Origin of the sequence: Paraburkholderia sp. BCC1885 (assembly GCF_900996235.1) — a bacterium.
Taxonomy (GTDB): domain Bacteria; phylum Pseudomonadota; class Gammaproteobacteria; order Burkholderiales; family Burkholderiaceae; genus Paraburkholderia.
In genome coordinates this window covers 55,681-113,351 of the sequence record NZ_CAAJGM010000252.1, presented here as the reverse complement: position 1 = coordinate 113,351, position 57,671 = coordinate 55,681, and the positions used below count along the sequence as shown (strand labels likewise).

General features: G+C 63.6%; 47 protein-coding genes (2 of these 47 only partly in view). 27 read left to right on the top strand and 20 right to left on the bottom strand.

The features are described from left to right. Positions 1-393: the 3' portion of a sugar ABC transporter permease gene (locus FQ755_RS32660; protein ID WP_144161119.1), read on the top strand. It extends 807 nt beyond the left edge of the window; 393 of the gene's 1,200 nt are visible here — the last part of the coding sequence; the start codon falls outside the window, past its left edge; its stop codon occupies positions 391-393. A gap of 153 nt (positions 394-546) precedes the next feature. Next, positions 547-1,011, top strand: a complete 465-nt coding sequence (locus tag FQ755_RS32655) for a GNAT family N-acetyltransferase (protein ID WP_144161116.1) — start codon at positions 547-549, stop codon at positions 1,009-1,011. On the opposite strand, the gene FQ755_RS32650 is transcribed toward FQ755_RS32655, so the two are convergent. Further along, positions 1,008-1,889, bottom strand: a complete 882-nt coding sequence (locus tag FQ755_RS32650) for an AraC family transcriptional regulator (RefSeq protein WP_144161113.1) — start codon at positions 1,887-1,889, stop codon at positions 1,008-1,010. The genes FQ755_RS32655 and FQ755_RS32650 overlap by 4 nt on opposite strands. Before the next feature lie 178 nt (positions 1,890-2,067). Here FQ755_RS32650 and FQ755_RS32645 point away from each other — a divergent pair, with 178 nt between their 5' ends. Further along, a complete protein-coding gene (locus tag FQ755_RS32645) occupies positions 2,068-2,475 on the top strand; it encodes a gamma-glutamylcyclotransferase (protein WP_144161110.1) in 408 nt (135 codons plus the stop codon). Positions 2,476-2,627: 152 nt separating this feature from the next. Here FQ755_RS32645 and aceB read toward each other — a convergent pair whose 3' ends face one another. Beyond that, the gene (aceB, locus tag FQ755_RS32640; protein ID WP_144161107.1) at positions 2,628-4,229 is read right to left on the bottom strand and encodes a malate synthase A; all 1,602 of its coding nucleotides are present in this window, start codon (positions 4,227-4,229) and stop codon (positions 2,628-2,630) included. A 142-nt stretch (positions 4,230-4,371) separates the two neighbouring features. Beyond that, positions 4,372-5,190: a (S)-2-haloacid dehalogenase gene (locus tag FQ755_RS32635; RefSeq protein ID WP_144161104.1), complete on the bottom strand. Its 819-nt coding sequence runs from the start codon at positions 5,188-5,190 to the stop codon at positions 4,372-4,374. A gap of 155 nt (positions 5,191-5,345) precedes the next feature. Here FQ755_RS32635 and FQ755_RS32630 point away from each other — a divergent pair, with 155 nt between their 5' ends. The 9 genes from FQ755_RS32630 (at position 5,346) to FQ755_RS32590 (ending at position 17,902) form a co-directional block, all read left to right on the top strand. Then, complete coding sequence (locus tag FQ755_RS32630; protein ID WP_144161101.1) at positions 5,346-6,248, top strand: LysR family transcriptional regulator; 903 nt, start codon at positions 5,346-5,348, stop codon at positions 6,246-6,248. Between the two features lie 187 nt (positions 6,249-6,435). Next, the gene (locus FQ755_RS32625) at positions 6,436-6,870 is read left to right on the top strand and encodes a universal stress protein (RefSeq protein WP_144161098.1); all 435 of its coding nucleotides are present in this window, start codon (positions 6,436-6,438) and stop codon (positions 6,868-6,870) included. 554 nt (positions 6,871-7,424) lie between these two features. Further along, the gene (locus tag FQ755_RS32620) at positions 7,425-9,557 is read left to right on the top strand and encodes a type I secretion system permease/ATPase (protein WP_144161095.1); all 2,133 of its coding nucleotides are present in this window, start codon (positions 7,425-7,427) and stop codon (positions 9,555-9,557) included. Positions 9,558-9,559: 2 nt separating this feature from the next. After that, positions 9,560-10,981, top strand: a complete 1,422-nt coding sequence (locus FQ755_RS32615) for an HlyD family type I secretion periplasmic adaptor subunit (protein WP_144161092.1) — start codon at positions 9,560-9,562, stop codon at positions 10,979-10,981. Beyond that, positions 10,971-12,410: a TolC family protein gene (locus FQ755_RS32610; RefSeq protein WP_260858984.1), complete on the top strand. Its 1,440-nt coding sequence runs from the start codon at positions 10,971-10,973 to the stop codon at positions 12,408-12,410. The genes FQ755_RS32615 and FQ755_RS32610 overlap by 11 nt, the downstream gene beginning before the upstream one ends. 256 nt (positions 12,411-12,666) lie before the next feature. Beyond that, on the top strand, positions 12,667-13,482 hold the full coding sequence (locus FQ755_RS32605) for a hypothetical protein (RefSeq protein WP_144161089.1): 816 nt from the start codon (positions 12,667-12,669) through the stop codon (positions 13,480-13,482). Between the two features lie 139 nt (positions 13,483-13,621). Next, complete coding sequence (locus FQ755_RS32600) at positions 13,622-13,909, top strand: hypothetical protein (RefSeq protein WP_144161086.1); 288 nt, start codon at positions 13,622-13,624, stop codon at positions 13,907-13,909. Positions 13,910-13,966: 57 nt separating this feature from the next. Continuing rightward, on the top strand, positions 13,967-14,503 hold the full coding sequence (locus tag FQ755_RS32595; RefSeq protein WP_144161083.1) for a hypothetical protein: 537 nt from the start codon (positions 13,967-13,969) through the stop codon (positions 14,501-14,503). A 330-nt stretch (positions 14,504-14,833) separates the two neighbouring features. Beyond that, positions 14,834-17,902 carry a hypothetical protein gene (locus FQ755_RS32590; RefSeq protein WP_144161080.1) on the top strand — a complete coding sequence of 1,023 codons (3,069 nt, stop codon included), beginning with the start codon at positions 14,834-14,836 and terminating at the stop codon, positions 17,900-17,902. Positions 17,903-18,137: 235 nt separating this feature from the next. Here FQ755_RS32590 and aceA read toward each other — a convergent pair whose 3' ends face one another. Further along, positions 18,138-19,445, bottom strand: a complete 1,308-nt coding sequence (gene aceA, locus FQ755_RS32585; protein WP_144161077.1) for an isocitrate lyase — start codon at positions 19,443-19,445, stop codon at positions 18,138-18,140. 393 nt (positions 19,446-19,838) lie between these two features. Then, a complete protein-coding gene (locus FQ755_RS32575; RefSeq protein ID WP_144161072.1) occupies positions 19,839-21,464 on the bottom strand; it encodes a DEAD/DEAH box helicase in 1,626 nt (541 codons plus the stop codon). Between FQ755_RS32575 and FQ755_RS32570 the strand changes: the two genes are divergently transcribed. Further along, positions 21,463-21,759 carry a hypothetical protein gene (locus tag FQ755_RS32570; protein WP_144161069.1) on the top strand — a complete coding sequence of 99 codons (297 nt, stop codon included), beginning with the start codon at positions 21,463-21,465 and terminating at the stop codon, positions 21,757-21,759. The two genes, FQ755_RS32575 and FQ755_RS32570, sit on opposite strands and share 2 nt — an antisense overlap. Before the next feature lie 121 nt (positions 21,760-21,880). Here FQ755_RS32570 and FQ755_RS32565 read toward each other — a convergent pair whose 3' ends face one another. Then, positions 21,881-22,150 (bottom strand): acyl-CoA-binding protein, encoded by a 270-nt coding sequence (locus FQ755_RS32565; protein WP_144161066.1) that lies wholly within the window; start codon positions 22,148-22,150, stop codon positions 21,881-21,883. 216 nt (positions 22,151-22,366) lie between these two features. Here FQ755_RS32565 and tsaB point away from each other — a divergent pair, with 216 nt between their 5' ends. From tsaB to FQ755_RS32545, 4 genes are read left to right on the top strand one after another with little or no spacing between them, the layout of a single operon-like run. Further along, complete coding sequence (gene tsaB / locus FQ755_RS32560; protein ID WP_144161063.1) at positions 22,367-23,251, top strand: tRNA (adenosine(37)-N6)-threonylcarbamoyltransferase complex dimerization subunit type 1 TsaB; 885 nt, start codon at positions 22,367-22,369, stop codon at positions 23,249-23,251. Then, entirely contained in the window at positions 23,248-23,742 is a 495-nt protein-coding gene (gene rimI / locus FQ755_RS32555; protein WP_144161060.1) for a ribosomal protein S18-alanine N-acetyltransferase, read from the top strand. Before tsaB ends, rimI begins: the two co-directional genes overlap by 4 nt. Then, positions 23,729-24,775, top strand: coding sequence for a uracil-DNA glycosylase family protein (locus FQ755_RS32550; RefSeq protein WP_144161057.1), 1,047 nt, complete (start codon positions 23,729-23,731; stop codon positions 24,773-24,775). Before rimI ends, FQ755_RS32550 begins: the two co-directional genes overlap by 14 nt. Continuing rightward, positions 24,772-25,773: a DUF1853 family protein gene (locus FQ755_RS32545; protein ID WP_144161055.1), complete on the top strand. Its 1,002-nt coding sequence runs from the start codon at positions 24,772-24,774 to the stop codon at positions 25,771-25,773. The genes FQ755_RS32550 and FQ755_RS32545 overlap by 4 nt, the downstream gene beginning before the upstream one ends. Before the next feature lie 53 nt (positions 25,774-25,826). Here FQ755_RS32545 and thiD read toward each other — a convergent pair whose 3' ends face one another. Beyond that, entirely contained in the window at positions 25,827-26,633 is an 807-nt protein-coding gene (thiD, locus tag FQ755_RS32540) for a bifunctional hydroxymethylpyrimidine kinase/phosphomethylpyrimidine kinase (protein WP_144161053.1), read from the bottom strand. Positions 26,634-26,681: 48 nt separating this feature from the next. Continuing rightward, on the bottom strand, positions 26,682-27,989 hold the full coding sequence (gene lplT / locus FQ755_RS32535; RefSeq protein WP_144161050.1) for a lysophospholipid transporter LplT: 1,308 nt from the start codon (positions 27,987-27,989) through the stop codon (positions 26,682-26,684). Between the two features lie 218 nt (positions 27,990-28,207). On the opposite strand from lplT, the gene alr reads away from it, so the two are divergent. From alr to FQ755_RS32520, 3 genes are all read left to right on the top strand, one after another. Next, positions 28,208-29,278, top strand: coding sequence for an alanine racemase (gene alr, locus FQ755_RS32530; protein WP_144161047.1), 1,071 nt, complete (start codon positions 28,208-28,210; stop codon positions 29,276-29,278). Between the two features lie 78 nt (positions 29,279-29,356). Next, the gene (gene radA / locus FQ755_RS32525) at positions 29,357-30,733 is read left to right on the top strand and encodes a DNA repair protein RadA (RefSeq protein ID WP_144161044.1); all 1,377 of its coding nucleotides are present in this window, start codon (positions 29,357-29,359) and stop codon (positions 30,731-30,733) included. A gap of 141 nt (positions 30,734-30,874) precedes the next feature. Continuing rightward, positions 30,875-31,138, top strand: a complete 264-nt coding sequence (locus FQ755_RS32520; RefSeq protein WP_144161042.1) for a DUF2866 domain-containing protein — start codon at positions 30,875-30,877, stop codon at positions 31,136-31,138. Between the two features lie 69 nt (positions 31,139-31,207). On the opposite strand, the gene FQ755_RS32515 is transcribed toward FQ755_RS32520, so the two are convergent. Together FQ755_RS32515 and FQ755_RS32510 are read right to left on the bottom strand one after the other, a co-directional pair. Continuing rightward, positions 31,208-32,293 carry a CaiB/BaiF CoA transferase family protein gene (locus FQ755_RS32515; protein WP_260858983.1) on the bottom strand — a complete coding sequence of 362 codons (1,086 nt, stop codon included), beginning with the start codon at positions 32,291-32,293 and terminating at the stop codon, positions 31,208-31,210. A 52-nt stretch (positions 32,294-32,345) separates the two neighbouring features. Then, positions 32,346-34,307 (bottom strand): ATP-binding cassette domain-containing protein, encoded by a 1,962-nt coding sequence (locus tag FQ755_RS32510; RefSeq protein ID WP_144161039.1) that lies wholly within the window; start codon positions 34,305-34,307, stop codon positions 32,346-32,348. Positions 34,308-34,510: 203 nt separating this feature from the next. Here FQ755_RS32510 and FQ755_RS32505 point away from each other — a divergent pair, with 203 nt between their 5' ends. Next, entirely contained in the window at positions 34,511-34,990 is a 480-nt protein-coding gene (locus FQ755_RS32505) for a glutathione peroxidase (RefSeq protein ID WP_144161036.1), read from the top strand. 61 nt (positions 34,991-35,051) lie between these two features. Here the strand turns inward: FQ755_RS32505 and cls are convergent, their stop codons facing one another. The 6 genes from cls to dapC form a co-directional block, all read right to left on the bottom strand. Further along, positions 35,052-36,491 (bottom strand): cardiolipin synthase, encoded by a 1,440-nt coding sequence (gene cls, locus FQ755_RS32500; protein ID WP_144161033.1) that lies wholly within the window; start codon positions 36,489-36,491, stop codon positions 35,052-35,054. 214 nt (positions 36,492-36,705) lie between these two features. Beyond that, the gene (gene prmB / locus FQ755_RS32495) at positions 36,706-37,590 is read right to left on the bottom strand and encodes a 50S ribosomal protein L3 N(5)-glutamine methyltransferase (protein WP_144161030.1); all 885 of its coding nucleotides are present in this window, start codon (positions 37,588-37,590) and stop codon (positions 36,706-36,708) included. A gap of 51 nt (positions 37,591-37,641) precedes the next feature. Next, a complete protein-coding gene (dapE, locus tag FQ755_RS32490) occupies positions 37,642-38,781 on the bottom strand; it encodes a succinyl-diaminopimelate desuccinylase (protein WP_144161027.1) in 1,140 nt (379 codons plus the stop codon). Between the two features lie 102 nt (positions 38,782-38,883). Then, positions 38,884-39,249 (bottom strand): ArsC family reductase, encoded by a 366-nt coding sequence (locus tag FQ755_RS32485; protein WP_144161024.1) that lies wholly within the window; start codon positions 39,247-39,249, stop codon positions 38,884-38,886. Further along, complete coding sequence (dapD, locus tag FQ755_RS32480; RefSeq protein WP_144161021.1) at positions 39,249-40,076, bottom strand: 2,3,4,5-tetrahydropyridine-2,6-dicarboxylate N-succinyltransferase; 828 nt, start codon at positions 40,074-40,076, stop codon at positions 39,249-39,251. The genes FQ755_RS32485 and dapD overlap by 1 nt, the downstream gene beginning before the upstream one ends. Before the next feature lie 66 nt (positions 40,077-40,142). After that, positions 40,143-41,360 carry a succinyldiaminopimelate transaminase gene (gene dapC / locus FQ755_RS32475; RefSeq protein ID WP_144161018.1) on the bottom strand — a complete coding sequence of 406 codons (1,218 nt, stop codon included), beginning with the start codon at positions 41,358-41,360 and terminating at the stop codon, positions 40,143-40,145. A 319-nt stretch (positions 41,361-41,679) separates the two neighbouring features. Here dapC and FQ755_RS32470 point away from each other — a divergent pair, with 319 nt between their 5' ends. From FQ755_RS32470 to FQ755_RS32460, 3 genes are all read left to right on the top strand, one after another. Next, entirely contained in the window at positions 41,680-42,627 is a 948-nt protein-coding gene (locus FQ755_RS32470) for a DMT family transporter (protein ID WP_144161015.1), read from the top strand. Positions 42,628-42,806: 179 nt separating this feature from the next. Further along, entirely contained in the window at positions 42,807-46,325 is a 3,519-nt protein-coding gene (gene smc / locus FQ755_RS32465; protein ID WP_144161012.1) for a chromosome segregation protein SMC, read from the top strand. Positions 46,326-46,427: 102 nt separating this feature from the next. After that, on the top strand, positions 46,428-47,660 hold the full coding sequence (locus FQ755_RS32460; protein ID WP_144161009.1) for a cell division protein ZipA C-terminal FtsZ-binding domain-containing protein: 1,233 nt from the start codon (positions 46,428-46,430) through the stop codon (positions 47,658-47,660). A gap of 312 nt (positions 47,661-47,972) precedes the next feature. Here FQ755_RS32460 and FQ755_RS32455 read toward each other — a convergent pair whose 3' ends face one another. Then, positions 47,973-48,695: a hypothetical protein gene (locus FQ755_RS32455; RefSeq protein WP_186308723.1), complete on the bottom strand. Its 723-nt coding sequence runs from the start codon at positions 48,693-48,695 to the stop codon at positions 47,973-47,975. 472 nt (positions 48,696-49,167) lie between these two features. Between FQ755_RS32455 and ligA the strand changes: the two genes are divergently transcribed. Both ligA and def read left to right on the top strand, forming a co-directional pair. Beyond that, complete coding sequence (gene ligA / locus FQ755_RS32450; protein WP_144161006.1) at positions 49,168-51,219, top strand: NAD-dependent DNA ligase LigA; 2,052 nt, start codon at positions 49,168-49,170, stop codon at positions 51,217-51,219. After that, on the top strand, positions 51,216-51,749 hold the full coding sequence (gene def / locus FQ755_RS32445; protein ID WP_144161002.1) for a peptide deformylase: 534 nt from the start codon (positions 51,216-51,218) through the stop codon (positions 51,747-51,749). The genes ligA and def overlap by 4 nt, the downstream gene beginning before the upstream one ends. A 169-nt stretch (positions 51,750-51,918) precedes the next feature. Here the strand turns inward: def and FQ755_RS32440 are convergent, their stop codons facing one another. The 3 genes from FQ755_RS32440 to map are packed head-to-tail and all read right to left on the bottom strand — an operon-like array spanning position 51,919 to position 57,221. After that, positions 51,919-53,781: a pseudouridine synthase gene (locus tag FQ755_RS32440; protein ID WP_144160999.1), complete on the bottom strand. Its 1,863-nt coding sequence runs from the start codon at positions 53,779-53,781 to the stop codon at positions 51,919-51,921. A gap of 6 nt (positions 53,782-53,787) precedes the next feature. Beyond that, the gene (locus tag FQ755_RS32435; RefSeq protein WP_144160994.1) at positions 53,788-56,367 is read right to left on the bottom strand and encodes a [protein-PII] uridylyltransferase; all 2,580 of its coding nucleotides are present in this window, start codon (positions 56,365-56,367) and stop codon (positions 53,788-53,790) included. 29 nt (positions 56,368-56,396) lie between these two features. After that, the gene (map, locus tag FQ755_RS32430) at positions 56,397-57,221 is read right to left on the bottom strand and encodes a type I methionyl aminopeptidase (protein ID WP_144160991.1); all 825 of its coding nucleotides are present in this window, start codon (positions 57,219-57,221) and stop codon (positions 56,397-56,399) included. A gap of 377 nt (positions 57,222-57,598) precedes the next feature. On the opposite strand from map, the gene rpsB reads away from it, so the two are divergent. Then, positions 57,599-57,671 carry the start of a 30S ribosomal protein S2 gene (gene rpsB, locus FQ755_RS32425; protein ID WP_144160988.1) on the top strand. Its footprint extends 680 nt past the window's final position, so only the first 73 of its 753 coding nucleotides appear in the window; its start codon is at positions 57,599-57,601; its stop codon lies off the right edge, out of view.

Genomic DNA, 57,671 nt, shown 5'->3' with positions numbered 1-57,671 from the left:
GGCCGGCGCATTTACGCGGTCGGTTCGAACCTCGAAGCGACGCGCCTCTCGGGCGTCAACACGAACCGCGTCAAGCTGGCGATTTTCGCGCTGATGGGCCTGATGTGCGCGTTCGGCGGCATTGTCAACACGGCGCGGCTGGCGGCCGGTTCGCCATCGTCCGGATCGTTGGGCGAGCTTGATGCGATCGCGGCGTGCTTTATCGGCGGCACGTCGATGCGCGGCGGTTCGGGCACGGTCTACGGCGCATTGATCGGCGCGCTGGTGATGGCCAGTCTCGACAACGGCATGTCGATGCTCGACGTGGACGCGTACTGGCAGATGATCGTCAAAGGCAGCATCCTGGTGCTGGCGGTATGGATCGACGTGGTGTCGGGGTCGAACCGGCGCTGAGATTGTGTGGGTGGCCGGCCTTGCATACGGTCGAATTTGCAAGGCCGCCTGTAAGGCTAACGTTAGCTCGGGGTGCCGTTGGGACAAACAGTCATTGCAAGCCTGCGCGGCCTGATTTAACGTTGAGCCGGCCACCCATTTCCCCGCCGCGTCATGTTCGTTCCCACCGATGCCCCGTCGCCGTTCCAGTTGCGCAAAGCCAGCATGGACGACTTCGCGTTCGCCGAAGCGCTGACGCGCGGCAACATGGAGGGCTACTATCGCCGGCACCATCTGGTCTGGCGCAGCGATCTGTTTCTCGGCAGCTGGCGCGAGTCGGAGAATTACATCCTCGAAATCGACGGCAACGCGGCGGGCGTGCTGCGTCTTACGGAAGAGGGCGATTCGCTGCACATTCGCGACGTGCAGATTGCCGATGGTTATCGGCGGCGCGGCGCCGGCACCTATCTGCTCGACACATCGCATCGATGGGCGCGTGAGCGTGGTTTGCGCGAACTGCAATTGCGCGTGTTTGTCGATAATCCGGCGGCGCGGCTGTATCTGCGCATGGGTTACAAGCTCGCCGGGCCGCGCCTCGCGCAGCTCGGTGCGATCCGGCATCTGGCGCGGCGCGTTTAAGCCGCGAGGTCTTCACCTTCACGACGTTCCGGCCCGCGTTCGATAAAGGCGCGCGGGCTCTTGCCGAAGGCCCGCCGGAACATGGCCGAAAACGCGCTCTGGCTTTGATAGCCCAACTCCAGTGCGACGTGCGCCAGTGGCCGTCCCTGGCTCAGCAACGGAATGGCGCGTGCCAGCAGCGCCTGCTGACGCCATTGCGAAAAACTCACACCCAGTTCCTGGCGAAACAGACGGGCGATGGTCCGCGTGCTGGCGCCGACACTCGCGGCCCACTGTTCGAGCGAATCCGTATTGGCGGGGTCCGCGATCACGGCTTCGCACAGCGCCCGCAGGCGCTTCTCGTTGGGCATCGGCACCGACAGGGGCAGCGGCTCCGAACGGGTCAGTTCATCGAGTGCGAGCGACCCGAGCAGCTGTTCGCGGGCAGCGGAGAGACCAGCCGTGTCGAGGGCGGCGATCACCTCGCGCAACAGGTTCGACACTTCGACCACCCGGGGCGCATCGAGCCCCTGCGGTACGGCGTTTTCGTCGATATACAGCGTGCGCAGAAACGCTTCCTCGACGATCACCACCTCGTGCGTCACGTGCGGCGGCACCCAGATGGCGCGCGAAGGCGGCACCATCCACGTGGTGCCGAGCGTGCCGACGCGCAGCACGCCGCGCGAGGCGTAGGCCACCTGCGCCCATGCGTGCGTGTGCCGGGCAATCCGCACGCCGGGCGGCATGGGGCGGGAGCGCACGCGGATCGGATGCGTGCCGGTGGGCGCGAACTCCGGCGGCAGGTCTGAGAATTCGACCTGCGTGAAAGGCGCGATGGGCGCATCAGGCGCTTCGTGCCCGACGGGCGCGAGGGGTACGGCAGGGGCGGACCGGTTCATGATGTGAACACCTGGCGGAACCTTGAACGGGGCGGGGGTTCCCATTGTAGGACGTTGAGTTGCGCACCACCGGAACCCGTCGTGCGCGGCGGTTTTTTTGCACATCGTTTGCCACGATGACGCCGGGCATAATGCGTCCGTGCCAGCCATATTCATGAGACGGAGAGGACCCTATCCGATGCAGAAGGTTTTCATCTACGGCACCCTGCGGGCCGGCGAGATCAACGATATCAGCGAAGCCGCCGCGCGCCACCAGATCGCGCCGCCGACCCTGCTGGGCCAGGCCACCATGCGCGGCCGTCTGTTCGATTTCGGCCGCTATCCGGGCCTCGTGCCCGACGAGGCGGGGCCGCTGGTCCACGGTGACGTCTATGAAATCGATCCGGCACTCGTTGCCGTGCTCGATGAGATCGAGGAGGTCTATCCTGGCGTCGAGGGGCTGTTCGTGGCCCGCGAGGTGACGGTCGAGGTGGACGGCCGCGCCATGGTTTGCCGCTTCTATCCGGTGACGAAAAGCGCGGTGAGGGGACTGCCCGAGATCCGTTCGGGCGACTGGGTCGCCTACCGCCGCCTGCATGCGCGATAGCGTGCCGGATAGACCCAGGCGGACACGTAAGCCAGATGCCGCGCGCGGCCATAAAAGACAGCCCGGCAAGCCTGAGCCTGCCGGGCTGTCCGGTCGGTCAGCCTGGTGAAGCCGCTGCCAACGCCGGGTGTGAAGTCACCTGACGCCGCGCCTCAGATCTCCTCATAAAGCGGCAGCGTCAGAAAGTCCGTGAACTGCTCCGAAGTAGACATCTCCTCGAAGATTTCTGCCGCACGATCATACGGCCGGGTATCGCCGCTTACCGCCTCTTTGACCTTCGCCAGTTCCTGCTTCGACAATTCGCGCACCAGTTCCGCGGTGACCTTGCGGCCGTCGTCGAGCGCGCCCTTCGGCGAGCGGATCCATTGCCATACCTGCGAGCGCGAAATTTCCGCGGTGGCGGCGTCTTCCATCAGGTTGTGAATCGGCACGCAGCCGTTACCCGCCAGCCACGAACCCAGGTAGTGAATCCCGACGTTGATATTGTTGCGCAGACCGGCTTCGGTGATCGGCGCTTCCGGGCGAAAATCCATCAGGTCATGCGCGCTCACTTCGACGTCAGCGCGTTGCTTGCCGATCTGGTTCGGCTCGCGGCCCAGTACCTTGACGAACTCTTCCATCGCGATGGGCACGAGACCCGGATGCGCGACCCAGCCGCCGTCGTAACCGTCGCCCGCATCGCGTGCCTTGTCCGAGCGCACGCCGCCCATGGCTTTGTCATTCGCGGCCGGATCGTTCTTGATCGGAATCAGCGCGCTCATGCCGCCGATGGCCGGCGCGTTGCGATGATGGCAGGTCTTCAGCAACAGTAGCGCGTAAGCGCGCATGAAGGGCGAGGTCATGGTGATCTGCGAGCGGTCGGCGAGGCAGAAATCCTTGTCCGTTTTGAACTTCTTGATGGCCGAGAAGATATAGTCCCAGCGGCCGGCATTCAGGCCCGAGCTATGTTCGCGCAGCTCGTAGAGAATTTCGTCCATTTCGAATGCGGCGAGGATCGTTTCGATCAGCACCGTGGCGCGGATCGTGCCGCGCGGTATGCCGAGCGCTTCCTGCGCGGCGACAAAAATGTCGTTCCACAGACGCGCTTCCAGATGGCTCTCCATCTTCGGCAGATAGAAGTAGGGGCCCGAGCCGCGCGCGAGCAGTTCCTGCGCGTTGTGGAACAGGTAGAGCGCGAAATCGAAGATGCCGCCGGAGACACGCTGGCAGTCCACCGTCACATGCTTTTCGTCGAGGTGCCAGCCGCGCGGGCGCACGATCAGTGTGGCGACCTTGTCGTTCAGCCGGTACGACTTGCCGTTCTGTTCGAGCGAGATGGTGCGGCGCACGGCATCCTTCAGATTGATGTGGCCGGTGATCTGGTTGTTCCAGCTCGGCGCGTTCGAATCTTCGAAGTCCGTCATATACGAATCCGCGCCGGAATTCAGCGCGTTGATGATCATTTTGCGCTCGACCGGGCCGGTGATTTCGACGCGGCGGCACTGCAGGTCCTGCGGCAGCGGCGCGATTTTCCAGTCGCCGGCACGGATGCTTCTGGTCTCGACGAGGAAGTCGGGACGCTCGCCGGCGTCGAGACGCTTCGTGCGCTCGACACGCGCTTTCAGCAGCGCCTGGCGGCGCGGCTCGAACGCGCGATGCAACGCGGCGACGAATTCGAGCGCCTCGCGGGTCAGGATGGTTTCGTAGCCGGGCTCGATCCTGGCCGTGATGTCCACGCCCTGCGGTAACTGCGACGATGAAAGCGGGTTCGCCATGTTTTCTCCTTGGTCGGTCAGGTTGCAAAAATGCAAATAGTTAGGTGTACTTGATATATGGTCGATTACGACGTATTGATTCGGACTGCATTGCATTTTTATAAAGGGTGTCCGGTTGCCGTCGTGCACCAGGGCTGTGGCGCTAGCGGTTCGAACTCCTTGCGGGTGCTGCGAGGGTTTGCAAAAAAACGAGCAGGTCGTTCATGCTCCTGCCGGTGCCATGCGGCGTCACGCCCAGTTCCTCAGCCGGGACGCCTTGCCGGTTGAGCCAGAAAGTGGTGTAGCCGAACCAGTTGGCGCCGGTGGCGTCCCAGCCGTTAGACGACACGAAGACGATCTCGCGCGGCTGCGCGCCGAATGCATTGGGGCCGAGCGCGTAGGCGGCGGGGGACGGCTTGTAGGCGCGCACGGCATCGACCGACAGCACGTGATCGAACAGGCCCGTCATGCCGGCACTTTTCACGGCAATCTCGAGCATCTGCGGATTGCCGTTGGAGAGGATGGCGAGGCCAAGGGGCGGGATTTGCCCGTCTGCGCCAGTGTCCGCAATTGCCGTAGCTGCGCTGACGGCGGCCGGTTGCGCCGCTTGCGCGTGCGGGCCGCGCGGTTCGTGCAGACGCCGTAATGCCGGCACGGCATCCGGAAACGCGGACAGGCACGCGTATTCATCCATCAGACGTTTTTCCGCGGCGCGAGTGAGCGCGAGCCCGAGCTTGCGGGCCGCGAAACGCAGCGCGTCGCGCGTGATGTCCCAGAACGGTTGATAGTGCGCGCCGGCCGGATCGGCGAGCGTGCGCAACTGCGTGTATTCGATCTGCTTCTGCCGCCACAGCAGGGAGAGCGCGTCGCCTTGGGCGGGGAACATTTGCTCCGCCGCGGCGACGACCGAATGCACGTCGAACAACGTGCCGTAGGCGTCGAAAATTACCGCTTTAGGGGAGAGTGCCGTTGTGGCCGACATTGCCGTGCGCTCCTGTTCGAGGTCAAACCGATTGTATTAGTGAAGTTCGGTAGGCAAAAAGAGGCTAAACATCACTTGATCTTTTACTTTCATCCACCTAATCTGACGCGCATTGCCTACTTTGGTGCATGCGGCATCGATGCGCCGCCGTTTCCATGGACCGTTTCAAGCAGATCGAAACCTTCGTCGCCGTCGCCGCCAAGGGTAGCCTATCGGCGGCCGCCCAGGCCGAGGGCGTGGCGCCCGCCATCATCGGCCGCCGCATCGACGCGCTGGAAGAGCGGCTGGGCGTCAAGCTGCTGGTGCGCACCACCCGCAAGCTCACCTTGACCTTCGAAGGCTCGGCGTTCCTCGAAGATTGCCAGCGCGTCCTCCATGATATGCAGAACGCCGAGTCGAGTGTCTCGGCAGGCGGCGTCAAGGCGAGCGGCCACCTGCGCCTGTCGGCGCCGGCGGGCTTCGGCAGGCGTCACGTCGCGCCTTTGGTGCCGGCCTTCAGCGTCGCGCATCCGGACGTCTCGATCACGCTCGATTTGTCCGACCGGCTGGTGGATCTCGTCAACGAAGGCTTCGACTGCGCGGTGCGGCTGGGGGAATTGCCGGATTCGTCGCTGGTGTCGCTGCGGCTGGGCGAAAACCGCCGTGTCTGCGTGGCGTCGCCTGCGTATCTGGCGCGTCGCGGCGCGCCGCAAAGCCTCGCCGATCTGGCCCATCACAACTGCCTCGCGCTCGGCGCCAGCGCCAACCAGCAGCGCGGCTGGATGTTCCAGCAGGGCGACAAGGTCATGTCGATCAAGGTCTCCGGCACGATGGAGTGCTCGGACGGCGCGGTCCTGCACGAGTGGTGTCTGGAAGGCTACGGCCTGGCGTGGCGCTCGTGGTGGGAAGTGGGCACGGATATCGCCGCCGGCCGGCTCGTCAGCGTGCTCGACGAGTTCGCCGCGCCGCCCATCGGGATTCATGCGGTGTTCCCGCAGCGCCGTCATTTGCCGCTGCGAGTGCGGCTGTTTCTGGACTTCCTCAAGCATACATACGGTCATCCGGGTTACTGGGGCTGAGGCGCGTAGGGCAGGCCGGCCGGGCCGGCGCCCCGCGCGGGTTTCCGATATACGGACAGACCCGCACGCGGCCGTCGCCGCCATTCAGGCGCACTACAATCAATTGAGGGACCCACCAGACGCGCGGCGCGACAAGCGTCGTGCGCCCCGCTCGGGTCCGGCCGCAGCCGACGACGACGGAGGCCCCATGTTCAGGCACATCCTGGTTCCGACCGATGGTTCAGATTTGTCCCGCAAAGCGATAGAAGGCGCAATCGATCTCGCTCAGGCCGTGGGTGCGCGTGTCACGGCATACGCGTGCTTGCCGCAATATCCCTATTCGCCGTTTTCCGAAGTGGTGGTCGAGCCGCCCGGTGATTTTCTGGAGCGCAGCGAGCGCGAGGCGCGCGTGCATCTGCAGGAGGTGGAGCGCGCCGGGCGCCATGTCGGCGTGATCGTCACGAGCCGCACCAGCGTGCATCCGTCGCCGTATCTCGGCATCATCGAAACGGCGGAGAAGGGCGCCTGCGATGTGATCTTCATGGCCTCGCACGGGCGCCGCGGGCTCGGCAGCCTGCTGATCGGCAGTGAGACGCAGCGGGTGCTCACGCATACGAAGATTCCGGTGATTGTGTATCGGTGAGGTAGCGGTCGCCTAAAAGAAAACGCGCCTGCGGCGAGGCCGGCGCGTTGCCCGCTGCGTGACACGGCTAGCTGCGCCAGCTGCTTCTCTCCCAGATTCCACGGTCCACCCAGGTTCGTCGAGGGACCTTGTGAGTCGTAGGTTTCATGCTCAGAAAATCCACTGCGCTGCGCGCGCATATATCCATTTCTAATGGCAGCGAAGCAAGTTTTCGTTACCAAGCCACGGCAGTTGCCCCTGTTTGAGGAATTGGTGATTGCAATGGGTGATAGCTTTTCTATGGCGTTGTCAATATTACAAAATTCTTTCGGGGCGCCTGAATGTTGACTTATCGCAACTTTGAGTGAATATCCTTCGTTACCTGATGATATGCCTCCCAATTGGGTCCTTCTCAAAATAGGGATCGATTAGACTTCAGTTGGTCGGTTGCGGCGCTGGGTTTCGATTCCGGCAGTTGAAGTGCGAAGCTCACTCAGTTCCCCGGCCTCCCTGTGCAAAAAGGGGAGTATCTCTGAATTGGGGCCGCAGTCCATGTTCTTGTTAGTGACAAGAAAATGATAAAAAATCAGGATAACGAACTAAGTATTGCGGACGATCCGGGACTGTCCGCCCTCGTCAGGATCGCGCGGTTTCACAACGTCGCCGCCGATGCGGCGCAGCTCAGGCATGCGGCCGCGACCGGTATCGGGCGGTTCAGCAGCAACGACCTCGTTCTCTCGGCCCGCAGCCTCGGTCTCAAGGCGCGTATCGTTTCCCTGCGTGCGGAGAAGCTGGGGAGTACGCCGCTGCCTGCCCTCGTGCTCGACTACGAAGGCAGGCACTTCATTCTTGCAAAGACCGACGGCAAGACTGCGCTCATTCTGGAGTCGGGTTTGGCCACGCCTGTCATCAAACCGCTCGATGAAATCACCGCACGCAGCACCGGCCAAATGCTGCTGTTCGCCTCACGCGCTTCTTTGGCTGGCGAACTTGCGCGCTTCGACTTTTCCTGGTTCATTCCAGCGATCGTCCGTTACCGCAAGCTGCTGCTGGAAGTGCTGGGCGTGTCACTCGTTCTGCAGCTATTCGGGCTCGTCTCGCCGTTGATGTTCCAGGTTGTGATGGACAAGGTGCTCGTGAACCGCACCTACAGCACGCTGAACGTCGTGTGCATCACGCTGCTTGTGGCGTCTCTGTTCGAAGTGCTGCTCACGGGCTTGCGCAACTACGTTTTCGCACATACGACCAATCGCATTGACGTCGAACTCGGCGCGCGGCTGTTCCGCCATCTTGTCGCCTTGCCGCTGGGATACTTCGGCGCGCGCCGCGTAGGCGACACGGTTGCCCGCGTGCGCGAACTTGAGAACATCCGTAACTTCCTCACAGGCCAGGCGCTCACCGCTGTCATCGATATTGCATTTTCCTTCGTTTTTATCGGTGTGATGTGCATCTACAGCGTGTGGCTCACCCTGCTCGTTGTTGCGTCGCTGCCGGTATATGGCGTGGTCTCGGCCCTGCTCGTGCCCGCCTTTCGAGCGAGGTTGAACGAGAAGTTCGCGCGTGGTGCGGACAATCAGTCGTTCCTCGTCGAATCGGTCTCGGGCGTCGAGACGATCAAGGCGATGGCCGTTGAGCCCCAGTTCATCCGCCGCTGGGAAACGCAGCTTGCCGCTTATGTGAGCGCCGGTTTTCGCGTGAACCAACTGGGCAACGTCGGCCAGCAGCTGATTCAGCTCGTCGGCAAGCTGGTGACGCTCGGTACGCTCTTCATCGGTGCACGGCTCGTCATTGATGGGCGGTTGAGTGTCGGGGGGCTAGTTGCCTTCAACATGATGTCGCAACGCGTGAGCGCGCCGGTGCTGCGGCTCGCGCAGTTGTGGCAGGACTTCCAGCAGATCGGCATCTCGATGCAGCGTCTGGGCGACATCCTGAATGCGCGTTCCGAGATTCCTCATGCGCGGCAGGCCCTTCCGCCGATCCGTGGTGACATCCAGTTTGAGAACATCCGCTTCCGCTATCGCCCCGACGGTCCACCCGTGATCGACGGCGTGTCGTTCGATATCCGCGCGGGTCATGTTATCGGCATCGTCGGGCGTTCGGGCTCCGGCAAGAGCACGCTGACGAAGCTGCTGCAGCGGCTTTATGTACCTGAGCAGGGGGCGGTGCGCGTCGACGGCCAAGACTTGGCGCTGGCCGACCCGGCCTGGTTGCGCCGGCAGGTGGGCGTAGTGCTGCAGGAGAACCTGCTTTTCAACCGCTCCGTGCGCGAGAACATTGCACTCACCGATCCCGGTGTGCCGCTCGAAGCGGTGATCCAGGCGGCGAAGCTCGCCGGCGCCCATGAATTCATCTGCGGGTTGCCCGAGGGTTATGACACGCTGGTGGGCGAGCACGGCGGCAACCTCTCCGGTGGCCAGCGCCAGCGTCTGGCGATCGCCCGGGCACTGCTCACGAATCCCCGCATCCTCATCTTCGACGAGGCGACGAGCGCATTGGACTTCGAGACCGAACGCGTCATCCGCGAAAACATGAGGGCGATCTGCGCGGGCCGCACTGTCATCATCATCGCGCACCGGCTATCCGCCGTGCGCCACGCGGACCGGATCATCGCCATGGACCACGGGAAGATCGTCGAGCAGGGCAATCACGAGGCGCTGCTGGCCCACGGCGGCTATTACGCGCGCCTCGTTTCACTGCAGGACGGCTGAAGATGAGTTCCATGAAACTTCAGGCGTTCACCGACCTCGTGAAACGTTACGCCGCAGTGTGGCGTGAAGTCTGGCGGATTCGTGCCCAGCTTGAGCGCCCTGCGCGTGATGCGGACCAGCTCGCCTTCCTGCCCGCCGAACTGGAACTCGTCGAGACGCCTGTGCATCCGGCGCCGCGCTGGACCATGCGGGTGCTGGTGGCGCTCACCGTCATCGCGCTGCTTATTGGCATCCTCGGGCGGCTCGATATCGTGGTGACGGCAAGCGGCCAGTTCATTCCGGACGCGCGCGTGAAGACGATCCAGCCCGCGATCACGGGCGTGGTGCGCGAGATCGGGGTGAAGGACGGCGAGCGGGTTGCGGCCGGCCAACTGCTCATGAAGCTGGATACGACACAGGCCGCGGCCGATGCCGACAAGGCGCGCTCCTCGAAACTCGATGCAGCCCTCACTGCAGCGCGAGACAACGCGCTGCTCGCAGCCCAGCGGGATAACCGGCCACCGGCGGTGGCAAAGGTGGCCGATGCGCCCGACGTACGCGTGCAGGACGCGCAGCGCCAGGCCGAAGGTGCCTGGTCCGAATACCGCGACCAGTATGAGGGCGAACAGGCCGAACTGCTCAAGCGGCAGGCAGAGCTGGCCAGTACCCGCGTGGAAATCGCCAAGCTTGTAGCCACCGCGCCGCTCGCACGGCAGCAGGCTGATGCCTATCGGGCGCTGGTTACGGATAAGTATGTTGCCCGCAACGACTACCTGGACAAGGAGCAGCAGGCGCTCGACAAGGAGAATGAACTGGCCGCTCAGCGCAGCCACGCGAACGAGCTCGCCGCGGCGATCGCGGAACAGCGTGCGCAGGTCGAAGCGACGGCGTCGAAGTTCCGCCGCGACCAGCTCGATGAACTGGAAAAGGCCACGCAGCAGCTCACGCAGAGCAGCGACGACGAATCGAAGGCACAGACGCGTCAGGCGCTGTTAAGTCTCGCTGCACCGGTTGCAGGTACCGTGCAGCAGATTGCCGTGCATACGCTGGGTGGCGTGGTGACCACGGCCCAGTCGCTCATGGAAATCGTGCCGGACGATGCACTTGAAGTCGAGGCGCGGCTCCAGAACAGGGACATCGGCTTTGTGCAGGTGGGCCAGCGCGCCGCAGTGAAGATCGAGGCATTTCCGTACACGCGTTATGGGCTCCTGAACGGGATCGTCACCGAAGTCTCGAACGACGCCGTGCAGGACAAAAAACTGGGTTTGACGTTTCCGGTGCGCATTCGCCTGGAGACGAACCGCATCCACGTCGATAACCGCTGGATCACGCTCACACCCGGCATGGCGGTGACGGCGGACATCCGCACGGGTAAAAGAAGCGTGATCGGGTACTTCCTGGATCCGCTGCTGCAGACTTCAAGGGAGAGCATGCGTGAACGGTAGGCAGAAAGCGCGCATCCTGATACCGCACCTCGTGCTGGCGGCCCTGACGGCATGGAGCACACGCGTTCATGCCTTCGACGTGCTGCGCGCGGAACAGGGTATCTCCGCCACGGCGGCCGCCTCGATCGTGCCTGTCTGTGCTTTCGACAAGACGCCGGGCCGGCCGTTGGGGCTGCAGGAGGCAGTGGAACGCACGCTGTGCAGCAACCCGAAGACGCGCGAGGCTTGGGCCGCAGTGAAGGCGCAGGCGGCGGGCGTTGGGGTGGCGAGGGCGGCGTATCTGCCGCAAATCTCCGCGAACTGGCAGGGCGAGCGGGAAAGCTCGGTGACGGACATCGAGAACCACCCGCAACTGAGCTCGGATAGCAACGCCACCGTGCGCTCGGCAGGCGTGAGCGCGAACTGGACGCTGTACGACTTCGGTGGGCGCGAGGCGACACTCAGGAACGCCAAGGCGTTGCTCGAGGCAGCGCGCGCGACGCAGGACGCGACCCTGCAGGATTCTTTTGCGACAGTAGCTAAGGATTACTATGCAACGCAGGCAGCAATGAGCGAGCTGCAGGCGGCAAACGACGTGGAGGCCATGACGCACCGGAGCATGACCGCTGCTCAGGCACGCACGGACAGGGGCGTGGCGCCGATCACTGACGCGCTGCAAGCGCAGACGCAGCACGAGCAGGCGGTATTCAGCTTGACGAAAGCACAGAGCGACGCGCAGACAGCACTCGGCATGCTTGCGGCCGACATGAACCTCGATCCCTCGGTGCCACTTGAGGTGCCACCGGTCACGGAAGGCGCGGTGACGGGAAAGACGTTCAGCGAACCGGTGGCGCAAATGATTCGCGATGTTGAGGACACGCACCCTTCTGTACGGGCGGCGCGCGCGCAGTACGAGGCGGCGCTCGCGAAGGTCGCGCAGACGCGCGCGCAGGGCTTGCCCACCATCAGCCTGGTGGGGAAGTATGACCGGAACAACCAGCCACAAAGCCTAGGGCTCGGACTGCCGACGTTTCCGGCCACGGGTCACGAGGCGTATATCGGCGTGCAGGTGAACATTCCGCTCTTCGAAGGGTTTGGGCGGCATTACCAGATCGATCAGGCAAAAGCGCAGGCCGAACGGCAGGCCGACGCGATCGACGAAGCCGCGCAGAAAGTGGCGCTGGACGTGTGGACGAGTTATCAGACGTTGACGGGCGCAACGAAAAATGCGGAAAACAGCGCGAACCTGGTGGCGATTGCGCAGCGCTCATACGATGCGGCGCGCCATCGCTATGACGTGGGCGTTGGGAACATTCTCGAATTGATGAACACGCAGGCGGCGCTGGCGAATGCGAAGCAGCGAAGGATTCAGGCGCTCGCAGACTGGGATAACGCGAGGGTCGATCTCGCTTCAAAGCTCGGGACACTGGGGCGGGAAGATATTCCCTGAGGCAGCGATGTTCCTTCTCGACCGAATTTTTTAAAAATTCGCTGATTGAGGATAAGTAATGAAAAGTATCAGGGCATACAAAAACATTGCGATCTTGATGACCATCATATTGATCCTGTTTCAATATGGTTGCGTATGTGTTCACCCAGACTCGGCGTCTTCCATTGGTGGTCCATTATGACAATAAGAAGGTCGCTCCAGGGAAAAGCGTTATCGATTTATAAATTAATCTGGTCATCGCAAGGAGGTTTTAAATATGTTTGCGGTCCACGGCGAGATTCAGATGCATCATTCTGAGAGATTGCTCATGGGCAACATGTATAAACGCCTGCGTATTGTCAAACTGCTAGTGGTCATCATGCTGGCGGTGTTTCAGTATGGCTGCGTGGGAGAGTCTCCGTCAGGGTCCCTTCTTTCGCGCCACGGGCAGAGTTCGTCCCACTTTATGGAACAGGATACGCAGAACCTGAGAGTGCCCCAAAATATTGACGAATTCTTCGAAAATATTCATTACCTGGTCTATGCCAACCGACTTGACGATCCCAATTTCTACGATTCAGACCAGTTGCTCCAAAAGGCATTTGGAGCAATGGAGGTTCATCGGATTTCTGACTATTTAATCGAAGATCATGAACGGGCATTTACCATTTCGATAAGGCTTGGCGAATCACCGGGGCAACAGTGCGAACTGCATAAAAGTCAAGGGGAGCATGTTCAGCTGTACTGCAATATTTCAGGACTGGTGTCCATTTATTATCGCGACAAGCCGAAAGACGGTCGCTCAGCAATGAGGAGAATGCAGTTCGATTTATTGTCGGACGGAATATACAAAGATTTCTGCGAGACTTTTGGCGGTGGCTGGCAGAACATCGACGATTTTGACCGGCAGCGCGCCGAGAAAGTCATAGTGCTGGACGGGTCTCCGCCACAACCTGGACTATTTCCCAAACCCGTCCCGAATGGATTTGGAAAGGATTTATATATCGGTAAATCATTATATAGGCTGCGTGCCGGAAAAGTTATCAATGGAAATTGGAGTGGGATAATGATAACAGTGAAATTTCCACGCTGAAATCACTTGATCTGTGTCGCCATTTTTTTGCTGGCGGTATCAGTCAATAGTAAATATAGGTTTGATTCGATACCGCTCACGATATTAACCCCTGATGCAGGAGCATCATTCTGCGGAATGTAGAGTATGAACGAACGTTATGAACGCGTTTTCTCAGCAGGCAGTCAACGCACTTGGTGGAACAAGTGGTCAGGCATATCTGGCTTTGGAGGCGGAGATCGCAAAGTCGCCGACCCTTATGAATGAAATCACTACATTTGCGGCCGGCACAGGGCTCATAAGCATTGGCGTTTCGACGTCGGGTGGAGGGGCGAATGCCGACTTGCTTGCACATGGCGGCGGTAACGATGGAAACGATCCTGTTGTCAGCATCACGCCTGCGTTCGATACATTGTTGGTCGCCGAGCTTCAAATCAGCGTTCCCTAATGTAATGAGCAAAATCTCGGTTCGTGCGATAAGTTAATTAAATTTGAAATCTGAGAAATGGTAAAAGAAATTTTGTCTTGTATGATTTTATTTCCGTATGCCATCTATGCAGATGCGCAGGCAGATATTGCATATCTCAATCTGGCAAAGAAGGATGAATTAGCCCGTTTGGAAATTCATGTTTCTCAATTTAGATCCTGGTTAACTCGACGAAACCCTACGGAAGTTGCCTTGTTGCTCCTGCCGCCCCAGAACCGGGGTGATCGAGATGCTTCTGACAAGTTCATGACGCTATATAAAAATCTTACCGGAGAAGACTATATCTACACCGGTGATAAACCGAAGTCTCCCCATCAGGGAATATATGTCCGAGTGACGTGGCGCGATAGCGCCGACCATATTTTAAGGCAAAAGATAATCTACAGCGATTACGGGTCAGGAAGAGTCATGTGCCGTCCCGGTAAGTCGTTTCCGCTAGACGATATGGCCTTGCCGCCGGGTGACTATAGTGTTTCAGTCGAATCAGTCACCAATGATTCAAGATTCGGCGGAGATATCCAAACCGCAATATGCAGTGGATATCTGATTAAATAGGAAATACTGGTTTTGTAATTTTATCTCTGAGAATGTTAATAAAAACAGCTGGACACATATTTTTTATAAAATTCGGTGAAAGCCGTTTAAATGAGATCTAAATTATTTTTAGATCTACTATATAGCACTACTAATTATGGTGAAAAAATGTCTGGAACATTGACTATCAATATCGCAGCACCTGGAACCAATGAAATCAACTCTCAAACTGGAGGTTCATCCCAGTCACTGCCGGGACACGTTTGGTTTACAGTAACTGATAGTAGCGGAAATTCGTACACTTTCGGATTTGATCCCATCAAACAAGGGTCTCCATTTGGCGCTGGACAGGTGGTCAACGACGACTCCACCGTTTATCAAGGTCGATACTTTACACAAAGTGCACCTATTACTGACGCTCAGGTGCAAGCCCTTATTGCATACGGCGAGAACACAGAAAACGAAGCCCTCGCAGACGCCGGATTGCCAGGCGGAAGCGTTAACTCCTCCTTGCCTGAGATTAATACGGACTACAATGTCCTTGGTGGCTTCTTTGGCGTGCAGGGTGTATTTGGGAATAATTGTATTTCGTATGTCAATGGGGCATTAACGTACGCTGGAGTCAATTCCGGTATTCTCATGCAAGCTCTATCGCTTCCGGAGTGGGATGCGGGAACAGCGGCTTCCATACTCAACCAACTTGAAGCACAAAACGGTGGCGCGACTATAACTACAACTGAAGTGTGTGGAGATAGCAATCAGTATACATGCACAATTACCGGGCAATACTCGGCCCTTGGCGCCAATGGTACGCGAACTCTGCTCAGCGATTCGTGGACGTCGTCCGACGGGAGCCACGGAACCGACACCTACACCTCTGCAAGCAGCTTCACCAGCACAATTTACAATCAGGACAAAAGTAGCGCATTTATTCAGGATGTCTCAGGCCAGATCACAGAAAGCTTCAGCGATGAAAATGGAAAACTGGAGAGCCGTTCGTTTTACAACGTCGATGGACAGCAGACCGAGTACCAGATGTGGAACACTTCTGGCCAAATGACTCAGGATCAGCTGATCAACACATCAACTGGTAACGAGTCGGAAGCAATAGACTATTCGAATGGAATAGAAACCGATCAGATCAATTACAGCGCGCTGTACGGCGTGGAGGTTTCGGATTACCAGTTCAATGCGACTGGCAAGGAAACGGATGCCGTCTACTATGCAGGCACGACAACAAACAACTACGAAACCAATCAAACCAACTACAGCACGGCCAATAATGCAGAGACGTCAAACGTCATCTTCAATTCTTCCAGTCAGGTGACCGAGGAACAGTTGTTCGCAGGTACGACAACGGGCAACTACGAGACCAACCAGATCAATTTCAGCACGCTCTACGGCGTAGAAACGTCGGACTACCAGTTCAATTCTGCTGGCAAGGAAACAGACGGTATTTATTTCACCGGGACGGCGACCAACGACTACGAAACCAATCAGGTGAACTACAGTACGGAAAACGGCGCCGAGACTTCCAACTACCAGTTCAACTCAGCGGGCAAGGAAACCGATGAGCAGGACTTCGCCGGCACGACGAGCAACAACTACGAGACCAACCAGTACAACTTCAGTCTCTCCAATGGTTCCGTCGTCTCGAACTACCAGTACAATTCATCGGGCAGGGAAACCGATGAGCAGGACTTTGCTGGTACGACGGCCAATAACTACGAGACCAACCAGTACAACTTCAGTCTCTCCAATGGTGCGGTCGTCTCGAACTACCAGTACAACTCATCGGGCAAGGAAGCCGATGAGCAGGACTTCGCTGGCACGACGACCAATAACTACGAGACTAACCAGTACAACTTCAGTCTCACCAACGGCGCGGTCGTCTCGAACTACCAGTTCAATTCCTCCGGTCAGGAAACAGGTCTGCAGGACTTCGCCGGCACGACGTCAAACAACTATCAGACTGACCAGATCAGCTTCAGCACACTGAATGGTCTTGAGATTTCCGACCTGCAGTACAACCAGGCGGGCAACGAAACAGACGGGATCTATTTCAGTGGGACAGCGGGCAACAACTACGAGACGAACCAGATAAATTTCAGTACTGCCAACGGTGCTGAAATCTCGAACGTCGAGTTCGGTTCGTCCGGGCAGGAAACGGAATTCTTGCAGTATGCCGGCACGACAACCAATAACTACGTCGCGGAAATGGCGTCGTTCACCCCTGGCGCGAACTACGCCAACGCGATTTATCAATATAATTCGGCGGGCGTGGAGACGCAGCAGGACCTGTTTAATTCCACTACCGGACAGGAAAGCAGCGCGATGTACTTCAATACGTCCACGGGGCTGGAGTCACAATACGACCAGTTCAGCACGTCAGGCCCGTACGCCAGCCAGATCACATTATTCAACACAACAACGTGCAAGGAGACGGAGAACGAAGCGTTCAATCCGGTCTCGGGCGCGGTTGATTCGCTTTTTCTGTATGACGGCGTGGACCCCTATGCAACGGAGGAGCTGTTTTCAACGGGCGGAAGCTATTTCTCGCAGATTGACTACTTCAATGCAGCCACAGGTGTTCAAACCTCGGGTGCGATGTTCAATATCTCGACGGGTGCCGAGACAGAGTATTACAGCGGGGGATCGTGGTTCACGGGCGGTTCGGGCAGCCTCGATTCGGGCGACGACGACTACTTCGATGACGCTGATATGGACGATGACGATTCGTGGTTCGACGATGACCCGATCATGCTCAATCTGAACGGCGGTGCGGTTCAGACTACAGCATTGGGCAGCTCGCCTGCGACTTTCGACCTGCTCAGCAATGGCCAGCCGGTGCAGACGGGCTGGGGTACAGCTGGCGAGGGCTACCTGGTATATGATCCGAATGACCCGGAGAACACGGTCGCGGTCACTCAGGGCAGCCAGCTCGTGGCGGGGATGAATGCGCTCAATACGCTGGCGCAGCAGGTTGATGGCATCGGCGAAAGCGAACTGACCTCGTCGGATGCGCTGTGGAACGATTTGAAGGTCTGGGTTGACACGACGGGTACGGGACAGTTCGAGACTGGTCAACTCTACAGCCTGAGTCAGCTGGGCATTACGTCGCTGAGCCTGCAGGACACGCAGGCGAACCAGAACGACAACGGCAACCAGATTGTCGTGCAAGGTACGTTTGGCTATGCAAACGGTACGACCGGCCAGATGGCAGGGGTGAATCTGGCATACAGCGGTGCCGGCATGTCCGGGCTGACTGCGGATCAGTCTGCCGCGGTCACCGACGACGTCAACCTGAGCCCGCTTGTGGCTGCGATGGCCGCGTACGCGGTCCCCGCCTCTGTTTCGGCAAGTCTGGCCGGTGCGCTTCAGCCTGACGTAAGCGCCATGCTTACCGCCTCTGCGCACTGACGCAAAGCGCTTTAGACCGGGATTGAGCGCGAGCTAATAGGCGCCGGCACCCCTGATGGGCTGCCGGCGTCGGCGGTGTCTCTTGTCGACAGAGTTATTGTTGTGACGGCGGCACATTTAATACGATCTACGTGAGTCCCGCTCGCTAGCCCTTTCCGGCGCTGACGCGTCTCCCCCTGATCGCGGCCTTCGAGCGGGACCGTTTCCTGTCTGTTAGCGGGACGCCGCCCGTCCCTTAAGCCACCTTCTTGTCGAAGAACTGCTCGTCCTCGGTTGACCCATGCAGCGCGGTCGTCGACGCTTCGCGCTCGACCGTCTGCGTGACGGCGTCGAAATAACCCGTGCCGACTTCGCGCTGATGCTTCACCGCGGTAAAGCCCTTTTCGGCCGCCGCGAATTCCGCCTGCTGCATTTCAACAAAGGCCGTCATCTGGTTACGGGCATAACCGTGCGCGAGGTTGAACATCGAATAGTTCAGCGCGTGGAAACCGGCCAGCGTGATGAACTGGAACTTGTAGCCCATCGCGCCCAGTTCCCGCTGGAATTTGGCGATCGTCGCGTCGTCGAGATTCTTCTTCCAGTTGAACGACGGCGAGCAGTTGTACGCCAGCAGCTTGCCCGGGAATTCCTTGTGGATCGCGTCGGCGAATTTCTTCGCGAACGCGAGATCCGGCTTGCCGGTTTCGCACCAGATCATGTCGGCGTAGGGCGCGTAGGCGAGGCCGCGCGAAATGGCCTGCTCGATGCCCGGCTTCGTGCGATAGAAACCTTCGACGGTGCGCTCGCCGGTCAGGAACGGCTTGTCGTTGTCGTCGATGTCCGAGGTGACGAGGTCGGCGGCTTCGGCGTCGGTGCGGGCCAGGAGGACGGTCGGCGTGCCGGAGACGTCGGCCGCGAGCCGCGCGGCGGTCAGCTTGGCGACGTTCTCGCGGGTCGGCACCAGCACTTTGCCGCCCATGTGGCCGCACTTCTTGACCGACGCCAGCTGGTCTTCGAAGTGCACGCCCGCGGCGCCCGCTTCGATCATCGACTTCATCAGTTCAAACGCGTTCAGCACGCCGCCGAAACCGGCTTCGGCGTCGGCCACGATCGGCGCGAAGTAGTCGATATAGCCTTCGTCGCCGGGATTCTTGCCTTCCGACCATTGAATCTGGTCGGCGCGCGTCAGCGTATTGTTGATGCGCTTCACGACGAGCGGCACCGAATTAGCCGGATACAGCGACTGGTCCGGATACATTTCGCCGGCCACATTGGCGTCGCCCGCCACCTGCCAGCCCGACAGATAGATCGCCTTCAGGCCGGCCTTGACCTGTTGCATGGCCTGGTTGCCGGTCAGCGCGCCGAGCGAGTTGACGAACGGCTCGGAGTTGACGCTTTCCCACAGTTTTTGCGCGCCGCGCTTCGCCAGCGTGTGCTCGACCGCCAGGGACCCGCGCAGCCGCACGACATCTTCGGCGCTGTAGCTGCGCTTGATGCCTTTCCAGCGCGGATCGGTTTCCCATTGCTGTTGGAGTTGCTGTGCCTGCTGTTGGCGTGACGTCATGATGTGCTCCTTGTTTGCCTGAATAGTGGGATTGGTGAACTCTCTCTTCTCGAAGCGAAGGCCGGCTGGCGTTTCGTTTCGTGAAGTCTTGTATAAGAGTCTAGGCAAATGGAAGCGCACGCAACAGACGCACGTTGCGCTTTATGTGAGATTTTTAAATGTTTTAAATCAATGGTTTAATTGCTTTGTTCCGCATTGAGAAACGCCGTTTTCCCTGCTGCAACAGCCCTCGTTGTGCCACGCAGCACGATTTTTTACGAGGCAAAAAAATTTTCCACATCGTGAAATTTGGTGCGCGGCCAAAATACGGACGAAAAAAAACCGGCGCCTGAGCACCGGTTTCCTTTTGACGTCCGGGTGGCCGAGGCCACCTGGGGTCATCTAGCTGTCTGTTCAGCTACCACGACGCGCCGTGCGCGGACCGTCGCTGCGGCGTGCGCCGTAGCCACCGTCACGCGAGCCGCCGAAGCCTTCGCGCGAACCGCCGCCGGCCGGCTTGCCGGCCCAGCCGCCGCCATTGCCGCCACCGCTGCCGGTGCGAGCGCCGCCGCCGTTACCAGCCGGCTTGCCGGCGCCGCTGCCGCTACCGAAGCGACGGCCACCGCCGTTGCCGCCGCCCGGACGGCCACGGCCGCCAAAGCCAGGACGGCCATTGCCCGACGGAGCCGACTTGCGCGGCTCGAAGCCTTCGACGACATTGACCGGCAGCGGGGTGCGCACGAAGCGCTCGATGCGCTTCAACGCACCTTGCTCGGCGTGATGCACGAGGCTCACGGCGATGCCCGAGCGGCCAGCACGGCCGGTACGGCCGATACGGTGCACGTAGTCTTCCGCGAACTTCGGCAGGTCGTAGTTGAACACGTGCGTGATGCCCGGGATGTCGATACCGCGAGCGGCGACGTCCGTTGCCACCAGCACGCGCACACGACGCTCGCGCAGTGCCTTGATGGTGCGGTTGCGCGCGCCCTGCGGCAGGTCGCCGTGCAGTGCGGCGGATTCGAAACCGGCATCGGCCAGACGGCCGGCCAGCTGGTCGGCGTCCATCTTGGTTGCGGTGAAGACGATTGCCTGGTCGAGGCCGTCGGCGCGCAGCAGATGGTCGAGCAGACGGTCCTTGTGATCGCGGTCGTCAACATAGTGGACGGTTTGCGCGATGTTGGTGCGCTGTTCCATCCGCTGAACGATCTCGATACGTTCCGGGTCCTTCAGCAGACGGCCCGTCAGCGAAGTGATCTTGCCGTCGAGCGTGGCCGAGAACAGCATCGTTTGACGCGTGGCCGGCGTAGCGGCGACGATGGTCTCGATGTCTTCGATGAAGCCCATATCCAGCATGCGGTCGGCTTCGTCGAGCACGAGAATCTGCAGTTGCGACAGGTCGATACGGCCGCGTTCCAGATGGTCGATCAGACGGCCCGGCGTAGCAACCAGGATTTCCGGGTTTTTCGCCAGCAGCATCAGCTGTTGGCCGTAAGCGACGCCGCCGAGAATGCTGACGGTGCGCAGGCGCTTCAGGTGCTTGCCATACGTGGCGGCGGCAGTGGTGACCTGCATCGCGAGTTCGCGGGTCGGCGTCAGAACCAGCATGGTCGGACGGGCAACCGGTTGCGGACGGCGCGTGTTGCGGGCGCCGTCAGCCGGACGCGGCTCACGCGGCTGGCTGGCTTGCGCCTTTTGCAGTTGCGAGAAACGCTCGATGGCGGGCAGCATGAACGCGGCGGTCTTGCCCGAACCGGTCGGGCTCGAGACCATCAGATCGCGGCCGGCGATGCCGGCGGGGATCGCGCGTTGCTGAACCGGCGTGGGGGTTTGATAGCCAGCGGCGGTCAGTGCGGAGACGACGTCCGGGGACAGGCCGAGCGACGCGAACGACGGGCCGGCCGGTGCCTCGGCGACGACTGCGGCGGCTGCCGGCGCGGCAGCCACGGCTGCCTGTGCGGGTGCTGCGGCGGAGTCGACGAGACCGAGTGCCTGGTCGGCGATGGCGTTCAACGGGCTGCTGGGGGTATTGCTCGAAGTCATGAGAATCCTTGAAACGATCCTGGGTGATGCACGGAATAAATACGTCGGCGCCAATCGGCATACCCAAGTCGTCGGATTCAGCGAGCAAAGAAGCAGCGAGCAAATCGAAAAACGGGGGCAGCTCGCGACAATCAAGGCGAGCTTTTTGTTAGAAGCTGTATCGGTTGCGACATGCCAACACGGCGTGCCGCCAGCCTGGTACATGATCGCCCGTAGGGGGCTAGGCAGGAGGGGACAGGTTCTAAACTGGATTGGAGCAAAACGCTACGAGGCGCTGCGCCGCAAAGGCCGCTAAAAGAGAGCCGGGCAAAGCAGTGAAGCGCAGGCAGCATTGTATAGGCTTTTGCTGCACCGCGCCACAATTAAGACAATTCCGTGAACCGAACTTGCAGCGCCCGGGTATTTTCTACGCCCGTTCAGGCCGAGGCGCCGCTTTTCAGCGATTCGACCAATTCCACGTACTGCTGCTTGGCGGCGTCCTGAGCGGTGCCCTTGAGGGCGGCCCAGGCGTCGTACTTGTACTTGCCGACGATGTCGGTGAAGCCCGGCTTGTCGCCGCTTACGTCGCCTTTGGTGGCCTGCTTGTAAAGCGCGTAGAGGCGCAGCAGCGTCAGGTTGCCCGGACGTTCGGGCAGTTGTTGCACCTCTTCGTGGGCTTTTGCGAATTGGGCGTCGACATCGCTCATGTTTTTCTCCGTGGCGAATTCAAGATGGGCTGTCGATCATATCAAGCACGCTCGCCGGATGGGTTGGAGGCGGCTCGAACGATTCTTCCAAACGACGCGCGGCGGCGGGCGGCATCGAGCGGCGGGTCAAGGATGGCGGCCCTTTGCGCGCCCGCGCACAGGTAAGCCGCGCCGCCGGTGTCCGGCGAGGCGGGGCGCCGCATTACAATAGCGGCCATGACCCGAACTGTGCTGCTTGCCCTCGATACGTCGACCGAATTCTGCTCGGTCGCGCTGCTGTCCGCCGCGCCCGTCGCCGCGGGCGCTTCCATCGCCGATGAACCGCGCGCCTGGGTGCGTCACGAAGCCACTGGCGCCGTGTCCAGCACGCGCCTGTTGCCGGCTATCCGCGAACTGTTCGTCGAAGCGGGCCTCGCGCTTGCCGACTGCGACGCGATCGCTTTCGGCGCGGGCCCTGGCTCGTTCACCGGCCTGCGCACGGCGACGGGCGTGGCGCAAGGGCTCGCCTTCGGCCTGAACTGTCCAGTGGTGCCGGTCGGCACGCTGCTCGCCTGCGCCGAGAGCGCGCGCCTGCGTGATCCGTCGGTCGAGCGGGTGGTGGCGGCGCTCGACGCGCGCATGGACGAAGTCTATTGGGCCGATTTCGCGTGGGACGCTGCCGCCGGCGAATGGCGCACGATCCAGCCGGCCTCGCTCGACGCCCCCGACCGCCTGAATCTGCCGGACGTGCCGTTCACGCTCGCAGGCAATGCCGCTGCGGCGTTCGGCGCGCGGCTGAGCGCCAGTGCCGCGGCTCGGGCTATCGACGGCGCCGCGCTGCCGCATGCCTTGCCGCTCGCCTTCGTGGCGCTGCGCGCCTTGCGCGCCGGGCGTACCGTGCCGGCCGAGCTGGCCGCGCCGGAATATGTGCGCAACAAGGTTGCGCAGACCACGGCGGAACGGCTGGCGGACAAGGCTGAAAAAGCCGGGAAAGCGGACCAGGCCAACAAGGCCGACCAGGCCGCGCGAGCGGCAAGCGCGGCAGGCGCGGCAGAGGCGGCAGGAACCGCGGATGCGGCCACACCCGCTCCCACCGGTCCTCAAGGCGAGGGCGGACGATGAGCGGAGTGTTGCTGGCGGACCGCTACATGTCGCCAATGACCGAAGGTGATCTCGACGAGGTCGCCATCATCGAAAAAGCGGCCTATGAGTTTCCGTGGAGCCGCGGCAATTTCGAAGACTCGCTGCGTAATGGCTATTTCGGCGTCTGTCTGCGCCACGTCACCGGCACCCTGATCGGCTATTGCGTGCTGATGCCGGTGGTCGACGAGATGCATCTGCTGAACCTGTGCGTGGCGCCCGCCGCGCAAGGCGCAGGCGCCGGCCTGTCGCTGCTGCGCGAAGCGGTGCGCATTACGCGCAACGAGAAACTCGACGGGCTGCTGCTGGAAGTGCGGCCGTCGAACCACCGGGCTATCCGGCTTTATGAACGCTTCGGCTTCGCTTCGATCGGCCGTCGCAAAAACTACTATCCGGCGCGTCATCGCAGCCGGGAGGACGCCATCGTGATGCGTTTTTCGTTTGCCAGGGGGGGCGCAGATGGCGCTGCATGAATCTGCATTGGAAGAGTTGGGCCTGGCGCCGCTGTGGGTGAGGCGCGGGATGGGGCAGGCAGCCGGCGAGGCGCTGGAAGCGGCCACGCCCGCCGCAAGCACCCAGCAAACCGCGCACGAGGCCGCCCACGAGGCCGCCCACGAGGCCGCCCACGAGGCCGCCGCGGTCGAGCGCGTGGCGGCCGTGCGGACTCACGACGAGCGTCCGGCGCAACCACGCCCCGAGGCAACGCTACGCGCGCAAGGCGGCGCGACGCCGGCAGCACGGCCCGCGCCGCCGGCCCGTCCGGCTGCGGCTCCCGCTCCCGCCGATGCCACTGCGTCAGCCTCCGCGCCTCCCGACGACGACTTCGCCTGGTTCGACGACCTGCCGTCCCAGCCGCCGTCCGAAGCGCGTGTCGTCCCTGTCGAACCCGTGGAGCGCATCGAGCAAGCCGAACCCTCGCTGCAGACTCTCGACTGGGACGCCCTCGCCGGGCGCGTCTCCGCCTGCGAGCGCTGCCGTCTGTGCGAGAAGCGCACCAACACCGTGTTCGGCGTCGGCGACCGCAACGCCGACTGGATGCTGATCGGCGAAGCCCCCGGCGAAAACGAGGACCGCCAGGGCGAGCCGTTCGTCGGCCAGGCCGGCAAGCTGCTCGACAACATGCTGAGGTCGCTGACGCTCGCGCGCGACACCAACGTCTACATTGCCAACGTCATCAAGTGCCGCCCGCCCGGCAACCGCAACCCCGAGCCGGACGAGGTCGCGCGCTGCGAGCCGTATCTGCAGCGCCAGGTCGCGCTCGTCAAGCCGAAGCTGATCGTCGCGCTGGGCCGTTTCGCCGCGCAAAGTCTGCTGAAAACGGATGCGAGTATTTCGTCGCTGCGCGGCCGCGTCCATGCTTATGAGGGCGTGCCGGTGATCGTCACCTATCACCCGGCGTATCTGCTGCGCGCCTTGCCCGACAAGGCCAAGGCGTGGGCCGATCTGTGCCTCGCCCGCGACACGTGGCAGAAGGCGGGCGGCGAAGCCGCCGCGGCCAACGGATGAACTCGCTCCGGCCGGCTGCGCTTTCGGCCGCGCTTTCGGCCGCTTTCCCGGCCGCTCTGCCTGCGGCACCGTGGGACGCGCTGCGCGAGCCGGCGGTGCGCGATCTCGCGTGGCTGCTGTTCAGCGCCGATCTGTTGCGGGCGCAACCCCCGGTCGGCATGCTGGCGAGCGCGTTCGAAACAGCGGACGAGCTAAACGCCACGCTCGACTGGCTGCACGCCTTGGACGCCGACCCGCTCGACCTGCAACGCGATCTCGCATCGGCGCGCCTGACGCGTCTTGGCCGCTACGCCGAATGTCTGCTGGGCTGGTTTCTGCAGCATGGCCCGGCGGCGCGTCTGATCGCCGCGAACGTGCCGCTGCGGCGCGCCGGCCTTACGCTCGGCGAATGCGATTTTCTGGTTCAGACCCAGACGGGGCGGCGGCTGCACTGGGAACTGGCGGTCAAATGCTATCTGCATGCTGGCGCGGGCCGGGCGCAACTGGCCGATTACGTCGGCCCTAATCTGCAGGACCGCTTCGATCTCAAGCTGGCCCACGTGCTCGATCATCAGTTGCCGCTCAGTGCGCGCGAGGAATTCGCGTCATTGGGACACGCGGGGCCATGGGAACCGCAGATGTTCATCAAAGGCTGGCTGTTTTATCCGCACGGCGAGACGACGGACGATCCGGCGCAAATCGATCCCACGCACACGCGCGGCTGGTGGGCGGCGCGCTCCAGCTGGCCGGCTTTCGCGGCGGACCATGCGCAGGCGTGGCGGATCTTGCCGCGGCTCGAATGGCTCGCGCCGCGCCGGCATGAAGCGGGTGCGGCAGAAGCGGCGGGCCTCGCGTTCGTCGAAGCTGGCGCTTTGAGCGAGCGCGTCGCCCATCAGAACGGCCCGACCATGGTGGCCGCTTTTCATCTCGACGACGCCGGGCGCTGGGTCGAGCGGTCGCGCGGTTTCATCGTGCCGGACGACTGGCCGCAAAAAGCTCAGGCGTTCGCACGGCAGTAGACCCAGTGCTCGCTACGGATCAATGCCGCGTGCACGAGCCGCACAGAACCGCCTCACCACCAACGATAAAAATGATGCACCGGCCCGACGCCGCTGCCGACCTCGAGCTGGTCGCTGGCTTGCAGCGCGCCCGTCAGATAAATTTTGGCGTCGGTGACGGCGCTCGCCAGGTCCGCGCGCTGCGGAATCAGCGCCGCAATCGCCGACGACAACGTGCAGCCTGTGCCGTGCGTATTCTTCACCGGCACCCGCGCGGCGTACAGGCGCAGCGTGCCGCTGTCCTGTACCAGCCAGTCGGGGCTGTCGGCGGCGGCGAGGTGGCCGCCTTTCATCAGCACCGCGCGCGCGCCGAGGGCGCGCAGCGCTTCGCCCTGTTCGATCATCGCGGCTTCATCGGTGGCGGGAGCAACGCCTAGTAACGCAGCCGCTTCCGGCAGATTCGGCGTGAGGAGGTCGGCGAGCGGCAGCAGTTCGTCGCGCACCACGGCCACCGCGTCGGGGGCGAGCAGCGCGTGATTGCTTTTGGAGATCATCACCGTGTCGAGCACGACGTGCTTCGGCCGGTGCCGCCGCAATGCCTCGGCGACCGCCCGCGCGACCTGCGCGTTCGCCAGCATGCCGATTTTCACCGCATCGATGCGGATATCGTCGAACACCGCGTCGAGTTGCGCCGTGATGAATGCCGGCTCGGGGGTGTGAATCGCCGTGACGCCGCGGGTGTTCTGCGCCGTCAGCGCCGTGATGACGCTTGCGCCATAGGCGCCGAGGGCCGAAAAGGCTTTGAGGTCGGCCTGAATGCCGGCGCCGCCGCCGGAATCGGAACCGGCAATCGTCAGGACGTTGGGAATCGGTTGGGTCATGAGGAGGCTGGAAAGAAAGAAGCGCGGACGCGGCGTGAATTGCGCCGCTCAGTGCTTCACTTCGCCGATCAACGCGACCGAATCGAACGCGCGCTGATTGGCCTGATGGCGCCGCATTACGAACCACATCATGATGCACACGAAGGTGCCGAACAGCACGATCACGGCCGACACCGGCACGTCGAGCCACACCAGCACGGCGTACAGGCACAGCATCACGAGCACCGAGAGGTTCTCATTGAAATTCTGCACGGCGATGGAATGCCCGGCCGACAGCAGCACGTGCCCGCGATGCTGCAGCAGCGCATTCATTGGCACCACGAAAAATCCGGACAGACCGCCCACCACCATCAGGAACAGATAGGCGAAGATCAGATAGCCGGGCACGCGCATATGGCCGAAGTACAGGCCCCAATGCGCGGGAAACAGCGTGCGGGTGTAGAACGCCATCAGCATGACGGCAATGCCCATCATGATGCCGACCGGCAGCACCGACAGCGACTTCTTGAGCGGCACGCGCGAGGCCGCGAAGATCGCGCCCGCCGCCACGCCCACGGCGACCACCGCCTGCAGGATGGCCCCCTCCGAGAGCGACATGCCAAGCGACACTTCCGCCCACTTCAGCACGATGAACTGCAAGGTCGCGCCCGCGCCCCAGAAGAGGGTGGTGACGGCGAGCGAAATCTGCCCGAGCTTGTCGTGCCAGAGAATCTGGAAGCAGTCGGCGAAATCGGTGATGAGTTTGATGGGGCCGCGTTCCTGTTGCGGATAACGCGCGCCGGTGTCGGGAATCCGTAGATTGAACAGCGCCGCGATCACGTAGATCGCCATGATCACGAGCATCGCCGCTTCGGCGGGGGTGTCGACGGTGGGGATGTGGTGCCGCAGGATGTGCGAGGCGATATGCGGGCTGATCAGCGCGCCGCCCAATACTGTGCCGAGGATGATCGAGCCGACCGTGGTGCCTTCGATCCAGCCGTTCGCGGCGACCAGCCGGTCAGGCGGCAGCAGTTCGGTGAGAATGCCGTACTTGGCCGGCGAATACGCCGCCGCGCCGAATCCTACGATGCCATAAGCAATCAGCGGATGCGCGCCGACCAGCATCGTGAAACAGCCGACTACCTTGATGGTATTGGTGACAAACATCACGCGCCCCTTCGGACGCGAATCGGCGAAGGCGCCGACAAAGGCCGCGAGCACGACATACGACAGCACAAAGAACAGCTTGAGCAGCGGCGTCATCCAGTTCGGGGCGTGAAGGTCTTTCAGCAGTGCAATAGCAGCAATCAGAAGCGCATTGTCGGCCAGCGACGAAAAAAACTGCGCGGCCATGATGGTGTAAAAACCTTTTTTCATCTGATGCGATGCTGTCCTCGCTGCGGTCTGTCCGCCCCGGCCGTGTGCAAGGCGTCCGGGCTTATTCCGTTCGAAATGGGTTGTGCGCACGGCTTTATATCATGAAAATAGCTGGATTCGGACTAGCAGAATCCTTGATCGCACCGCCCAGCGGGCTCCTGCGCACTGAAAACGCACTGTAAGCTCCTGATTCGCAAGCGTCTTTACGAAAATCTCCCATGCCGCGCCCCCTCTCAGCCACTATCCACACCGCCGCACTCGCCAATAACCTCGCCGTCGTCCGCCGTTACGCCCGCAATTCGAAGATCTGGGCGGTGGTCAAGGCCAACGCCTATGGACACGGCCTCGCGCGCGCCTTCCCGGGTCTGCGCGCCACCGACGGCTTTGGATTGCTCGACCTCGAAGAAGCGGTGAAGTTGCGTGAATTGGGCTGGGCCGGGCCCATTTTGTTGCTGGAGGGCTTTTTCCGCCCCACTGATATTGATGTGATCGACCGCTACAGCCTGAGCACGGCGCTGCATTCGGACGAGCAGTTGCGCATGCTGGAAATGGCGCGCCTGTCGAAGCCGGTCAATATTCAGCTGAAAATGAATAGCGGCATGAACCGCCTTGGCTACACGCCGGAGCGCTTCCGGGCGGCGTGGGAACGCGCGCGCGCCTGCCAGGGCGTGGGCCAGATCACGCTCATGACCCATTTCTCGGATGCCGACGGCGAACGCGGCGTCGAGTACCAGATGGAAGCGTTCGAGCGCGGCGCGCAGGGCATCGCGGGGGCGCGTAGTTTGGCCAATTCGGCGGCCACGCTCTGGCATCCGGCGTCGCACTTCGACTGGGTGCGGCCGGGCATCATTCTGTATGGCGCGTCGCCGTCGGGCGTCACCAGGGCGATCGAAGGCACCGGACTGCAGCCGGCCATGACGCTCGCGTCTGAATTGATCGCGGTGCAGAACGTGGCCGAGGGGCAGACCGTCGGTTACGGCTCGATCTTCAAGGCGCGCGGGCCGATGCGCATTGGTGTGGTGGCGTGCGGTTACGCAGACGGCTATCCGCGTGTCGCGCCGGAAGGCACGCCGGTGATCGTCGACGGCGTGCGCACGCGGGTGGTCGGACGGGTCTCGATGGACATGCTGACGGTCGATCTGAGCCCGTGTCCGACGGCCGGCGTCGGCGCGCGCGTCGAGCTGTGGGGCAACGCGTTGCCGATCGACGATGTCGCCCAGGCGTGCGGCACGATCGGCTATGAGCTGATGTGCGCCGTGGCGCCGCGGGTGCCGGTGCGGGCGGAATAAACGCCGCCGAACGGGTGCTGTGGCATCCAACCAGTCATCAAACAGCAGCAGATACATAACAGGAACGGGCAAGGGCGCGTGGCTAAACAGAAGACGATGTACACCTGCACCGAATGTGGCGGGCAGGCGCCCAAGTGGCAGGGGCAGTGCCCGGCATGTCATGCATGGAATACGCTGGTGGAAACGGTGGCCGAATCGCCGTCCGCGCACCGGTTTCAGTCGCTCGCCAAGAGCGCGCCGGTGCAGCGCCTCGCGGATATCGAAGCGTCCGACGTGCCGCGTTTTTCCACCGGCGTGAGCGAGTTCGACCGGGTGCTGGGCGGCGGCCTGGTGCCGGGCGGGGTGGTACTGATCGGCGGCGATCCGGGCATCGGCAAATCGACGCTGCTGCTGCAATCGCTCGCGGAAATCGCCCGCGACCGGCGCGCGCTCTATATCAGCGGCGAAGAGTCGGCCGCGCAGATCGCCTTGCGGGCGCAGCGGCTATCGCTGCTCGAGCCGGGGTCGACTGCAAGCGAATTGCGGCTGCTCGCCGAAATCCAGCTCGAAAAAATCCAGGCGACTATCGAAAGCGAACGCCCGGATGTCGCCGTCATCGATTCGATCCAGACCGTCTATTCCGAAGCGCTGACCTCGGCGCCGGGTTCGGTCGCCCAGGTGCGCGAGTGCGCGGCGCAACTGACGCGCATCGCCAAGCAGTCGGGCACGGCCATCATCATGGTCGGCCACGTGACCAAGGAAGGTAATCTGGCCGGCCCGCGCGTGCTCGAACATATCGTCGATACGGTGCTGTATTTCGAAGGCGACACGCATTCGTCGTTTCGCCTCGTGCGCGCGTTCAAGAACCGCTTCGGCGCGGTCAACGAACTGGGCGTGTTCGCCATGACCGAGCGCGGCCTGCGTGGCGTGGCGAATCCGTCGGCGCTGTTTTTGTCGCAGCATGAGCAGGTGGTGCCGGGCTCGTGCGTGCTGGTGACCCAGGAGGGCTCGCGGCCGTTGCTCGTTGAAGTCCAGGCGCTGGTGGATGCCGCCAACGTGCCGAACCCGCGCCGCCTCGCGGTGGGGCTGGAGCAAAACCGGCTGGCGATGCTGCTCGCCGTGCTGCACCGCCACGCCGGCATCGCCTGCTTCGATCAGGACGTATTTCTGAACGCGGTGGGCGGCGTGAAGATCACCGAGCCGGCCGCCGACCTCGCCGTGCTGCTGGCGATCCATTCGTCGATGCGTAACAAGGCGCTGCCCAAAGGCTTGATCGTATTCGGCGAAGTGGGGCTGGCGGGCGAGATCCGGCCGTCGCCGCGCGGCCAGGACCGGCTCAAGGAAGCCGCCAAGCTCGGTTTTTCGATTGCGCTGATTCCCAAGGCGAATGCCCCGAAGCAACCGATCGACGGCTTACAGGTTATTGCCGTCGACCGGCTCGAACAGGCCATCGACCGCATCCGGACCCTTGAGTAGACGTCGCTGGCGGCCCATTTATGGAGCCGCTGCTGCGTAATGCTCCGTAAATAACCGGGGCGCGCCTGTAACCAACGCAGCACGCGTATTCCCTAAGCTGGGCGGGTCTGCCATCCCTCTCAAGCGGAAAAGGATCGCGCCTTGAAACAGTCTCATGAAACCATGACCGAGCGTCCGATGCAGGTGCGCGGCGCCCGCGTGTCCGCGCCTATCCGTCAGCCTTGGGGCGGAGCGTGCCGGATCGTCGAATGGATCGATACCACCGGCCAGATCTCGCGCCGCGTCGTCGCCGAAAACGTGACGGCGGATGAAGTGCGTGCCACCATCGACCGGCACGTCGAAGGCCGTAAATATATGCTGCACGACGATGAACGGGCGCCGCGCCAGACTTTGCCGCGCCGGTAGAGGGGGGCGTTTTCGGGGGCACCGCGCGCCATAGGTGCGGCTCTTGGCGACGGCGCCTGCAAATGGCTTCTACCGCGGCAAACCGTCAGCCGCGTCCGGTTCTTCGTTTGCGTTTTCATCCGGTTCGAGGTTCGCTTCCGGATTGAACAGCGGATGCTGTGCCGCCTCCGCCGCCGTCAGCACCGGTGAGACACAGCAATCGAGCGGCTCCAGCAGACGCACCCAATCTTCCAGCGGCCGGCTCGCGATCAGGTCGGCCAGATCCTGTGTCAGCGTGACGGCATCCGGGCCGCCGATGGCCTGGCCGACGCTCCAGTGGCGAAACGCCCATTCCGGGCGATCGAGCGCGTGGCATAGCGTTTCCCAGAACTTGAGCTCCAGCGCGGCGACCGCGAGCCAGCGCCCGTCCTGGGTCCGATACAGGTTGTAGCAGGGCACGCCGCCGTTCAGCAGGCCACCGCCGACGGGCGGCGCGGCGCCGTCGTTGGCGAGGGATACCTGGGCCAGGAAGTTGTTCGCATGGCTGGCGTGCGTTATCGAGACGTCGACGAACCGGCCATTCCCGCCGCGCGCCACATGCCACAAGGCGGCGAGTATCTGCGCGACGGCGCTGGCGGCCCCGCCCAGCAGGTCGGCGATCTGGAAGTTCGGCAAGACCGGCGCGCCGTCGCGGCTCGCCAGTTGTTCGAGGACGCCCGCGTAGGCGATGTAGTTCAGGTCGTGGCCGGCGTGACCGGCGAACGGGCCGGTCGAACCGTAGCCGCTGATCGCGCAATAGACGAGTTTCGGATTAAGCGCGCTCAGGGTTTCGTAGCCGATGCCGAGCCGCTCCATCACGCCGGGCCGGAAGCTCTCGATCAGCACGTCCGCTTCACGCGCCAGCGCCCGCAGCACGGTGCGGCCCGCTTCGGATTTGAGATCGAGCCGCGTCTCGCGCTTGCCGCGATTCACCATCCGGTAGAAGGCGCCGGGGCGCCCGGCGACGCGGTCGCTCGACGCCTGCAGCATCGTGCGGGTGGGGTCGCCTGCGCCCGGCGCTTCGATCTTCAGCACGTCCGCGCCCATTTCCGCGAGGCGCAGGGCGGCGACGGGACCGGGCAACAGGCGCGTCAGGTCGAGTACGCGCAGGCCTTGCAATGCAGCGGGAGACGTCAAGGGCAACCTCTCTCTCGTTTTGAAAACGCGCTGGGCATAGATGCCCACACGGCTAACCGATCTGTTCGAGCTCCTCATGCGTGTCGAGCCATTCGACTTCCAGCGCCTCGAGACGCGCATTCACATCCGCCTGACGGCGGATCGCCTCCGTCAGTTTGGTCTTCTGTTCCGGCTCGTAACTGGCCGAATCGGCAACGAAAGCGTCCAGTGTCGCCTTTTCGGCGTTCAACGCGTCCATTTCCTTTTCGATCCTGTTGATGCGGCTTTGCAGCGGCTTCTTCAGATGCGCCAGCTTCTGACGCGTTTCGGCGTCCTGACGGCGCTGCACCTTGCGGCTCGCGCTGCTGTCTTCGCCGATGCCAGGATTGCTGCCGTTTGCATTGCCTGCCGCGTTCGAGCCGTTGCCGGCCTTCAGCGCCGCGCGCTGTTCGGCGGCGTGCTGCAGCAGCCAGTCGCGGTAGTCGTCGAGGTCGCCGTCGAACGGTTGCAGACGGTGTTTGGCCACCAGCATGAATTGATCGGTGGTAGCGCGCAACAGGTGGCGGTCGTGCGAGACGAGAATCAGGGTGCCTTCGAACTGGGCCAGCGCCATGGTGAGCGCGTGACGCGTTTCCAGGTCCAGGTGGTTGGTCGGCTCGTCGAGCAGCAGCAGATTGGGCTTTTGCCAGATCACCAGCGCGAGCGCGAGGCGCGCTTTTTCGCCGCCCGAAAACGGTGCAATCGCGGCCGTCGCCATCTCGCCGGAGAAATTGAAGCCGCCGAGGTAGTCACGCAGTTCCTGCTCGCGCGTGTCCGGCGCGAGCCGTGCCAGATGCTGCAAGGCCGAGTCCTGCGGACGCAGCGTTTCGAGCTGATGCTGCGCGAAGTAGCCGATGCGCAGCCCCTTGCCTTCGCGGACCTCGCCGCCCAGCGCCTCCAGCGTGCCCGCCAGCGTCTTGATGAGGGTCGACTTGCCCTGGCCGTTCGCGCCGAGCAGGCCGATGCGCTGGCCGTTCTGGATCGACAGCGTGACGTGCTCGACAATCGGAATCTCGCCGCTTTCGTTGCGATAACCGCAGCGCACGCCCTCCATCACCATCATCGGATTGGGCGCGGAATCGGGCGTGCGGAACTCGAACGTGAAGGGCGACGCCGCGTGCGCCGGCGCGATCAGTTCCATTTTTTCGAGCGCCTTGACCCGGCTTTGCGCCTGGCGCGCCTTGGTGGCCTGCGCCTTGAAACGGTTGATGTAGCTTTGCAGATGCTCGACCGTGCGCTGCTGCTTCTCATACGCGCTCTGTTGCAGGGCAAGTTGCTGCGCGCGCAGGATTTCGAACTGCGAATAATTGCCGCCGTAACGCTTGATCTGCTGGTGCTCCAGATGCAGCGTGACGTTACAGACCGAATCGAGAAATTCGCGGTCGTGCGAGATCACCACGAGAGTACCCGGATAGCGGTGCAGCCAGTCTTCGAGCCAGACAATGGCGTCCAGGTCCAGGTGATTGGTCGGCTCGTCGAGCAGCAGCAGGTCGGAGCGGCACATCAGCGCCTGGGCGAGGTTCAGGCGCATGCGCCAGCCGCCGGAAAAGCTCGCTACCGGCAGGCGCGTTTGTTCCAGCGTGAAGCCGAGGCCCAACAGCAGCGCTTCGGCGCGCGCCGGGGCGGTGTAGCCGTCGGCGTCGGCAAAGGCGGCGTGGGCTTCGCCTTCGGCCGCGCCGTCGTGCGCGGCTGACGCCGCCGCAATGGCCGCTTCGATGGCGCGCAAGGCGGCGTCGCCGTCGAGCGTATAGGCGAGCGCGCTTTTGTCGACGGCCGGGGTTTCCTGCGCCACGTGGGCGATCTGCCACGAAGGCGGCATGGAAAAATCGCCGCCGTCCGCGTGCAGTTCACCGAGCAGCACGGCAAACAGGGTCGACTTGCCCGCGCCGTTCGCCCCGACCAGGCCGGCTTTCTCGCCGGGGTTCAGGGTGAAGGTGGTTTGTTCGAAGAGCGGTTTGGTGCCGCGCGCGAGACTGAACTGGTTAAAGCGGATCACAAAGAGGAGGCCGGCTTGGAGAAAACGCTATTTTAGACTGCCCGGTGCAACTCGGGCATTGGCCATTCGGCCGACTGTGCGCACGGCCCGCATTGCGGCATCATGCACCGCACATGCATCGGTCGTTTGACCGACTGTATCGGCAGGGCTTTTCGCATAGACTGGCGGCTTTCAGCAAACAAGTTGCATGAACTGGGGAACATATGACATCGATCTATTCGTTTTCGGCGCGCACGCTCGGCGGCGAGGAAGTCAGTCTGGAACAGTATCGGGGCAAGGTGCTGCTGATCGTCAATACGGCGAGCGAATGCGGTTTCACCCCGCAGTACGCCGGCTTGCAGAAGGTGTACGAAGCCTATGCGGGGCGTGACTTCGTGGTGCTCGGTTTTCCGTGCAACCAGTTCGGCAAGCAGGAACCGGGCGACGCGACGCAGATCGGCAGCTTCTGCGAGAAGAACTTCGGCGTGAGCTTTCCGATGTTCGAGAAGATCGATGTGAATGGCGCCAATGCTCATCCGCTATACCGCTATCTGACCAGCGAGGCGCCGGGGCTGCTGGGACTGGAGGGCATCAAGTGGAATTTCACCAAGTTCCTGGTGGGACGTGACGGCACGGTGGTCAAGCGTTATGCACCGGTGACGAAGCCCGACGCGATTACCGCCGACATCGAGAAGCTGCTGTAAGCGGCGTATCCGTTGCGGTGAACTGACGCCTGGTCGGGGCGGGCGACACACGCGCCGTCCTCTAAAGAATCGGCGAAAACAGTCGCGCGACGTGCATGGTCACGCGCCGCAGCGCCGGCGCGAGCCGGTATTCGCTGCGATCGATCTCGTAGGATTCGGCGAAGTCGCGCAGCAGCATCGCTTCGACTTCGGCGGCAAAGCCACGGTCCACGGTCAGCACCATGATCTCGAAGTTGAGGCGAAACGAACGGTTGTCGAGATTCGCGCTGCCCACGGCGGCGGCCACGTTATCGATCAGCACGACCTTCTGGTGCAGGAAGCCGGGCCGGTAGCGGAAGATGCGGATGCCCGCGCGCACGGAATCGTAGGCGTACAGCTTCGAGGCTTCGAACACCACGTAATGGTCGCGCCGGCTCGGGATCAGGATGCGCACGTCCACGCCGCGCAGCACCGCGAGGCGCAGCGCCGCAAACACCGCCTCGTCGGGTACGAGATAGGGCGTGGTGATCCAGATGCGCTCGCGCGCCGCATTGATCGCCTCGACGAAGAACAGCGAGCAGGTCTCCTGTTTGTCGGCGGGGCCGGTCGGCATGACGAGGCAATGCATGCCTTCGCCGTCCGGCTGGTACTCCGGCATGTCGAACGGCGGCAAGGTCTGGGTGGCCCAGTACCAGTCCTCGGTGAACACGAACTGGATGCTGGCGACCACTGGCCCACGTACTTCGATATGCGTGTCGCGCCACGGCGAGAGCGGCGGCTTGGCGCCGAGATATTCCACGCCGACGTTATGGCCGCCCACGAACGCGCGCTCGCCGTCCACCGAAACGATCTTGCGGTGATTGCGGAAGTTGAGCTGGAAGCGGTTGACGAAGCGCCGATGGGTGGCGAACGGATGCACCTCGACGCCCGCCGCCCGCAGCGCCGTAATGTAGCGATGCGGCAGATCGAAGCTGCCGATGCTGTCGTAGAGGAAATAGACACGCACGCTTTGCTTCGCTTTGGCGATCAGCGCGTCTTTGAGCATCTCGCCGAGCGCGTCGTCGCGCACGATGAAGAACTGCACGATCACGTAGCTGCGCGCCTCGTCGATTGCTTCGAGGATCGCCGCAAAGGTGGCTTCGCCGTTCACCAGGGTACGCACGGTATTGCCCGGCAGGAACGGCATGCCGCCCAGATGTGTCAGGGAACGCACGAGCTGGTGGCCGAGTTCCTCGGTGGGGTGGCCGGCCGAGGAGGCGTGTTCGTCCCAGGCGTGGGGATGAGCCTGGGTGCGCAGCGATTCGTTCTCGAGACGGCGCGCGTCGGCATAGCCCTGAAACTTGCTGCGGCCGAGGAACAGATACGGCACCAGCGTCAGATAAGGCATGGCCACCAGCGATACCGCCCATGCCACCGCACCTTGCGAGGTGCGCGTGTTCAGGATGGCGTGGCACGCCGCGATCACGCCGAGCAGATGGGCGAGGGCGACGAGCGGGGCGATATGAAGCAAGTCGAATTGCATAGGCGCGCGAAGGATTTTTTTGCTTTGTTGTCCGGCGGTGCGGCATCCAGCGGTCTGAAGCCCGGCGTCCGGCATCCGGCATGACAGCAGGGAAGTCGGTCGCGCTCATCTTACCGAACCCGTCCACGTTGCGGTCGGGTTCGGCGGATTCTTTGCAATTCGTTGCGGCGGCAACGCGGAAAACGTGCCGCCAGCAGGCGAGGCGCCGGGCGCCTCAGGTCGGCAAATCGGCCGCCTGAATCAGAAACACGTTGTCATCGCCCGCGCTGGTCGACAGCCACACGAGGTCGAGGCCGCCAAACGCCGCTTCCACATTGGCGCGCTCATTGCCGATCTCGACCACCAGCACGCCGTCGTCGGTGAGCCAGTTGCGCGCCTGCGAAATGATGCGGCGCACGATGTCCATGCCGTCCGCGCCACCCGCCAGCGCCATCTCCGGTTCATGCCGGTACTCGGGCGGCAGGGCCGCCATGGACTCGGCATTGACGTAGGGCGGGTTGGTGATAATCACGTCGTAGCGGCGCTCGGGCAGCGGCTCGAACAGGTCGCCCTCGAACAGCGCGATGCGTTCGTCGAGGCTGTACTCGTCGACATTGCGGGTCGCCACTTCGAGCGCCGGCTTCGACAGGTCGACGGCATCGATATCCGCATTCGGGAATGCGTGCGCCGCAAGCACCGCGAGGCAGCCGGAACCGGTGCACAGCTCGAGCACCGCGCTGACCTGCTCGGGATCTTCGACATACGGCTGCAGACCGTCCTGCAGCAGTTCGCCGATGAACGAGCGCGGCACGATCACGCGCTCGTCCACGTGAAAGCGGAAGCCGTGCATCCACGCTTCCTGCGTGATGTAGGCCGCCGGCACGCGTTCGCTGGCGCGGCGTTCGATCACGCCCAGCACTGCGTCGATTTCCGCGGCGGTCAGTTTGGCGTCGAGAAACGGTTCGAGCAGATCGAGCGGCAGATGCAGCGTATGCAGCACCAGGTAGGCGGCTTCGTCGTAAGCGTTGGCCGAGACGTGGCCGAACGACAGCTCGGCCTGATTAAAGCGCGTCACTGCGAAACGCAGCAGGTCGCGCACGGTGGAAAACGGAAGTGTCATCGGGAAAAGTGTCCTTGGCGGGCTTCGCGGGCGTGGATCAGGCGACGCGTTTTAGGCGACCAGTTGTTCGAGCACGCGTCGGTACACGTTCTTGAGCGGCTCGATATGGGCGACGTCGATATGTTCGTCGATCTTGTGAATGGTGGCGTTCAGCGGGCCGAATTCGACCACCTGTTCGCAGATGCGCGCAATGAAGCGGCCATCCGAGGTGCCGCCGGTGGTCGACAGTTCGGTCGTCACACCGGTTTCGTCCTTGATGGCCTGGGCGAGCGCGTTCGACAGATCGCCGCGCGGCGTGAGGAACGGCAGGCCGCTCACTGACCATTGCAGGTCGTATTCGAGGCCGTGTTTGTCGAGAATCGCGTGCACGCGGCTTTGCAGGCCTTCAACCGTGCTCGCGGTCGAAAAGCGGAAGTTGAACTGCACGTCGGCATGGCCCGGAATCACGTTGCTGGCGCCAGTGCCGCTGTGAATGTTCGACACCTGCCAGGTGGTGGGCGGGAAGTATTCGTTGCCGTCGTCCCAGCGTTCGGCCACCAGTTCCGCCAGCGCGGGCGCGAGCAGGTGCACCGGGTTTTTCGCCAGATGCGGGTAGGCGATATGCCCTTGCACGCCCTTGACGGTGAGCTTGCCGGACATCGAGCCGCGCCGGCCGTTCTTCACCATGTCGCCGAACTGCGCGCTCGAAGTCGGCTCGCCGACGATGCAGTAGTCGAGCCGTTCGCCGCGCTCCTTCAGCGCTTCGACCACCTTGACGGTGCCGTCGGTGGCAGGGCCTTCTTCGTCGCTCGTGATCAGGAAGGCAATCGAGCCGTGATGCGCGGGATGCGCCGCCACGAATTCTTCGCTCGCCACCACGAAGCCGGCAATCGAGGTCTTCATGTCGGCCGCGCCGCGTCCGTACAGCAGGCCGTCGCGGTGAGTGGGCTCGAAGGGCGGCGAGCTCCATTGCTCGAGCGGACCGGTCGGCACCACGTCGGTGTGGCCGGCGAACACCAGCAGCTTGCCGCGCGTGCCGTCGACGCCGCGCTTGACGGCCCACAGGTTGGTCACGCCGTGCGATTCGATGGTCTCGCATGCGAAGCCGAGCGGCGCGAGGCGTTCGATCAGGATGCGCTGGCAATGCTGGTCGTCGGGCGTCACGGACGCACGCGCGATCAGTTGTTCGGTAAGAGCGAGGGTGCCGGACATGGATTCAGTACAAGCCACTTTGAAATGAAAAAATGCCGGCTGCAGGTAAATCACCGCAGCCGGCAACAGCTTCTAACGCGCGCGCGTCGTAAGTCAGGACGCTCAGGCGAACAGCGCTTCGTAGTCTTCAGCAGAAAAACCGAGCGTCTTGACTCGCCCGTTGACCACCACCACAGGCCGCTTGATCACCGAAGGCTTGTGGATCATCAAGGCGATCGCACCCGACTCCGTATCCGCGGCGGCCTTCATGTCGTCGGACAGCGCGCGCCAGGTGGTGCCGCGGCGGTTCAGCAAGGCGTCGAGCTTGACGTCTTTGAGCCAGTCCTGCACCAGCGGCGCCGTCACGCCGGCTTTCTTGAAGTCGTGAAACTCGAACTCGACGCCGTGTTCTTCCAGCCACACGCGGGCCTTCTTCACGGTGTCGCAGTTCGGGATGCCATACACCACGGTTTTGTTGGCGCGTGCCATCAATCGCCTCGCAGCAGCTCGTTGAGACCGACCTTGGCGCGCGTTTTCGCGTCGACCTTCTTGACGATCACCGCGCAGTAGAGGCTATGCGAGCCATCTTTGGACGGCAGGTTGCCCGCCACCACCACCGAGCCGGCGGGGATGCGGCCATACGTGACGGTACCGGTTTCGCGGTCGTAAATTTTGGTGCTCTGGCCGAGGTACACGCCCATCGAGATCACCGAATTTTCTTCGACGATCACGCCTTCCACGACTTCCGAACGCGCGCCGATAAAGCAGTTGTCTTCGATGATGACCGGGTTGGCCTGCAGCGGCTCCAGCACGCCGCCGATGCCCACGCCGCCCGACAGGTGGACGTTCTTGCCGATCTGCGCGCACGAGCCGACGGTGGCCCACGTATCGACCATCGTGCCTTCGTCGACGTAGGCGCCGATGTTGGTGTACGACGGCATCAGCACGACGTTCTTCGCGATGAACGAGCCGCGCCGCGCGATGGCGGGCGGCACCACGCGGAAGCCGCCGGCCGCGAAATCTTCAGCGGTGTAGCTGGCGAACTTCGAGGGCACCTTGTCGTAGAACTGGGAGTAACCGCCAGCCGGCATGGGCGCGTTGTCTTCGAGACGGAACGACAGCAGCACCGCTTTCTTCAGCCATTGATTGACGACCCAGTCGCCGTCTTTCTTCTCGGCGACGCGCAACACACCCTTGTCGAGCTGTTCGATGGCGTGCGCGACGGCCTCGCGCACCTCGGCGGGGGCGGCCTTCGGCGACAGCTCGGCGCGGTTTTCCCAGGCGTTATCGATGATCTGCTGAAGTTGTTGCGACATATTCGTGAGTAGAGAAAAGGTGAGATGGAGTTGAAGCCTGAAGAAGCGGGGCGGCGCGAGACGCGCTCAGCGCCTGAGCGCCCGGCAAAAGTCGACGATCCGCTGCGCGCCCTGAGTGCATTCGTCGACGTCGGCGACGAGCGCGAGGCGCACGAAATTGCGGCCGGGGTTCGTATTGTGCGCCGTGCGCGCCAGATACGAGCCCGGCAGAACCGTCACATTATAGTCGGCGTAGAGGCGCCGGGCGAACTCGGTATCCGAGAGGCCCGTGCCGGAGACGTCGGCCCAGAGGTAAAAGGCGGCGTCGGGCAGACGCACGTCGAGCACCTCGGCCAGCATCGGCGTGACGGTGGCGAACTTCTGCACGTACTTCGCGCGGTTCTCGCGCACGTGGGTTTCGTCGTTCCACGCGGCGATGCTGGCGGCCTGATATACCGTCGACAAGGCCGCGCCGTGGTAAGTCCGGTAGAGCAGGAACTGCTTGAGGATGGCCGGGTCGCCCGCCACGAAGCCCGAGCGCATGCCGGGCACGTTCGAGCGCTTCGAGAGGCTCGAGAGCATCACCAGCCGTGAGAAATTGCGGCCGAGTTTGTGGGCGGCTTCCAGACCGCCGAGCGGCGGCGTGGCTTCGTCGAAGTAGATTTCCGAGTAGCACTCGTCTGAGGCGATCACGAAGCCGTAGCGGTCGGACAGCGCGAACAGCTCGCGCCAGTCTTCCAGCGTGAGCACGGCGCCCGTCGGGTTGCCCGGCGAGCAGACGTACAGCAGTTGCGTGCGCGCCCAGATGGCTTCCGGGATCGACGAGTAGTCGCAGGCGAAATTGCGGGCCGGATCGCTATTGGCAAAATACGGCTCGGCGCCGGCCAGCAACGCCGCGCCTTCGTAGATCTGGTAGAACGGGTTCGGGCAGAGTACGATCGCGGGCTCGCCTGCGGCATTGCGCTTCGGGTCGATCACGGTCTGCGCCAGCGCGAACAGCGCCTCGCGGGACCCGGCGACGGGCAGCACTTCGGTGGCCGGATCGACCGGCGGCAGGTGGTAGCGCTTCGTGACCCAGTTGGCAATCGACTCGCGCAAGGCCGGCGAGCCCAAGGTTGCCGGATACGACGCCAGGCCGCCGAGCGAGGCGATCACGGCGTCGCGGATCAGCGCTGGCGTCGGATGTTTCGGCTCGCCAATACCGAAGCTGATGTGCGGCAGGGCGGCGGGCGGCGTGACATCCGCGAAAAGCGCGCGCAGCTTTTCGAAGGGATAGGTCTGGAGGGAGTCGAGTAGCGGGTTCACTGGGCGGATCGAGCCTGATCGAAGACGGGCAGAGTGACGGACACGCGCGGGGGCGGCAATCGCCGTGGCACGATGACCGGAAGGCGACAGGGCGACGATTGAGCGGCACCCGCGGCGGACCGATGATTATAGCGTGGCTGGCGTGCCGCAGGGCCTCGCGGGCCGGCCCCGGACGGCCCCGAACAAACAGATTGGGACTGGGAGACGCAATGCAGGCGGTGCTCGAGATCGACATGAAACGCAACACGAATCCGGCAAGACGGCGCCCGACCGCTGTTCGCGTGTCCGGCGCAGTACAGCAGAAGCAGGGCGCCGCGCAATGAGCGGCTCAACCGGTAACTGGCTGCGCACCAGCTGGCCGACGCTCGCCATCATGCTGGGCGCGTCGGTGTGGGGCGTAATCTGGTATCCGCTGCGCATGCTGGCGGCGCTTGGCGTGACCGGCACCGCCGCGAGCGCCCTGACGAGCGGCGCCGGCTGCCTGTTCGTGCTGCTGGTGCGCCGCCGCGCCATCCGCACGGTGCGCTGGCACTGGTTGCTGCCCGCGCTGGCATTGGCGGCCGGCGTCACGAACCTCGGCTTCGTGTGGGGCTCGATCCACGGCCAGGTCATGCGCGTGCTGCTGCTGTTCTATCTCACCCCGGCATGGACCGCGCTGTTCGCCCATTTCATCCTGCACGAGCGCCTGACGTGGAGCGGCGTCGCGCTCGCGGCGCTGTCGCTGGCGGGCGCCATGGCGATGCTCTGGTCGCCGCAGATCGGCTTGCCGGTGCCCGCCAATCTGGCCGAGTGGGGCGGTCTCGTCGGCGGCATGGGCTTCGCCATGAGCAATGTGCTGATCCTGAAGACGAGCCGCGACCTGCCCGGCATGAAAGCGGAAATGCGCACGGCGACGATTTTCGGCGGTGCGGCGATCTTCGGCGCCTGCGCCTCGCTGTTCGAAGCCATGCCCAATCCGCCTGCCGGCGCGCATCTCGGCATGGCGGCGCTGCTGGTGCTGGGCCTCGGTTTCCTGCTGGGGTCGAACAACATGCTGGTGCAATACGGCGTGGCGCGTATTCCGGCCAACCGGGCCTCCATCATCATGCTGTTCGAGATCGTGGTGACGGCGCTTTCCGCCTGGCTCTTTGCCGGGGAAACGCCCGGTCCGCGCGAATGGGCGGGCGGCGCGTGCATCGTGCTGGCGTCGGTGCTGTCGAGCTGGGTGCATCGCACGCGCAGCCAGGAGCAGCTTGGGAGCCGCCCGCCGCATCAATCGACGGCCTGAGCGCCGGAATGGCTCCCGGGCGATGGTATGATTGCCCCTGCTTGCCGATGTGCGCCTTGCCGGGCGTGCGCGGCGCCCGTATCGCGGAGTTGGCGCGAGTCGTGTCGCAGTAGCGGCGAACGGCGCGCGCGGCCCTTGCGGTCCATCTTCTATTTCCCTTTTCAATCAGCGATATCGCCGTGCGTCTGACCTCGATCAAACTCGCTGGCTTCAAGTCATTCGTCGATCCCACGCATTTCCAGGTTCCGGGCCAGCTGGTTGGCGTGGTCGGTCCCAATGGTTGCGGCAAGTCCAACATCATCGACGCCGTGCGCTGGGTGCTCGGCGAATCGCGTGCTTCCGAGCTGCGCGGCGAGTCGATGCAGGACGTGATCTTCAACGGCTCCACGGCGCGCAAGCCGGGTAGCCGCGCCAGCGTCGAACTCGTGTTCGACAACGCCGACGGCCGCGCCGCCGGGCAGTGGGGGCAGTATGCCGAAATCGCCGTCAAGCGCGTGCTGACGCGCGACGGCACCTCGAGCTACTACATCAACAACCTGCCGGCGCGCCGCCGCGACATTCAGGACATCTTCCTCGGTACGGGCCTCGGGCCGCGTGCCTACGCCATCATCGGGCAGGGCATGATTGCCCGCCTGATCGAGGCGAAGCCGGAAGAGCTGCGGGTGTTTCTCGAAGAAGCCGCCGGCGTGTCGAAGTACAAGGAACGCCGCCGCGAGACCGAGAGCCGCCTGCACGACACGCGTGAGAATCTGACGCGGGTGGAGGACATCGTCCGCGAACTCAGCGCGAATCTGGAAAAGCTCGAAGGCCAGGCAGTCGTCGCGACCCGATTCAAGGAACTCCAGGCCGACGGCGAAACCAAGCAGCGTCTCCTGTGGCTCTTGCGCAAGAACGAAGCCGGTGGCGAGCAGGAGCGTCAGAAGCGCGCCATCGAACAGGCGCAGATCGACCTTGAAGCTCACACGGCCAAACTGCGCGAAGTCGAAGCGCAACTGGAAACGCTGCGGGTTGCGCACTATTCGGCCAGCGACGCGATGCAGGGCGCGCAAGGCGCGCTCTATGAAGCGAACGCCGAAGTCAGCCGCCTCGAGGCCGAGATCAAGTTCATCGTCGAGTCGCGCAATCGGGTGCAGGCGCAGATCGCCGCACTGACCGCGCAGCGCGAACAGTGGCTGTCGCAGGCGCAGAAGGCTCAGGACGATCTGCAAGACGCCGAGGAACAACTGGCCGTCGCGGAAGAAAAAGCGGCGCTCGCCGAAGACGAGGCCGCGGCGAAGCACGACGCCATGCCGGCGCTCGAAGCGCGCTGGCGCGATGCGCAGACGCAGCTCAACGAAGAGCGCGGCGGGATTGCCCAGACCGAGCAGGCGCTCAAGCTCGAAGCGGCGCATCAGCGCAACGCCGACCAGCAACTGCAGCAGTTGCAGCAGCGTCACGAGCGGCTGAAGTCGGAAGAAGGCGGTCTCGACGCCCCCGACGAAACCCAGCTCGAAGAGTTGCGCATGCAGCTGGCCGAGCACGAAGAGATTCTGCACGACGCCCAGGCGCGGCTCGCCGACGCCCAGGAGACGCTGCCGCGTCTGGATGGCGAGCGGCGCAGCGCGCAGGACCGGGTGCAGACGGAAACGGCGCAGATTCATCAGCTCGACGCCCGTCTCGCGGCGCTCAGGCAATTGCAGGAGAACGTCCAGACCGAGGGCAAGATTCAGCCCTGGCTGGAAAAGCACGAACTGAACAGCTTGCCGCGTCTGTGGAAGAAGCTGCATGTCGAAGCCGGCTGGGAAACCGCGCTGGAGGCCGTGCTGCGCGAGCGGCTGGCGGCATTGGAAGTGTCGAATCTCGACTGGGTCAAGGCCTTCGCCACCGACGCGCCGCCCGCCAAGCTCGCCTTCTATGCACCGCCCGCGGCGGGTGCGCCGGCGGCGGGTGCCGGCACGTTGCGCCCGCTGCTGTCGCTGGTGCGCATTGACGACGCCGGTTTGCGCGCTGTCCTGAACGACTGGCTCGGCCTTGCCTTCGTGGCCGACGATCTGGCGCAGGCGCTCGCGACGCGTTCGCAACTGCCGGAAGGCGGCTCGTTTGTCGTCAAGGCTGGCCACGTGGTGACGCGAGTCGGCGTGCAACTGTATGCTGCCGATTCGGAGCAGGCTGGCATGCTGGCCCGTCAGCAGGAAATCGAAAGCCTGACGCGCCAGGTGCGCGCCCAGGGGTTGCTCGCGGACGAAGCCAAATCGGCGGCGATTCGCGCCGAGGCCGCGCACACGCAAGCCGCGCAGAGCTTGACCGACGTGCGTCAGCAGGCCGAGCGCGCCACCCAGCGCGTCCACGCCTTGCAGATGGATGTGCTCAAGCTCACCCAGGCGCACGAGCGCTACACGCAGCGCAGCACGCAGATTCGTGAGGAACTCGAAGAGATCAAGGCCCAGATCGACGAGCAGCGGGCGCTGCGCGGCGACTCGGAGACGAACTTCGAGCGTCACGACGCGGAACTGGCCGAATTGCAGGCGCGTTTCGAAGACAACCAGTTGGCCTTCGAAGCCCTCGACGAAGAATTGACCGCCGCGCGCGCGCAGTCGCGCGATCTCGACCGCGCTGCCACCGACGCACGCTTTGCCGCGCGCAACATGGCGAACCGCATCGACGAGCTGAAGCGCAGCATTCAGGTGGCGCACGAGCAGAGCGAACGGGTCGCCGCATCGCTGGAAGACGCTCGCGCCGAACTCGAAACCATCAACGAGCAGACCGCGCATACCGGCTTGCAGGGCGCGCTGGAAATCCGCGCGGTCAAGGAGGAGGCGCTGCACGCCGCACGTCTCGAACTCGACGACCTGACCGCGAAGCTGCGCGCCGCCGACGAGACCCGTCTCACGGCGGAACGCGCGCTGCAGCCGCTGCGCGATCGCATCACCGAACTGCAACTGAAGGAACAGGCCGCGCGCCTGAACGCGGAACAGTTCATCGAGCAACTCGCCGCAGCAGGTGTCGACGAGGCCGAATTGCAGGCCAAGCTGACGCCGGACATGAAGCCGTCCTACCTGCAGGGCGAAGTCACGCGTCTGAATAACGCGATCGCCGCGCTGGGGCCGGTGAACATGGCCGCGCTCGATGAGCTGAAGGCCGCCACCGAGCGCAAGAGCTTCCTCGACGCGCAATCGGCCGACCTGAATAGCGCAATCGAAACCCTCGAAGACGCGATCCACAAGATCGACCAGGAAACCCGCACGCTGTTGCAGGGGACTTTCGATCAGGTGAACCTGCATTTCGGCGAACTGTTCCCGCGTCTGTTCGGCGGCGGTCAGGCGAAGCTGATCATGACCGGCGACGAAATTCTCGACGCCGGCGTGCAGGTCATGGCGCAACCGCCGGGCAAAAAGAACTCGACGATTCACCTGCTGTCGGGCGGCGAAAAAGCGCTGACCGCGACGGCGCTCGTGTTCGCCATGTTCCAGCTGAATCCGGCGCCGTTCTGTCTGCTCGACGAAGTGGACGCGCCGCTCGACGACGCCAACACGGAGCGCTTCGCCAATCTCGTGCGTGCAATGTCGGACAAGACCCAGTTCCTGTTCATTTCACACAACAAGATCGCGATGGAAATGGCCCAGCAACTGATCGGCGTGACGATGCAGGAGCAGGGTGTGTCGCGGATCGTCGCGGTCGACATGGAAACGGCCGCGGGTTTCGCCCAGAATATCGTTTGAGATCGGACGGCGCCTGCCTGCGCCCCGCTGCGGCTTCGATGCCGCGCGGCGCAGGCTTAAGCAAGGTGCCGCGCAAATAGAAGAATTGCTGATGGAGCATGCATGGACGAGTTGACACTCGGTTTGATCGGCGCGGGTGCCGTGGTGGTCGGGGGTGTGGTGGTGTACAACGCATGGCAGGGCGCAAAAGTGCGCCGCCGGATGCCGCGGCCGATGCCGGCCGACACCGCCGAAGCCTTTGCGCGGGACGAGCAGGAAGAACAGAGCCCGTTCATCGAACCGGCGCGGCCCAGCCAGCGGCGCGAGCCGGTTGCGCCGGACGAGGCGAGCGATAGCGGCTCGCGCGTCGAACCGACTTTCGGCACAGCCGCACCGCTCGATACGCCGGCGGACATCCAGGCCGAAACCACGACGCCGAACGGCTTCCCCGAGCAGGAAGGCGAGGCCGCCAAGGGCGACATCGAGGAACCGGTCGAGCCCATCCTGCCCGCAGCGACGACGATTTCCTCGGCGCCGCCGGCCATTGTCGACCGCCGCATCGACTGCATCGTGCCGATTCGTCTGGCCGGCCCATTGGCGGGCGACAAGGTGATTCCGCTTGCGCAGCGCCTGCGCCGTGCCGGCAGCAAGCCGGTGCACATCGAAGGCAAGCCGGAAGGCGGCGGCGCGTGGGAGTTGCTGCAGAACGGCGTGCGCTACGAAGAATTGCGCGCCGCGGCGCAGCTCGCCAACCGTAGCGGCCCGCTCAACGAACTCGAGTTTTCCGAGTTCGTCACGGGCGTGCAGCAGTTCGCTGACGCAATCGACGCCGCGCCGGAATTCCCCGACATGATGGAAACCGTTGCCATGGCGCGCGAGCTCGACGGCTTCGCCGCGCAATGCGACGCGCAACTGTCGATCAACGTGCTGTCCGATGGTGCACCGTGGTCGGCGAATTACGTGCAGGCGGTGGCTTCGCAAGACGGCCTGCTGCTCTCGCGCGACGGCACCCGTTTCGTCAAGCTCGACGCGAAACAAAGCCCGGTGTTCATGCTGCAGTTCGGCGATACCAACTTCCTGCGCGACGACCTCACGTACAAGGGCGGCCAGATGATCACGCTGGTGCTCGACGTGCCGGTGGCCGACGAAGACATTCTGCCGTTCCGTCTGATGTGCGACTACGCGAAGTCGCTGTCGGAGCGGATTGGCGGCCGTGTCGTGGACGACGGGCGCCGGCCGTTGCCGGAAACCGCGCTGCTGGCAATCGAAAAGCAGTTGATGACCCTGTACGCCAAACTCGAGCAGGCAGGCATTCCGGCGGGTTCGCCGGCTACGCGGCGTCTGTTTAGCCAGTAAGCGGGGTTTGTTGCGGCGGTTGCTGGTGCTGTTACCGAGGCGACCGCGGCAATCGTTGTTACCGTTGCTGGTGCTGCTGGTGCTGCTAGTGCTGCAACCGCTGCTGCCGGTTTTTGGCGCCCTTGCCGTTGCTACGTTTGCTGGCTTCCCCCATTGCATGCCGGGTCGCTGCTTGATGCCGTAGTCGAGCGGCGGTGTGGCGGCGCTGCGCGCGTCATCCCTGCGCGGCTCGTGGTTTCCCGTGGCATTCCCTCCGGGGCGTCCGCGCGTCGCGCTGATGCCTCGCTCCACCGGCTATCGCGTCACTCCCTCTCAGTTCACCTCTTTCGGCCAGTCCGCGCCGCTGATCCACGCCTTCAGCGCGGCCACTACCGCGGCATCCTGTTCATAAAAGCCGTGATGTTCCATTGCCTCGCAAGGGTTGCCGCGCGCGCTTCCGCCGCTGACTGCAATGAAATCGTGGCCGTCTTCCGCAATGCGCTTTGCCGCACTGAACGAGCAGAGATAGCAGCCGTCGTCGACGTGATGCACGAACAGTTGTCGGGCGTGGATCTCGCCGTAATTGAAGCCGATCAGCGGCAGTGCCTGGCCGCGCGCCGGACTGCTGAGCGTCGAAGTGTGGATCACCGCGTCCCACGTATCGGGCAGGGCACGGCCGAGGTACGCCGAGGAAATCGTGCCGCGGCTCGTGCCGACCAGAACCAGCTTCGCCGTCGGAAGACGTGTACGCAGGTCGGCGACGACCCTGGCGACGTCCTGCGCGTGACGCGGCGAGGCGCGGAACGTGTCGGAGTAGCCGCCGGGTTGATCGGACGGTGCATCGACCAGCGCGGTGGCGAAATGATCATCGACGATCAGGCTGCGCGCCCGCACCAGGAAATTGTTCTTCAGTCGCAGACTGATGCTGCCGCCGCTCGTTTGCGCAAGCTGCAAGGCGCCGTCGCCGCCGGCGAACATCACGAGGACCCAGTCGGGGCGGCTGCCGTCCTTTTGCGTCAACAGGTAAGAGATCGAGGCGTTATCGTCCACGGGCACGCTGACCACCTGTTCCGCCGCGCAGGCGGGCCGCCGTGTGCAAGACGCATGGCAGCAGGACGCAGAACGACGCGGCGAGCCACGTCAACCGGTTGATCAGCCGGTTGAATTCATGCTTGATTGTGCTCAGGTTGGGCATGCTGGATCCTGGGGTTGCGGTGCGAGTGCGGCGCGTGATTCACCCGCTTACGGTCGCATCGCGCCGCATACGTGTCAATACGGCGGCTTGCACGTTAGCCATTCGGCCAGGGCAACGCGGCAATCCCGGATGCCCATTGCCCGGTTGCTGTCCGGCGGGCTTGGCGTGGCGACTGCTCCATGCTTCGCTTTCGTTTGCTTATGTCTCGCCGCGCAGGGCCCGCGGCTTGCGTGTGTGAAGGTGCACGAAACTGGCCATCCGGCCAATGTCCACGGCAGGCGGTTCCTGCGATAATCTGAGGTCTGAATTTCACCGGCGAATCTTCCGACCAGCATGGCCCGAACTAGTGTCCCCAATCCTGCAACCAGCACCCCGGCGGAACGAGCCGTGTGGTTGCGCGCGGAACTCGAACGCGCGAACCACGCGTACTACGTGCTCGATCAGCCGGACTTGCCGGACGCGGAATACGACAAGCTCTTCAAGGAGCTTCAGCAGATCGAGACCGACCACCCGGATCTGATCACGCCGGACTCGCCCACCCAGCGCGTCGGCGGCGAGGCCGCAAGCGGCTTCAGGCCGGTGGTGCACGACCAGCCCATGCTGTCCCTGAACAATGGCTTCGCTGACGAAGATATCGCCGCGTTCGACAAACGCGTGGCCGACACGCTCCACAAGTCGCCGGTCAGCTACGCGTGCGAGCTCAAGTTCGACGGTCTGGCCATTTCGCTGCGTTATGTGGACGGCCGCTTCGTGCAGGCGTCCACCCGCGGCGATGGCGCGACGGGCGAAGACGTCACGGAAAACGTGCGTACCATCCGTTCCATTCCGCTGACGCTCAAAGGCAAGCACGTGCCGAAGCTGCTCGACGTGCGCGGCGAAGTGCTGATGTTCAGGCGCGACTTCGAACGGATGAACGAGCGGCAACGGGCAGCCGGACTCAAGGAATTCGCCAACCCGCGTAACGCGGCGGCCGGCAGTTTGCGCCAGCTCGATCCGAAGATTACGGCGCAGCGTCCGCTGTCGTTCTTCGCTTACGGCATTGGCGTGCTGGATGGCGAGCCGATGCCGGCAACCCACAGCGCGCTGCTCGACTGGTATGCCGAGTTGGGCTTGCCGGTCAACAGCGAGCGCGCGGTCGTCGAGGGTGCCGAAGGACTGCTGGGGTTCTTCCATGCAGTGGGCGAAAAGCGCGACGGCCTGCCGTATGACATCGACGGCGTGGTGTACAAGGTCAATGCCCGCGAAGAGCAGGACGTGCTCGGCTTCGTGTCGCGTGCGCCGCGTTTCGCGCTGGCGCATAAATTCCCGGCGCAGGAAGCCCTGACGAAGTTGCTGGCGATCGACGTCCAGGTCGGCCGTACCGGCGCGATTACGCCGGTGGCGCGGCTTGAACCCGTGTTCGTCGGCGGCGCCACCGTCACGAATGCCACGCTGCACAACGAAGACGAGGTGCGGCGCAAGGACATCCGCATTGGCGATACGGTGATCGTGCGGCGGGCCGGCGACGTGATTCCGGAAGTCGTGAGCGCGCTCATGGACCGCCGGCCGGCCGACGCCGCCGAGTTTGTGATGCCCACGCAGTGTCCGGTGTGCGGCTCGGCCATCGAACGCCTGCCTGACGAAGCGATTGCCCGTTGTACCGGCGGCCTGTTCTGTCCGGCGCAGCGCAAGCAGGCGCTGTGGCACTTTGCGCAGCGTCGCGCGCTCGATATCGACGGGCTCGGTGAAAAGATCATCGATCAGCTGGTCGAACTAAACCTCGTGCGCACACCGGCGGATCTGTTCAACCTCGGTTTTGCGACGCTCGCCGAACTTGACCGCTTTGCCGAAAAGTCCGCGCAGAACCTGCTGGATTCGCTCGAAAAGGCCAAGCACACCACGCTTGCCCGGTTTCTGTACGCGCTGGGGATCCGTCAGGTGGGTGAATCGACGGCCAAGGACCTGGCGAAGCATTTCGGTTCGCTCGATCCGATCATGAACGCTACGCTCGAAGAATTGCTGGAAGTGAACGACGTGGGGCCGGTGGTGGCCGAGTCGATTCATCAGTTTTTCGCCGAGGAGCATAACCGCACAGTGATCGAGCAGTTGCGCGCACCGGGCCGGGTCACGTGGACGGAGGGGCCGCCCGCGCCGAAAGCCCCGCAAGGCGTGCTGGCCGGCAAGACGGTGGTGCTGACCGGCACCTTGCCGACGCTGGCGCGCGAGGAGGCGAAGGAAATGTTAGAGGCGGCCGGCGCGAAGGTGGCCGGTTCGGTGTCGAAGAAGACCGATTACGTGGTGGCGGGCGCCGAAGCCGGCAGCAAATTGGCCAAAGCCGAGGAACTCGGCGTCCCCGTGCTCGACGAAGATGGTATGCGTAAGCTCCTGGAGGGGCAGACAACATGATCCGCGAAATTCTCAAGATGGGCGATCCGCGCCTTTTGCGCATCGCCGCCCCGGTCGATCATTTCGACACCCCCGAGTTGCATGCCCTGATCGGGGACATGTTCGAGACCATGCACGACGCCAACGGCGCGGGACTTGCCGCGCCACAGATCGGCGTCGACCTGCAGGTGGTGATCTTCGGCTTCGGCCATAACGAACGCTATCCCGACGCGCCGCCGGTGCCGGAGACAGTGCTGATCAACCCGACCATCACGCCTGTTTCGCAAGATATGGAGGAGGGCTGGGAGGGGTGCCTGTCGGTGCCGGGGTTGCGCGGCGCCGTCAGCCGTTTCTCGATGATCCGCTATCACGGTTTCGATCAGTACGGCAAACCGATCGACCGCGTCGCCGAAGGTTTCCATGCGCGCGTCGTGCAGCACGAATGCGATCACCTGATCGGCAAGCTGTATCCCATGCGGATCAACGACTTCGCCAAGTTTGGCTTTACCGAGGTGCTGTTTCCGGATCTGGATCCGAATAGCGACGATTGACGCGGCGCGCGCGCACCTACGCACGTGCACGCGGCGGCGGCGGCCGCCGAGGCTTTTGCGCCGCGTTCCTCGGCGCCATAAAAAGGCCCATGCAGTTGCATGGGTTTTTTTGCATGGACGCCTGCAAGATACCGCGGCGCCTGGTGCACGCGGTAATCGCGCCGCGCGCTCAGAACGACTCGTCGTATGCGAGATAACGCCACTGACCCGGCGGCAATGCGCCGAGCGGCACGCTACCCATCCGCACGCGTTTCAGGCCCACCACTTCCAGACCGACCAGTTCGCACATGCGGCGAATTTGCCGCTTCTTGCCTTCGCGCAGCACGAAACGCAGCTGCTCGCCGTTCTGCCAGCTCACCTTGGCGGGCTTGAGCGGCGCGTCGTCGAGTTCCAGGCCGTGACGCAGCAATTCGAGACTTTCGGCCGGGAAATGCTTGTCGATCTCGCTCGTCATCTCGCCCCAGCTCACGCGAACCAGGTACTCCTTCTCGACTTCCGAATGGCCGCCGATCAGGCGCTTGGCGATCCGTCCGTCCTGGGTCAGCACCAGCAGGCCGGTGGAGTCGATGTCGAGCCGTCCCGCCGGCGCGAGCCGGCGCAGATGCGACACCGAGAAACGGATGTCGGAATTGTCGCCTTCCCAACGGTTATCCGGCGTGACGAGCGTAACGGCGGGTTGATAGCCGTCTTCCGCCTGTCCCGAGACATAACCCACCGGCTTGTGAATCAGGATCGTGACGAGGCGCGCCTGGATGGCCTGTGCCGCCGGGTCGATCTCGATACGCTGATCGGGACGGACCTTGGAGCCGAGTGTGTCGACCACTTCACCGTCGACCTTGACCCAGCCGTTTTCGATCCATTCGTCGGCTTCGCGGCGCGAACACAGGCCGAGTTCCGACATCAGCTTGGACAGGCGCAGCGTGCCGGGGGCGTCGTCGTGGTCGCGGCGATTGGCGGCTGGGCGCGGCGCGGAGTCTTCCGGGCGGCCGGGGCGGGCGACCGGCGCGGTGCTGCGCGGCGGCTTTTCGCTGCGGGCAGGACGCTCGTTGAAGCGGCTGCCGGAAGTGGCTTTGTCGCTGCTGCGCGGGGCGCGTGCGCCATCCGGGCGGTCGCTGCGGCCGCCGCGCTCGGCATAGGGCGGCCGGTCGCCGAAGCCGCGTGCGGCCGGGGCGCGCGTGCCGCGATCGTCGCGTGGCGCACGTTCTGGCCGATCGCCATAGGCCCGTTTTACGGGCGTGGCGAACGAGCGCTCGCCGCGTTCGCCAGATCCCGAAGCCGGGCGCTGATCGCGCCCGCCTGCCGGACCGCGGCGTGCCGCGTTTTCATCTCGCGGTGCGCGCTCGAAGGTGCGGCGCGGTTCAGCGCCGGCGCGCTCGGCGCCGAAACGCGGACGCTCGGAAGTACCGCGTCCGCGCGATTCGTCCTGATCGCGCCGTGCGGGGCGTTCGCCGCGCGGGGCAGCGGAGAAGGGACGGCGTGCGTCGTCCGCGCCACGCGGGCCGCTGGGACCGCGTGGGCCGCCGGCTGCCGGCCGCCGCGTGTTTTCATCGCGCGCAAAGCGGGCCGGGCGCTCGCCACGATCTCCCGCCGCGCCGCGCGGAGTACGCTCAGCACCTTCGGCCCGGCGCGGTGCGCCGGTGAATCCCTCGCGGCGCGGCGCACGTTCGCCCCGTTCGCCGTCAAACTTTCGCGGCGCACCCGCATCGCCATCACGGCGCGGTGGCCGGTCCGACGGGGCGCGGCGCGGACCATCGGAGCCGCCTGCATCGCGTTGCCGCGAAAACGAGCCCTCGGGACGTGCGGGACGTGCGCCGGCTGGCGTGCGGCCGGTGTCGCCACTCGCGCCCGCGGGCTTACCCGCCGGCCGCTTGCCGGCACCGCCCGGCGCCCGTTCGCGCGCACCGGCATCCGGTGTGGCGGGCCGTGGCCCGTGGGGGCGGGTCGGCTTGCGCGCGGTCGTACTACCCGAGCGAACAGGGGCGCGTTCGGACGAACCCGAGCGCGGATGCTTGGCTGTCAATTTGACTCGCATGGAATCTCACACTGCGATCGCGCGCAGCAGTTCGGTTTCGACCTGAATTTGCAGGCGGTTGTCCGAGAGGCCGCGTCCGTCCAGCAGGAACACGTCCTCTACGCGTTCGCCGAGCGTATTGATCCGCGCCGATTGGACGCCGACCTGATGCTCGGCCAGCACGCGCGCGACCGAATAAAGAAGGCCTGGCCGGTCGTTCGCCGACACGGACAGGATGTAGTACTGGCCGCGTTCGTCGGCCCGAAGGTCGACGCGCGGCGTAACAGGGAAGGTCCGCGACAGGCGCGACAGGCGCCCCTTCGACGGGTCCGGCAGCAGGGTGCCGTCCGCCGTGAGGCGCGCGGTCAGTTCCTGTTCGACCAGATTGGCGATGTCGCGGTAATGCACGTCGTCCTCGGTGTGCTGGACGATGAAGTTGTCCAGCGCATAACCGTGGCGGGTCGTGCTGACGCGGGCATCGAGAACCGACAGCCCGTTTTTGTCGAAATACGCGCAAATGCCGGCAAACAGGTCAGGGCGGTCCTTCACGTAGACCAGCACCTGCAAGGCTGCGCCGACCGGCGACGGGCGAGCCCGCACGATCGGCGTGGGCGTTTCGACATGGCGATGCAGCACGCGCGTCTGCCACGCGATGTCCGCCGCGTCGTGCCGCAGGAAGTAGCCGACGTCGAGCTTGTCCCATAGCGCTTCATGGGCATTTTCCGGCACCGTTTCGAGTCGCAGCAGCGCGAGCGCCTCTTCCTGGCGCGACTTCAGTTCGGAATGCGCGTCGGGACGCGCGCCGCCGAGCACGGCCAGCGTCGACCGGTAAAGGTCTTCGAGCAGCTTGCCCTTCCAGCCGTTCCACACTTTCGGGCTGGTGCCGCGAATGTCGGCGACGGTCAGGAGGTAGAGCGCCGTCAGGCGCCGTTCGGTGCCGACCAGTTCGGCAAACCGCTTGACCACTTCCGGGTCGCTGGTGTCCTGCTTCTGCGCGACCTGGCTCATCGTCAGATGCTGCTGAACCAGCCACACGGCCAGTTCGCCGTCTTCGTTGTCCATGCCGTGTTCGCGGCAGAAACGGCGCGTATCGGCCATGCCGAGCGCCGAGTGATCGCCGCCGCGGCCTTTGGCGATGTCATGGAACAGCGCCGCCACGTACAGCACCCATGGGCGCTCGAAGTTGGCGATCAGCTGGCTGCAGAACGGGTATTCGTGGGCGTGCTCGGCCACCGTAAAACGGCGCAGGTTGCGCAGCACCATCAGGATGTGCTGGTCGACCGTGTAGACGTGGTACAGGTCGTGTTGCATCTGGCCGACGATGCGGCGGAAATTCAGCAGGTAGCGCCCCAGCACGCTGGTCTGGTTCATCAGCCGCAGGGCGTGGGTGATACCGGCCGGCTGCTTGAGGATTTCCATGAACAGGCGCCGGTTTTCCGGATCGCGGCGCCAGTGCTGGTTCATCAGGTCGCGGGCGTTGTAGATGGCCCGCAGCGTGCGCGCGGACAGGCCCTTCACGCCGGGCGTCAGCTCGTACAGCAGAAACGCTTCGAGGATGGCGTTCGGCTCGCGCTCGAACACGTCGTCACGGGCGATTTCCAGCATGCCCTGCTTTTCGACGAAGCGCGCCGACAGCACGCGCGTAATGCCGCTTGTGTCCGGGAATAATTGCGCCTCGATGTTCTGGATCAGGATCGTCGCCAGTTGGGTGACCGCCTTGGCCGCCCAGTAGTAGCGACGCATCAGCTGTTCGCTGGCACGCTTGGTGGCGGTCGGCTTGTAGCCGAAGCTCTCGGCCACCGCGGTCTGCAGGTCGAATACGAGGATGTCCTGGCGCCGCCCGGCAATCACGTGCAGGCGCGCGCGCAGCGCTTTGAGAAAACCCTCGTTGCGCTCCAGCTCGCGGGCTTCGCGCTCGGTAATCAGGCCGCGCGTTTCCAGTTCGTGCCAGCTGCTGCCGAAACCGGCCGCCTGGGTCACCCACAGGATCAGTTGCAGGTCGCGCAGGCCGCCCGGGCTTTCCTTGATGTTCGGTTCGAGCGCGTATGGCGTGTCCTGGAACTTGGCGTGCCGCTGGCGCATTTCCAGCACTTTGGCCTGGAAGAAGGTGCGCGGATCGAGCGCCTCGCGATAGCGTTGCGCGAAGTCTTCGAACAGCGTCTTGCTGCCGGTGATGCGGCGCGCTTCCAGCAGCGAGGTGCGCACGGTGACGTCGTTGGCGGCTTCTTCGAGACACTGCGCGACGGAGCGCACGCTACTGCCGAGTTCCAGCCCCAGGTCCCACGCGAGACTGATAAAGCGCTCGATGCGCGCCTCCAGATGCGCCACCGGATGGTCGGGCAGCAGCACGAGGATGTCGATATCCGAATGCGGCGCGAGCTCGCCGCGCCCATAGCCGCCGACTGCCAGCAGCGCGAGCGAGGGCGGCAGGTCGCAGGCGTTCCAGGCGGCGCGCAGCGATTCGTCGGTCGCGCGCGCGAGCGCCCCCATCAACGATTCGACGTTGGTGGCGAGCTTGAAGCGTTCCAGCAACCTGGCTTTGGCCACCTTGTAGTCCGCCTTGAGCGATGTCGCGTCGGAAACGGGAACGGCTGGAACACTGCTCATGGGCGCGCGCGAGTGGGAACTCAGGACCGTCAGGCCGTGGTGGCCGCGGCGGCAGAGGCCACGACCGGCGGACGCGCCGGCGTGCCGGCCGAGACAGTCAGCACCTCATAGCCGCTTTCGGTGACGAGCACCGTGTGCTCCCACTGCGCTGACAGGCTGCGGTCCTTGGTTTTCACGGTCCACTGATCCGGCATGGTGCGGATATCGCGCCGGCCGGCGTTGATCATCGGCTCAATCGTGAAGATCATGCCCGCCTGCAGTTCGAAACCGGTGCCGGGACGGCCGTAATGCAGGATCTGCGGGTCTTCGTGGAACACCGTGCTGATGCCGTGGCCGCAATATTCGCGCACCACGCTGTAGCCCTGGCCCTCGGCATGACGCTGGATGGCGTGGCCGATGTCGCCGAGATGCGCGCCCGGGCGCACCTGGTCGATGCCGAGCCACATGCATTCGAAGGTGGTCTGCACCAGCCGCTTCGCCAGAATCGAGCCTTCGCCGACGATGAACATGCGGCTCGTGTCGCCGAAATAGCCGTTCTTGATCACGGTGACGTCGATATTCAGGGCGTCGCCGTTCTTGAGCGTCTTGTCGCCCGGAATGCCGTGACAGATCACGTCGTTGACCGAAATGCAGGTGGCCTTCGGATAGGGCGGGTAGCCGGGCGGCTGATAGTTCAGCGGCGCCGGCACCGTGCCCTGTTCCTTCAGCATGTATTCGTGACACAGACGGTCGAGCTCGCCGGTGGTGATGCCGGCGGTGACGAACGGCGTGATGTAGTCGAGCACTTCGCTTGCAAGGCGGCAGGCGACGCGCATTTGCGCGATATCGTGTTCGTTTTTGAGCGTAATAGCCATGAGTCGGGCCTGAAATGCGATTATTTAAAGATTATCGCACCATATTCCTGCGTTCGCAGGGTTTTGAGAGGGCGATGGGCCGCCGGTCACCGGCAGGCGCAACCGTGGCCTCGATTCGGGGCGGCCGGGCAGGTTGAGTCTACCGATAGTCACGTGCTATAATCTCTGGCTAAGTCGATCCACATTATTCAGTTTTGTGGAGAGGCTGGCCTGTAGCGGATAGTCGTGTCTGATTTCTTTCCGATTGTCCGCGCTACAGGAATGACTCGCAAGCCGGCAGCACCCAGGGTGTTGGCCGCGTCAGGTTTTCGCAGCAGGCGAAAACGGCGCGGCCGATACGGCAGCCGGCTTAAGACCCAACCCTAGCGGAGATTTTCATGGCAGTTACCATGCGTCAAATGCTGGAAGCAGGTGTCCACTTCGGTCACCAAACGCGCTTCTGGAACCCGA

What these genes read in the sequence shown, in the direction of transcription:
- FQ755_RS32570 (WP_144161069.1), top strand. Translation starts at nt 21,463, where the DNA reads ATGAGAATCCTTGAAACGATCCTGGGTGATGCACGGAATAAATACGTC.
- rimI (WP_144161060.1), top strand. Translation starts at nt 23,248, where the DNA reads ATGAGCGGAGTGTTGCTGGCGGACCGCTACATGTCGCCAATGACCGAA.
- def (WP_144161002.1), top strand. Translation starts at nt 51,216, where the DNA reads ATGATCCGCGAAATTCTCAAGATGGGCGATCCGCGCCTTTTGCGCATC.
- FQ755_RS32460 (WP_144161009.1), top strand. Translation starts at nt 46,428, where the DNA reads ATGGACGAGTTGACACTCGGTTTGATCGGCGCGGGTGCCGTGGTGGTC.
- aceB (WP_144161107.1), bottom strand. Translation starts at nt 4,229, where the DNA reads ATGGCGAACCCGCTTTCATCGTCGCAGTTACCGCAGGGCGTGGACATC.
- FQ755_RS32645 (WP_144161110.1), top strand. Translation starts at nt 2,068, where the DNA reads ATGCAGAAGGTTTTCATCTACGGCACCCTGCGGGCCGGCGAGATCAAC.
- FQ755_RS32630 (WP_144161101.1), top strand. Translation starts at nt 5,346, where the DNA reads ATGGACCGTTTCAAGCAGATCGAAACCTTCGTCGCCGTCGCCGCCAAG.
- FQ755_RS32620 (WP_144161095.1), top strand. Translation starts at nt 7,425, where the DNA reads ATGATAAAAAATCAGGATAACGAACTAAGTATTGCGGACGATCCGGGA.
- FQ755_RS32625 (WP_144161098.1), top strand. Translation starts at nt 6,436, where the DNA reads ATGTTCAGGCACATCCTGGTTCCGACCGATGGTTCAGATTTGTCCCGC.
- FQ755_RS32600 (WP_144161086.1), top strand. Translation starts at nt 13,622, where the DNA reads ATGAACGCGTTTTCTCAGCAGGCAGTCAACGCACTTGGTGGAACAAGT.
- FQ755_RS32505 (WP_144161036.1), top strand. Translation starts at nt 34,511, where the DNA reads ATGACATCGATCTATTCGTTTTCGGCGCGCACGCTCGGCGGCGAGGAA.
- FQ755_RS32565 (WP_144161066.1), bottom strand. Translation starts at nt 22,150, where the DNA reads ATGAGCGATGTCGACGCCCAATTCGCAAAAGCCCACGAAGAGGTGCAA.
- alr (WP_144161047.1), top strand. Translation starts at nt 28,208, where the DNA reads ATGCCGCGCCCCCTCTCAGCCACTATCCACACCGCCGCACTCGCCAAT.
- FQ755_RS32470 (WP_144161015.1), top strand. Translation starts at nt 41,680, where the DNA reads ATGAGCGGCTCAACCGGTAACTGGCTGCGCACCAGCTGGCCGACGCTC.
- aceA (WP_144161077.1), bottom strand. Translation starts at nt 19,445, where the DNA reads ATGACGTCACGCCAACAGCAGGCACAGCAACTCCAACAGCAATGGGAA.
- prmB (WP_144161030.1), bottom strand. Translation starts at nt 37,590, where the DNA reads ATGACACTTCCGTTTTCCACCGTGCGCGACCTGCTGCGTTTCGCAGTG.
- FQ755_RS32615 (WP_144161092.1), top strand. Translation starts at nt 9,560, where the DNA reads ATGAGTTCCATGAAACTTCAGGCGTTCACCGACCTCGTGAAACGTTAC.
- thiD (WP_144161053.1), bottom strand. Translation starts at nt 26,633, where the DNA reads ATGACCCAACCGATTCCCAACGTCCTGACGATTGCCGGTTCCGATTCC.
- map (WP_144160991.1), bottom strand. Translation starts at nt 57,221, where the DNA reads ATGGCTATTACGCTCAAAAACGAACACGATATCGCGCAAATGCGCGTC.
- dapE (WP_144161027.1), bottom strand. Translation starts at nt 38,781, where the DNA reads ATGTCCGGCACCCTCGCTCTTACCGAACAACTGATCGCGCGTGCGTCC.
- tsaB (WP_144161063.1), top strand. Translation starts at nt 22,367, where the DNA reads ATGACCCGAACTGTGCTGCTTGCCCTCGATACGTCGACCGAATTCTGC.
- FQ755_RS32485 (WP_144161024.1), bottom strand. Translation starts at nt 39,249, where the DNA reads ATGGCACGCGCCAACAAAACCGTGGTGTATGGCATCCCGAACTGCGAC.
- dapD (WP_144161021.1), bottom strand. Translation starts at nt 40,076, where the DNA reads ATGTCGCAACAACTTCAGCAGATCATCGATAACGCCTGGGAAAACCGC.
- FQ755_RS32435 (WP_144160994.1), bottom strand. Translation starts at nt 56,367, where the DNA reads ATGAGCAGTGTTCCAGCCGTTCCCGTTTCCGACGCGACATCGCTCAAG.
- FQ755_RS32655 (WP_144161116.1), top strand. Translation starts at nt 547, where the DNA reads ATGTTCGTTCCCACCGATGCCCCGTCGCCGTTCCAGTTGCGCAAAGCC.
- FQ755_RS32575 (WP_144161072.1), bottom strand. Translation starts at nt 21,464, where the DNA reads ATGACTTCGAGCAATACCCCCAGCAGCCCGTTGAACGCCATCGCCGAC.
- FQ755_RS32550 (WP_144161057.1), top strand. Translation starts at nt 23,729, where the DNA reads ATGGCGCTGCATGAATCTGCATTGGAAGAGTTGGGCCTGGCGCCGCTG.
- lplT (WP_144161050.1), bottom strand. Translation starts at nt 27,989, where the DNA reads ATGAAAAAAGGTTTTTACACCATCATGGCCGCGCAGTTTTTTTCGTCG.
- FQ755_RS32595 (WP_144161083.1), top strand. Translation starts at nt 13,967, where the DNA reads ATGGTAAAAGAAATTTTGTCTTGTATGATTTTATTTCCGTATGCCATC.
- FQ755_RS32605 (WP_144161089.1), top strand. Translation starts at nt 12,667, where the DNA reads ATGTTTGCGGTCCACGGCGAGATTCAGATGCATCATTCTGAGAGATTG.
- FQ755_RS32440 (WP_144160999.1), bottom strand. Translation starts at nt 53,781, where the DNA reads ATGCGAGTCAAATTGACAGCCAAGCATCCGCGCTCGGGTTCGTCCGAA.
- FQ755_RS32650 (WP_144161113.1), bottom strand. Translation starts at nt 1,889, where the DNA reads ATGAACCGGTCCGCCCCTGCCGTACCCCTCGCGCCCGTCGGGCACGAA.
- ligA (WP_144161006.1), top strand. Translation starts at nt 49,168, where the DNA reads ATGGCCCGAACTAGTGTCCCCAATCCTGCAACCAGCACCCCGGCGGAA.
- cls (WP_144161033.1), bottom strand. Translation starts at nt 36,491, where the DNA reads ATGCAATTCGACTTGCTTCATATCGCCCCGCTCGTCGCCCTCGCCCAT.
- FQ755_RS32635 (WP_144161104.1), bottom strand. Translation starts at nt 5,190, where the DNA reads ATGTCGGCCACAACGGCACTCTCCCCTAAAGCGGTAATTTTCGACGCC.
- FQ755_RS32545 (WP_144161055.1), top strand. Translation starts at nt 24,772, where the DNA reads ATGAACTCGCTCCGGCCGGCTGCGCTTTCGGCCGCGCTTTCGGCCGCT.